47 protein-coding genes and 1 riboswitch (1 of these 48 running past the window's edge) are annotated in these 54049 nt (G+C 31.2%); of the genes, 43 read left to right on the top strand and 4 right to left on the bottom strand.

What is annotated here, in order from left to right:
* Nucleotides 1-155: 155 nt before the first annotated feature.
* Together ABF633_RS05965 and ABF633_RS05960 are read left to right on the top strand one after the other, a co-directional pair.
* On the top strand, nucleotides 156-581 hold the full coding sequence (locus ABF633_RS05965; protein WP_415522733.1) for a MarR family winged helix-turn-helix transcriptional regulator: 426 nt from the start codon (nucleotides 156-158) through the stop codon (nucleotides 579-581).
* A gap of 81 nt (nucleotides 582-662) precedes the next feature.
* Nucleotides 663-1835 carry an MFS transporter gene (locus tag ABF633_RS05960; RefSeq protein ID WP_415522732.1) on the top strand — a complete coding sequence of 391 codons (1173 nt, stop codon included), beginning with the start codon at nucleotides 663-665 and terminating at the stop codon, nucleotides 1833-1835.
* A gap of 101 nt (nucleotides 1836-1936) precedes the next feature.
* Here ABF633_RS05960 and ABF633_RS05955 read toward each other — a convergent pair whose 3' ends face one another.
* A complete protein-coding gene (locus ABF633_RS05955; protein WP_415522731.1) occupies nucleotides 1937-2089 on the bottom strand; it encodes a hypothetical protein in 153 nt (50 codons plus the stop codon).
* A 479-nt stretch (nucleotides 2090-2568) separates the two neighbouring features.
* Between ABF633_RS05955 and ABF633_RS05950 the strand changes: the two genes are divergently transcribed.
* The 39 genes from ABF633_RS05950 to rlmD all read left to right on the top strand — a co-directional run bounded on the left by ABF633_RS05950 (nucleotide 2569) and on the right by rlmD (nucleotide 50233).
* Entirely contained in the window at nucleotides 2569-2910 is a 342-nt protein-coding gene (locus ABF633_RS05950; protein WP_415522730.1) for a hypothetical protein, read from the top strand.
* Between the two features lie 201 nt (nucleotides 2911-3111).
* Nucleotides 3112-3702, top strand: a complete 591-nt coding sequence (locus ABF633_RS05945; RefSeq protein WP_415522729.1) for a hypothetical protein — start codon at nucleotides 3112-3114, stop codon at nucleotides 3700-3702.
* Between the two features lie 195 nt (nucleotides 3703-3897).
* Nucleotides 3898-4248 carry a DUF6514 family protein gene (locus tag ABF633_RS05940; RefSeq protein WP_415522728.1) on the top strand — a complete coding sequence of 117 codons (351 nt, stop codon included), beginning with the start codon at nucleotides 3898-3900 and terminating at the stop codon, nucleotides 4246-4248.
* Nucleotides 4249-4486: 238 nt separating this feature from the next.
* Nucleotides 4487-4861, top strand: coding sequence for a holo-ACP synthase (gene acpS, locus ABF633_RS05935; protein ID WP_415522727.1), 375 nt, complete (start codon nucleotides 4487-4489; stop codon nucleotides 4859-4861).
* Nucleotides 4862-6361 (top strand): NAD(P)H-hydrate dehydratase, encoded by a 1500-nt coding sequence (locus tag ABF633_RS05930; RefSeq protein WP_415522726.1) that lies wholly within the window; start codon nucleotides 4862-4864, stop codon nucleotides 6359-6361.
* A gap of 211 nt (nucleotides 6362-6572) precedes the next feature.
* The gene (locus tag ABF633_RS05925; protein WP_415522725.1) at nucleotides 6573-7178 is read left to right on the top strand and encodes a germination lipoprotein GerS-related protein; all 606 of its coding nucleotides are present in this window, start codon (nucleotides 6573-6575) and stop codon (nucleotides 7176-7178) included.
* A 34-nt stretch (nucleotides 7179-7212) separates the two neighbouring features.
* Nucleotides 7213-8373, top strand: a complete 1161-nt coding sequence (alr, locus tag ABF633_RS05920) for an alanine racemase (protein ID WP_415522724.1) — start codon at nucleotides 7213-7215, stop codon at nucleotides 8371-8373.
* 119 nt (nucleotides 8374-8492) lie between these two features.
* Entirely contained in the window at nucleotides 8493-8813 is a 321-nt protein-coding gene (locus tag ABF633_RS05915) for a CopG family ribbon-helix-helix protein (RefSeq protein WP_415522723.1), read from the top strand.
* A complete protein-coding gene (locus tag ABF633_RS05910; protein ID WP_415522722.1) occupies nucleotides 8773-9129 on the top strand; it encodes a type II toxin-antitoxin system PemK/MazF family toxin in 357 nt (118 codons plus the stop codon). The genes ABF633_RS05915 and ABF633_RS05910 overlap by 41 nt, the downstream gene beginning before the upstream one ends.
* Nucleotides 9130-9780: 651 nt before the next feature.
* A complete protein-coding gene (locus ABF633_RS05905; protein WP_415522721.1) occupies nucleotides 9781-10602 on the top strand; it encodes a transketolase in 822 nt (273 codons plus the stop codon).
* Nucleotides 10603-10688: 86 nt separating this feature from the next.
* Nucleotides 10689-11636, top strand: coding sequence for a transketolase family protein (locus ABF633_RS05900; protein WP_415522720.1), 948 nt, complete (start codon nucleotides 10689-10691; stop codon nucleotides 11634-11636).
* A gap of 401 nt (nucleotides 11637-12037) precedes the next feature.
* Nucleotides 12038-12889 carry a YitT family protein gene (locus tag ABF633_RS05895; protein ID WP_415522736.1) on the top strand — a complete coding sequence of 284 codons (852 nt, stop codon included), beginning with the start codon at nucleotides 12038-12040 and terminating at the stop codon, nucleotides 12887-12889.
* 448 nt (nucleotides 12890-13337) lie between these two features.
* Nucleotides 13338-14021: a cell division ATP-binding protein FtsE gene (ftsE, locus tag ABF633_RS05890; RefSeq protein WP_415522719.1), complete on the top strand. Its 684-nt coding sequence runs from the start codon at nucleotides 13338-13340 to the stop codon at nucleotides 14019-14021.
* A complete protein-coding gene (gene ftsX / locus ABF633_RS05885; RefSeq protein ID WP_415522718.1) occupies nucleotides 14011-14916 on the top strand; it encodes a permease-like cell division protein FtsX in 906 nt (301 codons plus the stop codon). The genes ftsE and ftsX overlap by 11 nt, the downstream gene beginning before the upstream one ends.
* A 238-nt stretch (nucleotides 14917-15154) precedes the next feature.
* The gene (locus tag ABF633_RS05880; protein WP_415522735.1) at nucleotides 15155-16363 is read left to right on the top strand and encodes a S41 family peptidase; all 1209 of its coding nucleotides are present in this window, start codon (nucleotides 15155-15157) and stop codon (nucleotides 16361-16363) included.
* Between the two features lie 172 nt (nucleotides 16364-16535).
* Complete coding sequence (locus tag ABF633_RS05875) at nucleotides 16536-17858, top strand: PDZ domain-containing protein (protein ID WP_415522717.1); 1323 nt, start codon at nucleotides 16536-16538, stop codon at nucleotides 17856-17858.
* Nucleotides 17859-18088: 230 nt separating this feature from the next.
* Nucleotides 18089-20110 carry an excinuclease ABC subunit UvrB gene (gene uvrB / locus ABF633_RS05870; RefSeq protein ID WP_415522716.1) on the top strand — a complete coding sequence of 674 codons (2022 nt, stop codon included), beginning with the start codon at nucleotides 18089-18091 and terminating at the stop codon, nucleotides 20108-20110.
* 34 nt (nucleotides 20111-20144) lie between these two features.
* Nucleotides 20145-22967, top strand: a complete 2823-nt coding sequence (gene uvrA / locus ABF633_RS05865; RefSeq protein ID WP_415522715.1) for an excinuclease ABC subunit UvrA — start codon at nucleotides 20145-20147, stop codon at nucleotides 22965-22967.
* 67 nt (nucleotides 22968-23034) lie between these two features.
* Nucleotides 23035-23511: an FHA domain-containing protein gene (locus ABF633_RS05860; protein WP_415522714.1), complete on the top strand. Its 477-nt coding sequence runs from the start codon at nucleotides 23035-23037 to the stop codon at nucleotides 23509-23511.
* Nucleotides 23512-23518: 7 nt separating this feature from the next.
* Complete coding sequence (locus tag ABF633_RS05855) at nucleotides 23519-24733, top strand: FtsW/RodA/SpoVE family cell cycle protein (protein ID WP_415522713.1); 1215 nt, start codon at nucleotides 23519-23521, stop codon at nucleotides 24731-24733.
* Nucleotides 24726-26180: a peptidoglycan D,D-transpeptidase FtsI family protein gene (locus tag ABF633_RS05850; RefSeq protein WP_415522712.1), complete on the top strand. Its 1455-nt coding sequence runs from the start codon at nucleotides 24726-24728 to the stop codon at nucleotides 26178-26180. The genes ABF633_RS05855 and ABF633_RS05850 overlap by 8 nt, the downstream gene beginning before the upstream one ends.
* Nucleotides 26181-26265: 85 nt before the next feature.
* On the top strand, nucleotides 26266-26877 hold the full coding sequence (locus ABF633_RS05845) for a metal-dependent hydrolase (RefSeq protein ID WP_415522711.1): 612 nt from the start codon (nucleotides 26266-26268) through the stop codon (nucleotides 26875-26877).
* Nucleotides 26878-26888: 11 nt separating this feature from the next.
* Nucleotides 26889-28754 (top strand): excinuclease ABC subunit UvrC, encoded by a 1866-nt coding sequence (gene uvrC / locus ABF633_RS05840; protein ID WP_415522710.1) that lies wholly within the window; start codon nucleotides 26889-26891, stop codon nucleotides 28752-28754.
* Nucleotides 28755-28912: 158 nt separating this feature from the next.
* Nucleotides 28913-29845: a UDP-N-acetylmuramate dehydrogenase gene (murB, locus tag ABF633_RS05835; RefSeq protein WP_415522709.1), complete on the top strand. Its 933-nt coding sequence runs from the start codon at nucleotides 28913-28915 to the stop codon at nucleotides 29843-29845.
* 33 nt (nucleotides 29846-29878) lie between these two features.
* On the top strand, nucleotides 29879-30799 hold the full coding sequence (locus tag ABF633_RS05830) for a ketopantoate reductase family protein (RefSeq protein ID WP_415522708.1): 921 nt from the start codon (nucleotides 29879-29881) through the stop codon (nucleotides 30797-30799).
* Between the two features lie 291 nt (nucleotides 30800-31090).
* A complete protein-coding gene (rapZ, locus tag ABF633_RS05825; protein ID WP_415522707.1) occupies nucleotides 31091-31975 on the top strand; it encodes an RNase adapter RapZ in 885 nt (294 codons plus the stop codon).
* A complete protein-coding gene (locus ABF633_RS05820; RefSeq protein ID WP_415522706.1) occupies nucleotides 31972-33339 on the top strand; it encodes a gluconeogenesis factor YvcK family protein in 1368 nt (455 codons plus the stop codon). The genes rapZ and ABF633_RS05820 overlap by 4 nt, the downstream gene beginning before the upstream one ends.
* 7 nt (nucleotides 33340-33346) lie before the next feature.
* Nucleotides 33347-34300, top strand: a complete 954-nt coding sequence (gene whiA, locus ABF633_RS05815; protein WP_415522705.1) for a DNA-binding protein WhiA — start codon at nucleotides 33347-33349, stop codon at nucleotides 34298-34300.
* Between the two features lie 6 nt (nucleotides 34301-34306).
* Nucleotides 34307-35614, top strand: coding sequence for a DRTGG domain-containing protein (locus ABF633_RS05810; protein ID WP_415522704.1), 1308 nt, complete (start codon nucleotides 34307-34309; stop codon nucleotides 35612-35614).
* A 19-nt stretch (nucleotides 35615-35633) separates the two neighbouring features.
* Nucleotides 35634-35918: a Dabb family protein gene (locus tag ABF633_RS05805; protein WP_415522703.1), complete on the top strand. Its 285-nt coding sequence runs from the start codon at nucleotides 35634-35636 to the stop codon at nucleotides 35916-35918.
* A gap of 12 nt (nucleotides 35919-35930) precedes the next feature.
* On the top strand, nucleotides 35931-39434 hold the full coding sequence (locus tag ABF633_RS05800) for a DNA polymerase III subunit alpha (RefSeq protein WP_415522702.1): 3504 nt from the start codon (nucleotides 35931-35933) through the stop codon (nucleotides 39432-39434).
* A 252-nt stretch (nucleotides 39435-39686) separates the two neighbouring features.
* The gene (gene pfkA, locus ABF633_RS05795; protein ID WP_415522701.1) at nucleotides 39687-40646 is read left to right on the top strand and encodes a 6-phosphofructokinase; all 960 of its coding nucleotides are present in this window, start codon (nucleotides 39687-39689) and stop codon (nucleotides 40644-40646) included.
* A gap of 67 nt (nucleotides 40647-40713) precedes the next feature.
* Nucleotides 40714-42144, top strand: coding sequence for a pyruvate kinase (pyk, locus tag ABF633_RS05790; RefSeq protein ID WP_415522700.1), 1431 nt, complete (start codon nucleotides 40714-40716; stop codon nucleotides 42142-42144).
* Nucleotides 42145-42599: 455 nt separating this feature from the next.
* Nucleotides 42600-42965 (top strand): DUF1540 domain-containing protein, encoded by a 366-nt coding sequence (locus ABF633_RS05785; RefSeq protein ID WP_415522699.1) that lies wholly within the window; start codon nucleotides 42600-42602, stop codon nucleotides 42963-42965.
* 88 nt (nucleotides 42966-43053) lie between these two features.
* Nucleotides 43054-43482: a VOC family protein gene (locus ABF633_RS05780; RefSeq protein WP_415522698.1), complete on the top strand. Its 429-nt coding sequence runs from the start codon at nucleotides 43054-43056 to the stop codon at nucleotides 43480-43482.
* Between the two features lie 436 nt (nucleotides 43483-43918).
* Nucleotides 43919-44008, top strand: a riboswitch (cyclic di-GMP riboswitch).
* Between the two features lie 142 nt (nucleotides 44009-44150).
* The gene (locus ABF633_RS05775) at nucleotides 44151-45086 is read left to right on the top strand and encodes an L-lactate dehydrogenase (protein WP_415522697.1); all 936 of its coding nucleotides are present in this window, start codon (nucleotides 44151-44153) and stop codon (nucleotides 45084-45086) included.
* 99 nt (nucleotides 45087-45185) lie between these two features.
* Nucleotides 45186-45923, top strand: coding sequence for an acyltransferase (locus tag ABF633_RS05770; RefSeq protein WP_415522696.1), 738 nt, complete (start codon nucleotides 45186-45188; stop codon nucleotides 45921-45923).
* 346 nt (nucleotides 45924-46269) lie between these two features.
* Nucleotides 46270-48378, top strand: coding sequence for a methyl-accepting chemotaxis protein (locus ABF633_RS05765; protein ID WP_415522695.1), 2109 nt, complete (start codon nucleotides 46270-46272; stop codon nucleotides 48376-48378).
* A gap of 391 nt (nucleotides 48379-48769) precedes the next feature.
* Nucleotides 48770-50233 carry a 23S rRNA (uracil(1939)-C(5))-methyltransferase RlmD gene (gene rlmD / locus ABF633_RS05760; protein ID WP_415522694.1) on the top strand — a complete coding sequence of 488 codons (1464 nt, stop codon included), beginning with the start codon at nucleotides 48770-48772 and terminating at the stop codon, nucleotides 50231-50233.
* Nucleotides 50234-50692: 459 nt separating this feature from the next.
* On the opposite strand, the gene ABF633_RS05755 is transcribed toward rlmD, so the two are convergent.
* On the bottom strand, nucleotides 50693-51433 hold the full coding sequence (locus ABF633_RS05755) for an SDR family oxidoreductase (RefSeq protein WP_415522693.1): 741 nt from the start codon (nucleotides 51431-51433) through the stop codon (nucleotides 50693-50695).
* Nucleotides 51434-51612: 179 nt separating this feature from the next.
* Here ABF633_RS05755 and ABF633_RS05750 point away from each other — a divergent pair, with 179 nt between their 5' ends.
* Both ABF633_RS05750 and ABF633_RS05745 read left to right on the top strand, forming a co-directional pair.
* A complete protein-coding gene (locus ABF633_RS05750; RefSeq protein WP_415522692.1) occupies nucleotides 51613-52533 on the top strand; it encodes an AraC family transcriptional regulator N-terminal domain-containing protein in 921 nt (306 codons plus the stop codon).
* A gap of 37 nt (nucleotides 52534-52570) precedes the next feature.
* A complete protein-coding gene (locus ABF633_RS05745; protein ID WP_415522691.1) occupies nucleotides 52571-52711 on the top strand; it encodes a hypothetical protein in 141 nt (46 codons plus the stop codon).
* A gap of 126 nt (nucleotides 52712-52837) precedes the next feature.
* On the opposite strand, the gene ABF633_RS05740 is transcribed toward ABF633_RS05745, so the two are convergent.
* Both ABF633_RS05740 and ABF633_RS05735 read right to left on the bottom strand, forming a co-directional pair.
* Entirely contained in the window at nucleotides 52838-53632 is a 795-nt protein-coding gene (locus ABF633_RS05740) for a nitroreductase family protein (protein WP_415522690.1), read from the bottom strand.
* A gap of 159 nt (nucleotides 53633-53791) precedes the next feature.
* Nucleotides 53792-54049 carry the final stretch of an MFS transporter gene (locus tag ABF633_RS05735; RefSeq protein WP_415522689.1) on the bottom strand. The gene runs 987 nt beyond the window's last position, so only the last 258 of its 1245 coding nucleotides appear in the window; its start codon lies off the right edge, out of view; the stop codon is at nucleotides 53792-53794.

Here is a 54049-nt window from a genome sequence, read left to right as displayed (position 1 = left end):
AGGATTCAAAATAGGCTAGCATACTGACTAGTTATTTATTTGAATATGCCTTAAGTAGAGGAATAGGCTTATATAGAAAGTAAGTATATAATTGACATATCAATTGTATGCTCATATAATATATGTAATGTCTAAAGGTTAGCAAGGTGAATTTTATGAAATATGTTATTGATGAAACTATTGGATGGTTAATCTATAAAGCAAGATATTTGACAAAAAATAGACTTCAGCAGAGGCTTAAAAAATTTGAGATTACCTCAGAGCAGTGGAGTATTTTGAGTATGGTATATTTAAAAGAGGGATGTAATCAAAAAGAATTAGGGGAAAAATTGCTTAAAGATAGGGCAGCTCTTACTAGAATTTTAGATATACTTGAAAAAAAACAACTTGTTAAGAGGGAAAATTCAGATAATGATAGAAGAGAATATCTAGTATACATTACTGAAAAGGGACTTAATTTATATAATAAAATACTATTAGTAGTAACAAATAACTCAGAAGAAATTAACTCCATATTTACTGAGGGTGAAGAAAAACAATTAAGATATTTATTAAATAAATTAATTTCACATCTAGAATAATTTTTTTTAATCAATTATTGATATATCAATAATTGATTAATCATTAATCTATAAAATTATAATTATTTAGGAGGATTTTTTATGAAGGGTGTATTAAGTAAACAAGTTCGTGCACGATATGTTACTGTATTTGCTGCATTTCTAGCATTTATGGGTATTGGCGTTGTGGATCCTTTGCTGCCTATAATTGCTAAAAGCATAGGTGCAAGCTCCTGGCAAGTTGAAATGTTATTTACCGCATATATTTTGACTATGGCTTTTATGATGCTGCCGTCGGGTATTATATCTAATAAATTGGGAAATAAGAAAGTTATTATAATAGGTTTAGGGTTAGTTGCGGCCTTTTCTTTTCTATGTGGAAGTTCAGGCAGCATTTCACAACTTTCTATATTTCGTGCTGGATGGGGTCTTGGCAATTCACTATTTTTTGCTACAGGAATGATTTTGTTAATTGCATTTACGCCGGATTCAAATCTCGCAATAGGAATGTATGAAGGTTCCATGGGCCTTGGAATGGCGGTAGGGCCTCTAGTAGGAGGATTCTTAGGTGGACGTTCCTGGAGATATCCATTCTTTGCAACCAGTCTTTTAATTTTAATAGCATTTATTCTAGTCTTACTTTTTGTTTATGAACCACAGATAAAGACTAAACGCAAGATAGCAGGAGGAAAGGAACTGCTAAAATTAATTAAATTCCCTCCTTTTTTAAGTGTGGCAATGTCTTCTATGTGCTATTTTTACAGTTTTTTTGTAATATTAGCTTATGGTCCCCTTGTTATTAAACTTTCGTCTATTCAACTAGGCTTTGTATATTTTGGATGGGGATTAATGTTAGCTTTAGGTTCAGCTGTGCTTTCTCACATATTTGAAGATAAGTTTTCGCCTAAATCCATATTACCTTTTACTTTATTGATATTTGTCATAATTTTATTAGGTCTATTTTTTATTAATTCTGTAACAGTAAAAGTTATGTTAATAGTAATCTCCGGTTTAATATCGGGTTTAAATAATGCATTGTTTACTAGCTATGCTATGGAGACATCTCCTTATGAAAGAGGCATTACTTCAGGTGCATATAATTTTGTACGTTGGCTTGGTGCAGCTATAGCACCAGTTTTATCAGGAATGTTAGGTAATATATTTTCTGCTGTAATCCCATTTGCTGTAGCAGGAGTTATAACTTTCATAGGTATAGTATTACTTTTGACTAAATCAGAGGAAGAAATTGACGTAGAAATAGAAGAAATAGTATAGATAATAAAAACACTATGGGTTCATAGTGTTTTTATTACCAGATTTATTTATAAGCTTTTACAGGAAATACTTTATATATAACTCTGTTTTAACTTGCGGTATTATTTTTCATTAATGTGATTTTTTATAGTTGATGTCCATTGATTGTCACCAGCTGTTTTTTCTTGTCTATGAGAAGAATTTATTTTTTCTGGTGAATCTTCAGGAATTGATGCCCATTGATTATCAGCAGCTGTTTTTTCTTTTTTTACCATTGATAAAGCCTCCTTTTATTTTTACAATCAGTAAAATTTATTAACAATTATATTTTGCTTTAAATAAAAATTTTAATTCAAAGAAATATATGTAAAATAATGTTTTTATAATAAAAGATAGGATGCCTAACTGACATCCTATCTTTTATTATAAAATTTTAGGTTGATTTTATGGTGGTAATATTATGATAAAAGTTAGCTCATCAATAATTCTTGACAATATATATTTTTTTAAACAATAATGGGTAAAAATATTTTAACAAAATTAATATAAAATTTGATAGATGAATACTAAAGAATGAATTATTATTAGGAAAATAAGAACGCAAATTTAAATTCAAAAATCCCAATAACTATCAACATTTTTGTTTATTGGAATACAATAAGTATTAAAATGTGAAAAAAAGGCTATTTTAATAATAAGACATAATATATAAAATTTAGAATATTATACCTTAACAAAATAAGGAGGTTATATAATGAAATTTCCTATATTAAGTAAAAATAGTTATTTAGATGTGGATAATGATAAATATACTCTAGAAGAATTATCTAAAAAGTTAGAGATTGAACAAAAAGAATTGGATAATGCAATAAAGGGTGGAATGAATAAAGGATATATTGCGGAAGAATTATTTGATACTATGCAGATGTGCCTTGGAATGCTTAATAAATTATCTGAAGAGGGTATAGACATGAGAAGAGTAGCACTAAGACATGAGAAAAAATTAATTAAACTTGGATGGCGTTGGAAGGGATATGTTGAATTTAACACTATGGTAATGGAACAGAAAGAACTAAAGAAAGTAAATGAAGACTAAAAATATTAAATATATAATTAAAAAAGCTGTCACTATCAAATTGTTATGTATAAATTTGATAGTGTTTTTTATTTATAAAATTACAAATTTAGATGAAGTGTTGTATTTATTTGAGTAAAAAAATTTTTTAAGGGAAATATATAATATTATTGTTACAACAGTGGGTTTAGTTGAAATTATGAGAGGATGTGCTGCATAGTTATGAATAATAAAGATTATATGGGGAAACTTTTTAAAAATTTTTACGATTTTGTTTCTTTAGCTGCTTCTAAGGAGTTAGAATATATTGTTTTTGATGCAAGATATACCACTTACTTTAATAATAAGATGAAAGAGCTATTAAATGATATTAAAAATCAAGATGAAAAAGATTTAGAATTTTCTGTAATGTTTAATACAAAAGGTGAAGTTGCCATTATTGATTCAAAAATTGTAGGAAAATACATAGGAAATTACTATAATATTCAAATGGAACAGTACTATAAGGGTGCAAAGCTTAATAAAATAGTATGGGAGATAATAAATGGTAAAGATAAAATAAAGCGAGATTTTATAGTTGTTTCTTATAAAATAATTTATAGAGTTTTAAACGAAATATATATGGATATAAAATATAATGGAAGGATCCTAGATGAATATAAAAGCAGATATGGTTTTGATAATTACAGGGGAAAGAATATTTCCATAATCATTATTAGCATACTAATATTAGAAGATATATGTAGTTATATAGGAATCGAAGATAGAATTTTATTGGAATATTTTAAAAAAATATATGATGAAAATATATAGAAATCGACAAATAATTTTATTGAAAGTATATGATTGATAATATATAAATATATATTATATTGTTTTAGAGAGATATTTATAATAATACTGTCATTTTAAAAGGACAAATAATTATTACCTCATAGCACAAATTGACACTTTTTTCTGATTATCAGTGTTAATATAATTTTAACAAGTACTGGGGGGAATATTATAATGAATATAGTGGATACTTTAAGTAAATCAGTAGTAGATGGGGACACTGAATATAAATATGAGTATAGAATAACAAAATCTAATATAATTCTCTATGATTATGGTGTAAATGAGGTACAATCCTATGGAATTGAAATTGAAAGAATGGATATTGTAAATGGAAAGACTGTTAATTTAGAAAGAGATAGCGTATATAACATAAGTCCGCAAAGATATAAAGTGCAGGAATTAGTAAAACTATTGTATAATAACGATGTATCTCCAATAAATGCAATTGAAATTATTGGAGATTATGTTGATGAATATATTGTTGATTTTGATGATGTAATTAAAACAATTTCTATTGGGTAGGAGAGGGAAACCTCTCTTTAATTTTTTATTAATTATCTTTTTACAAATAACAGCTTTATCATAGCTTGTCATATATATTATAATAAATTTATAAGTAAATTTGAAAATGGAATAAAATTTGTACAAGCAGTAATGTAATTTAGGCATATCAATAGATCTTATTCAGTGAGAGTTTGTATTCCAACTGAGTTTAGATGAATTAGCTATTTTTAAGAGGTCTTAAATGGGAGGATGCTAAATGATATTAGGAGTAGGCATAGATATAGTAGAGATACAAAGGATAAAAGAAGCTATAGATAAAAATTCATTATTTTTAGAAAAGGTATATACTGAAATTGAAATTGAATATTTAAAAAGTAGAAATTTTAGACCGGAATATGCAGCAGGAAGATTTGCAGCCAAGGAAGCCATATCAAAGGCTTTAGGAACTGGTTTTATGCAGTTTAGCATTCGAGATATAGAAATAGACAGAAATGTTAAGGGGAAACCAGTAGTAGTATTAAAGGGTAAGGCAAAGCAAATAGCTAATAAATTTGGAAAGTACAAAATACATTTAAGTATATCCCATAGTAAAGAAAATGCAATAGCATATGCCGTTTTAGAGGTGATTTAATTGAAGTTTGCATCAAGTGCTGTTATGAGAAAAATTGATAGTTATTGTATAAATGAATTAGGTATTTCTGAACTTATTTTAATGGAAAATGCAGCTTTAAAGATTATAAATAATATAGATTTAAAAAATAACATATCTTTTACTGTAGTTTGTGGTTCTGGAAACAATGGAGGAGATGGACTAGCAGTAGCAAGGCATTTAGTCTCCCTTGGCAAAGAGGTACAAGTATTTTTTGTAGGTAGCATGGATAAAATGAGTGACTCCTGTAAAGCTAATTATTTAATTTTAAAGAATATGAAGATAAATATTATTAATATTGTAAGTTTAGAATATATAGATGCGTTGAAATTAGCTGTGACTCGTTCGGATATTACTATAGATGCACTTCTCGGTACCGGTATAAGTAGAGATGTACAGGGAATTCATACCTTGGTTATATCTGTTATAAATGAAAATACAAATTTTACATTATCTATAGATGTTCCATCTGGACTAAATAGTAATAATGGCAATAAAATGGGTAATTGTATTATAAGTAATAAAACTGTAACCTTTGAACTTTATAAAAGCGGATTCTTGAATTATGACTCAGAAAAATATACAGGTAAAATTATAGTTGAAAAAATAGGTATACCACAATTTGTAATAGATAAATATCATGAAGGTGGATTTATCACAGAAAGATACATGTTTAAGGAAAATGTTAAACCTAGAAATAAATATGCCCATAAAGGCAATTATGGAAGAGTTCTGATTTTTGCAGGTTCAAAAAAATATACTGGTGCAGCTTACATATGTACAGAAGCAGCGGTAAGAAGTGGAGCGGGACTTATAACACTATGCTGTGATGAAGATATACTTCTAATTTTAAAAAATAGGCTTACAGAGGCAATGACTATATCTTCTAAAGATAATGATGGTATAGATAAGCTTTTGACAAATAGTAATTGTATTGCCCTAGGGCCTGGTATGGGTAATGATGAGAAGACATTTAAAATTGTAGATAGTGTATTAAGAGTTAGTAATTGCCCGGTAGTTATAGATGCGGATGGAATAAATGCATTAAGTAATAATTTAAGTATATTGAATAATGTGAAAGTGCCTGTAGTATTGACTCCTCATTTAGGAGAAATGGCTAGACTTACTGGTTTTTCTATAGAATACATAGAGGAAAATAAAATGAAAGTTGCAAAGGATTTTGCCACAACTTATAAAGTTATCTTGCTCTTAAAGGGGTATAATACTATTATTACTGACGGAAATATAACTATAGTAAATCCCACAGGTAATAGCTCCATGGCATCTGGGGGAATGGGAGATTGTTTAACGGGAATAATAACTTCATTTATTGCTCAAGGGCAAAAGCCTATTACTGCTGCTATGACAGGTGCATTTTTACATGGATACTGCGGAGAAATGTTGTCTAAAGAAATGTTTAATGTAAGTGCCACTGACATACTAAATAAAATTCCATATATAATAAAAGAATTACAAAATTAATAATTAAATATGAATTCTTGGGACAAGGATTGAATAGTATTAATAATAAGGCATGTGAAAATAAATAGTAAGTCAAAGATGCTAGCATACTGACTAGTTATTTATTTGAATATGCCTAAAGTTGAATAATTGGCATATGAAAAGGAATAGTAAGTGAAGCATAATACATATAGCTGTATATTTCTTTGAAGATGACGCATTTGGAGGAATTATGAAAAAGATATTATTAATATTTACATTCTTTGTTCTTATTATATCTGTAACTGGATGTGGATCTAAAAATAAGGGAGAGAAAGATACTATAACCTATTTAAAAAATTTAAAAAGCTATAGTACAGATATGAATATGGAAGTTAAAAATGATAAACAAAAGTTGAACTACAGTGGTAGACAAATATATTCTTTAGGGTTAGGATATAGATTAGAGTTAAATAACGAAAGAGTATTAATATATAGGGAAGATAAAATTTATGTTACTGATTTGCAAAATGGACAAAAATATACAACTGATATGAGTTTTGATGATGTATATAAACTAAGTTTTTTAGGAAATTTTATTGATCTTTTATATACCAATGAAAATATAAAAACTTCTTTTGAAACTATAGATAATGATAAATATGAATTAGTGAATACAGATATGCCTGATAGCAATAGGAATATAAACTATGGTGTTCTATATATTGAGGTTGATAAGAAGCTTCCTGAAAAGTTAATTATATACGATAAAAATGGAAAAGAAAAATTAATAGTAACTTACAAAAATTTTATACCTAACTGTAATGTGGATAAAACTCTTTTTGAGTTTAATCAATAAAAACTAGATGATATATTTGGAAAGGTGATGCACTTTGTTTAAACATTTAAGACCTGTTTGGGCAGAAATTAATCTTGATAATTTAGAATTTAATATGAAAGGTATAAAAAAACTTGCTAAAAGTACCGAAATTTTTGGTGTAGTAAAGGCTGATGCCTATGGGCATGGAGCTATTGATGTAGCCCCTGTGCTTTTAGAAAATGGTGTTACTAGGTTAGCAGTTGCAGTTATAAGCGAAGCAGTAGAACTTAGAAGAGCTGGAATTGATTGCCCCATTATGATTTTAGGATATACACCTTTAAGCTTAGCTGATGATATATTGAAATACGATATAGAACAAACTGTATTTTCCTACGATTATGCATTGGAACTTTCTAAAATAGCTGAAAAAAGGCATATAAAGGTTAAAATACACATAGCCTTGGATACAGGTATGGGTAGAATTGGATTTTTATCTGATGAAAAAAGTGTAGAGGATGTATACAAAATAAATAAATTACCCAATATAGAGATAGAAGGATTATTTTCTCATTTTTCTACAGCGGATGAAGATAATAAAGAATATACTTACAAGCAATTTGATAATTTTAATTGTTTTTATGAAAAATTAAAAAGCAGAGGTGTTTCAGTGGGGGTAAGACATATAGCTAATAGTGCTGCTATTATGGATTTGCCAGATACACATCTAGATGGAGTAAGACCTGGAATAATACTTTATGGCTACTATCCATCTGAGGAAGTAAATAAGAAAAAATTAGAACTAAAACCTGTAATGACTCTGAAAACCAATATAGTACACATAAAAACTCTTAAAAAAGGAGAGTATATAAGTTATGGGAGAAAATTCAGATGTGAAAAAGACAGTGTTATAGCTACTCTTCCTGTAGGATATGCTGATGGATATACGAGACTTATGTTTGGCAAGGCAAAAGTTATAATAAACGATAAATTTGCTCCAGTAGTTGGTAGGATTTGTATGGATCAATGTATGGTGGATATAACTGAAATTAGTACTGCTAAGGTTGGGGATGAAGTTATTCTTATGGGTGAGTCTCATAATTGTAAATTTAATGCAGATGATATAGCTGGGCATATACATACTATAAATTATGAAGTGGTTTGCATGATTAGTAAAAGAGTTCCTAGAGTTTACATAAAAAATGAAAAAGTTATAAAAATAAGAAATTATGTATAGTATATACATAAGAAAAATGTAGATAATTGAAGTAAATCCTTTGACATATTGACAAATTTTAAATTATAATGGATACATACATATTTTCGTTTTGGTAAATAGGAGGTATTAATTGTCCAATGTCAAGCTCAAAGAGATTAGTAGTAAACCTCTCAGATACACTTTGCAGTGAATTCGATAAAGCACTAAAGGAAGATTGTAAAAAAAGAAGTGAATTTATTCGTGAAGCAATAATATTATATATAGAAGAGAAGAAAAAAATCAATTTTATAGAAGCAATGAAAGAGGGATATATGGAAATGTCAGAATTAAACCTGGAAATTTGTGAAATGGGTTTTTGTTCTGATATAAATGAATTAAAAGAATATGAAGTTAAGCTTTCGGAGAGTGATTTGCCTGATGACGATGGTGGTGAAACGAGGAGATATATTCTATGCTGACTTAAGTCCAGTAGTTGGATCAGAACAGGGTGGAATAAGACCTGTTATCATTATTCAAAATGATATAGGTAATAAATACAGTCCTACAGTAATTGTGGCTGCAATTACTTCGCAGATAAATAAGGCAAAACTTCCAACTCACGTTGAAATTTCTTCAGAGGAATATGGATTAAATAAGGATTCGGTAGTTTTGTTAGAACAAATAAGAACTCTTGACAAGAAAAGGCTTAAAGAAAAAATAGGCCATATGACAGATAGTGATATGGAAAAAGTAGATAAGTCACTGTTGGTTAGTATAGCGCTTAAATGTGATTAATTTTTTAAGTCATTTTAAAATTATAAATTTGAAATAGCACTCTAGTTTATTCTGGAATGCTATTTTTTAGTTGCATGTGAACTACCATCACTTATAGAAGTGTATGGCTTCCTTTAATCCATCCTAACCAGAAGGGAAATTTTCTTTTACAGGATATCAGTTTCCAAGGCTATGGATTTTTTATGAGGAAAATCCTTCCCGTAGTACCCACGGTAGTGTTATCTTACAAATAACGTTTGTAAACCTATAATTTTATTATAATTAATTTGTTGCCTATCGGCAAGTGCTATTCATCTCCCACCTAAGAGGATAGGAGAATTTCGCACGTTTTGTTAAATAGTTTTTCTATTGGTGAATTACTTTAAATTATAGAAGTAAGAACTTCATAAAACCATATATATTCAGTTTGCAAAGAACAACTAACATTCATATTATGTCTATAATAATTATTATTATACAAATCTAATTAATATAATCAGAAGAAAAATTATTTGATTTAATAAATAGTATAAATTAAGTATATAAATTGCATATTTAATCAACATAAACAAAATAAATTTTTAAATATATGTTATTTTGTTTATATATGTGTTATTATATATACATAAATGTGTTATACTAATGCACGGTAATAAGCTAGGAGGTAAAAATATGGAAAATGATCTAAAGCTTCTTAAGAAAACTGCTGTAAGTATTAGAGAAGATATCATAACAATGTTAACTGAATCAGCTTCAGGCCATCCAGGAGGTTCTCTATCTTCAGTAGAAATAATGACAACTTTATATTTTAAAGAGATGAATATAAATCCTGAAAACCCAAAGGATGATAATAGGGATAGATTTGTGCTATCTAAGGGGCATGCAGCACCAGCTCTCTACAGTACATTGGCTGAAAGAGGTTATTTTAATAAAGATGAACTAAAGGGGCTTAGAAAGTTTGGGTCTATATTACAAGGTCATCCTAACATGAATTATGTACCTGGAGTAGACATGTCCACAGGATCTTTAGGACAGGGGATTTCAGCAGCAGTAGGAATGGCTCTTGCAGGAAAGCTTGATAAAAAGGATTATAGAGTTTATGCGTTACTCGGAGATGGTGAATTAGAAGAAGGACAAGTTTGGGAAGCTTCCATGGCAGCTGCACAGTATAAATTAGATAATTTAACTGCTTTTGTTGACCATAATGGACTTCAGATTGATGGGAAATGTGAAGATGTAATGTCACCAGAGCCAGTAAGTAATAAGTTTAGAGCTTTTAATTGGAATGTAATTGATGTAGATGGACACGATTTTAATGCTTTGATAGCGGCAATTGATGAAGCTAGAAATGTTAAAGGTAAGCCTACAGTAATTGTTTGTAAAACTGTAAAGGGAAAAGGTGTAAGCTTTATGGAAAATGAAGCATGCTGGCACGGAACTGCGCCAAATGAAGAGCAATGCAGCAAGGCTTTAAGTGAACTTGGAGCTGAATAATTTAAAAGATTATTTGATTATGGAAGCTGAAATGGAGCAATAAGTGAAGGATAGCTAATTATAAAGGATATAGGAGGGGTAAAATAATGTCAAAAAAAGTAGCTACTAGAGAAGCCTATGGAAAAGCACTAGCTAATATAGGGTTAGAAAATAAAAAAATTGTTGTATTGGATGCGGATTTATCTAAATCTACAAAAACAGCTGAGTTTAAAAAAGAGTGTTCTGATAGATTTATTAATATGGGAATAGCAGAAGGAAATATGATGTCAGTAGCAGCAGGGCTTGCTGCCTGTGGTAAAATTGCCTTTGCCAGTACTTTTGCTATATTTGCAGCAGGAAGAGCTTTTGAACAAATAAGAAACTCTATTTGTTATCCTAAATTGAATGTAAAGATATGTGCTACCCATGCAGGGCTTACAGTGGGGGAAGATGGAGCTTCACATCAATCTGTAGAAGATATATCTTTAATGAGAAGCATACCGAATATGACAGTGATATGTCCTAGTGATGCTGTTGAAACGGAGGCAGCTATTAAAGCTATAACTGAATATAATGGACCTTGCTATGTTAGACTTGGGAGAGCAGGGGTAAATATTATAAATGATACACCTGATTATAAATTTGAGCTTGGTAAAGGTGTTGTCTTAAGAGAAGGTACAGATGCTGCAATTGTTGCTACTGGTATTATGGTAGATGCAGCTTTAGAAGCTTACAATATTTTGAAGTCAGAGGGAATAAGTGCTAAAGTTATTAACATACATACAATAAAACCTATAGATGCAGATATAATAATTTCTGCCGCTAGGGAGACAGGTGTTATTGTAACAGCTGAGGAGCATAGCATAATTGGAGGCTTAGGTTCAGCAGTTTGTGAAATTATTGGCGAAAATTATCCTGTTCCTGTATTTAGAGTTGGAATTAAAGATGTATTTGGAGAAAGTGGAAAACCGGATGAACTTTTAAAAGCTTATAATTTAACTGCTGAGGATATAGTAAAGCAAGTTAAAAATGGAATAAGTTTAAAAAATAATTAGTTAATATTTGATAAGTAGTAAGTATTTTATATGGCTATGTAACAAATTTAGCTATAATAATAGTATTATTACTATATTATACTTATAAAAAATAATAATATTATAGACTGTGACTAAGGTGATTTGATGTGATACTTATCCTTGTTACAGTCTTTTTATTTATCTCTACACTTTATTTTTATCAATTAAATACAAACTCTCTTGCTTTTATATTTGAATTTCTAATTTTCTTGTCAATGCTTAGCTTATTTTGTGGTATACTTTTCAATGGATATAATGGTATAAATATTGCATGTTTGTAGGAAAAATATATAAGACAGCTGAAAATGAGTAATAAGATTAAAAAACTAAACTGTTTATTTTTAAGCTGCTTGACAAGAAATAACGATAAGGGTGATAAAATGAAAAAATTAAAAGAATATGCATTAATAACTATAGGATTTTTAATTGTTGTTCTTGGTATAAAGTTTTTTTTAGAACCAAATAAAATAGCTGCCGGGGGAATTATGGGAATAGCAATAATAGTTAATGAAATTTTCCCTAAATTATCTGTAGGACTTCTAATGACGGTATTAAATTCAGCTTTGTTTATAGTAGCTTTTAGTGCTATAGGAGGGAAATTTGGTGCTAAGACTATATATTCAAGCTTAGGGCTTTCAGGTGCAGTTTGGATTATGGATAAATTCTTCACTTTTGGAACTATAACTAACAATACATTACTTGCTACTTTATTTGGAACTCTTTTAAGTGGTATAGGTATGGGAATAGTTTTTAACCAGAATGCATCTACTGGAGGAACAGATATTATTGCAAAGATTTTAAATAAATTTTTTCATATTGATATTGGTAAAGCTTTATTAATTGTAGATCTTATTATAACACTTTTTGCTGGTGCTACTCTTGGTGCTGATCTTGGTATGTTTTCACTGCTTTCGGTTATACTCCACGGATTTATAATAGATATGGTAATTGAAGGCTTTAATGTATGTAAGCAGGTAATGATAATAAGCAAAAAAAATAATGAAATAAGTAAATACATCATAGAAAAACTTAATAGAGGATGTACTGTATTTAATGGTAAGGGCGGATATTCCTGGGAAGATACTTTTATACTTTATACAGTACTCAGTAGAAATGAATTTATAAAATTAAAAAAATACATAAAGGAAGTTGATCCAAAAGCATTTATAACTGTCAGTGATGCACGTGAAGTTCTAGGAGAAGGATTTAATAACATAGTAGGTGAGGATTAGTTAGTAGTGAACTCGTTTCATCAAGCTGAAACATCGGTAAATCATGTGGGGAGTCTACCCCACCTGATTGGAAAATCCCACCTTCGTTTCGCTTAGAGGTGGAGGTCTGAACCTTTCAGTCAGGAAAAGATCAATTTCTAAAATGTTATAATGAATTAAAGGCATTATGTGAATCCTTTTATTGTGCTGTAAATAAAAGGTACTAATTGCATATAAGTAAATGCATAATTTTAATTATATTATATATTTATGAAGATTTTAACTGTATATGAAAAAATATTTTGTAGAAAAAACTTAAATTATTAAGTATTATAATGTATAGGTGAATTTATTCAATAAAATTAATACAATTTTAATAAAAATATGACTTTAGAAAACCTTTAAGTATGCTATAATTACTATATACATGTCTTGTAAAGAAAAACAATATAAATTGGGGAGAAAGATAATGATCGAGTTTAAAAATGTCAGTAAAGTTTATATGAATGATGTTGTTGCACTGTCAAATATCAACATAACTATAAAAAGGGGTGAATTTGTTTTCTTAGTTGGCCCAAGTGGAGCTGGTAAATCTACTTTTGTAAAATTACTAATGAGAGAAATTGAGCCTACTGCTGGGTCTATTGTAGTAAGTGATACTGATATTACTACATTGTCAAGAAAACAAATTCCATATTATAGAAGAAAAGTTGGTATGATTTTTCAAGATTTTAGACTTATACCTACACTTAATATATATGAAAATGTAGCTTTTGCCATGAGGATTATTCAGGCAAGTAATAAGGAAATAAAGAAAAGAGTTCCTTTGGTATTGGCTATGGTTGGTTTATCCAATAAGTACAAAGATTTCCCAAATCAACTTTCTGGCGGAGAACAGCAAAGAGTTTCTATAGCTAGAGCTATAGTAAATAATCCTTCTATACTGATAGCGGACGAGCCTACGGGAAATCTTGATCCAGAGACTGCTAATGACATAATGAATATACTAAGTGATATAAATAGAGCTGGAACTACTGTTTTAATGGCAACTCATGCTAAAAATATAGTTAACGATATGAAAAAAAGAGTGCTGGCTATTGAAAAGGGAATTTTAGCTAGAGACGAACAGAGGGGTAGATACGATGAGGATTAGTACGATTAAACTATTTATCATGGATGCTTTAAAAAGTATAAGAAGAAATGCTACAATAAGTTTGGCATCAGCGGCTACAGTAATGGCTACACTTTTTATTTTAGGTGCTTTTGCAATGCTTCTCTTAAATGTTAAGGTTGCTATAACTGATGTGGAATCTCAAATTGAAGTTCAGGTTATTTTAAAAGATGATATTAAAATAGATCAACAGCAAGCTGCTTACAATAAAATAAGTAAACTAGATGGGGTAACTAGTGTTACATTTAAAAGTAAAAAACAGGCATTGGAAGATTTAAAGCAGCAATTAGGGGATAAAAATAAAGGCCTAGTTGCAGGGATGGAAAATGATAATCCCCTTCCGAATTCCTATATCGTAAAGGTTAAGCAGCCTGACTATGTGTCTAAAGTTGTTAGTGCGTTACAGCCTGATGGCAAATATATGGATGGTATAGAACAGGCAAAGGATGGACGTGATATAGTTAATAGAATTTCAGCTATCACTAAAACTGTACAATGGGTTGGAGTAGCCTTATTTATTATATTAATAGGAGTTTCATTATTTCTTATAGGTAACACTATTAGACTTGCAGTATATTCAAGACGTAGAGAGATTAATATAATGAAATATATAGGAGCTACAGATTGGTTTATAAGATGGCCTTTTATTATAGAAGGAATGGTAATAGGGTTATTCGGGGCTATTATATCGATTTTACTTTTATACTACGTATACGGATTAGCTTATTCTAAAGTAACTTCTTCTGTATCTATGATGATGAGATTTATAAGTCCTATATATATATTGACTAATATATCCTGGGCATTTATTCTTATTGGAATATTTATAGGAGCAATTGGAAGTATAATAGCAATTAGAAAATTTCTTATTGTTTAAAAAGTAAACATATGTTGTATAGGGAAAATTAAATATATAATTTTGGCATGCAGAGGTCGGTTTATTATTGCATGCCAATTTATTTTTATCATTATATTTTAATAAAATTTTCATTTGTTTGAAATATTCTTGAATTTTAAAAAGAATTTTGCAATTTATTTTTTTATAGTGTTATAATTAATTCATATTTACATAAATAATAAGAGAGTACTAGCAAATGAAGGAGTGAATATTGTTGATAAATAATAAAAGAAAATGGGTAATATGTACTGTGGCCATATTGATAATAACAAATATACTGGCCTTTAGCATTGGAAATAGAGTTTCTTTAAGCTTACCTAATGGAAATGTAGAGATAAGCAAAGCCGATTTAAATGAAGTGTTAAAATTTCAAAAATTGTTTGCAGTGAGAGATCAATTATACAAGTATTATGATGGTAAAATTGATGATAATGCATTGGTAAGTGGTGCTATTAAGGGTATGACTAATGCACTTAATGATCCTTATACAGTATTTATGGATGCCAATGAAACTAAATCATTTAATACCCAAATTCAAGGTCAAGAGTATGTGGGAATTGGTATTCAGGTAGAAAATAGGGATAATAAAGTAACAGTTAATGCTGTGTTCGATGCTTCCCCAGCAGAAAAAGCTGGTATAAAGGCAGGGGATGCTATAGTTAAGATAGATGGAACAGCCATTGCTGGAGCAGATCTTAATAAGGCGGTTTCTATGATGAAGGGTAAGGAGAATACAAACGTAACTCTAACTATAGCAAGAACTGGAAGAGAAAATTTTGATGTTGTTGCTCAAAGAAAAAAGATTGCCTATAATACAGTCACTGGACAGATGCTTTCAAATAATATTGGATACATAGATATATCTATGTTTGATGAAAATACTGGAGAAAATTTTGATAAGAAATTACAGGAACTTAAGGCTGCTGGTATGAAAGGTTTAATTTTAGATTTAAGAGATAATGGTGGCGGAGTTTTAGATGATTGTTTAAAAGTTGCATCAAACTTTATAGATAAGGGAAAGACTGTAGTCTATACTGTGGATAAAAATAATAAAAAACAAATTTACAAATCAGAGGGTGGAAATACTGTGGGTATTCCACTGGTAGTACTTACAAATGGCAATACTGCCAGTGCGTCGGAAATATTTTCTGGTGCAATAAAAGACTATAAAGCGGGTACATTAATTGGTGAAAAGACTTTTGGTAAGGGTGTAGTTCAAACTACATTTAACACTGGAGATAATACTCAATTAAAAGTGACAATATCAAAGTGGTATACTCCATTAAATGAAAATATAAATCATAGTGGATTTCAGCCTGATATTGAAGTTAAGTATCCACAGGATCTAGTAAATAAGCCTTATGATAGGAATTCAGATCCACAATTTCAAAAGGCACTGGAAGTAATCAATAGTAAAGTTAAGTAATTTATCTGAGATAATTCATCTAAACTTAGTGGGAGTTTGTATTCCCACTAAGTTTAGATGAATTGATATAAATAAGATAAAATAATGACTTCAGATGCTATCATTTTCATCTGAAGTCAATGTGATATAGTCACAGGGTAAAGTAGTTTGGTGAGAGGGGAATTTTATTTTCATGGATATTGCATTATATGTACTTAGATCTATTTCACAGGTGATAATTACACCACCATACGTTTTTATACTTCTTATGTTGGGGTTTATACTATACACAAGGAATAAAAAAACTATTATGATGCAGAAGATGATAATAGGTGAAAAAATAAACTCATCTTTTGAATTAACTATATCCCAGATAGTACTTGGTATATTTGCAGGTACTGTGGCCAGTTTGATAATTTCTTATCTGGGGATAGTATTTATTAGTGAAGCAACTATAGCGTTATTGTTTATGATATCTATCATACTGATGGTATTTGGAAATAGATTTATATGTTTTTCATATTCTGCTGGAATACTGTCATTAATAAGTGTTGGTATACAGTTTATAGAATCGGTCTATCATATAAGTATACCTCAATTTGATTTCTTAAAGGTTGATGTGGTAATGATAATTTCCCTTGTGGCTGTATTACATATGATAGAAGGAGTACTTGTAATTATAGATGGAGATAGAGGAACCATACCTGTATTTACTAATAAAAATAATACTATTATAGGAGGTTTTGCCCTTAAGAGATATTGGGTAATACCTGTAGCGTTAATGTTTATTATGAGTAATCAGAATATTTCAGGTGGAACTGAAGCAGCTATACCAACCTGGTGGCCCGCGATTAGATCCTTCAGCTATAATTTAATAAAGGACGCTGTTATTGGATTCTTTGCCTTCTATGGTGTTATGGGATATAACTCCATAACTTTTACAAAGACTAGAAAAGAAAAAGTAATATCATCAGGAATGGGAATATCAATTTATGGTGTTGTGCTGCTGTTAGTTTCACAATTTGGAAAAATAAATTTAGGAGCTGAATTTTTAGTGGCTATTTTTGCACCATTAGCTCATGAAATAATGCTTAAAATTCAAGATTATATAGAAGCAAAAGGGAAGCCCAAATATGTAAGTACAGATGATGGACTTATGGTATTAGAAGTGGCCCCTTTTTCCCCAGCTTTTGAAATGGGAATTAAAAGCGGCGATGTATTGGTGGAAGTAAATGATAAGAAGATAGTAAGCGAACAGGATATGCTGGAGGCTTTAAATAATGTATCTACATTTATATGGCTTAAGATAAAAACTGTTCAAGGAAAATTGGAGCAGGTAAATTATAATAAGATGAACAAAAGTAAAAGATTAGGTATAGTTTTTGTTCCAAGGATGATTCCAAAGGATAGTGTAGTTATGAAGTTTGATAGAAGTTCCTTTCAAGATACTTTGGAAAAAGTTAAGAAGGAAAAAGAAGATAAAGAAGATAAAGAAGATAAAGAAGATAGAAAATAATCATAGGGGAGGTTTTGCTCCCATTAATTTTATATAATTTTAATTTCAAATAGTAAGAAATGGCGAACTAATAAATGGAAAAATTTGCACCCCAAGGGTGTAGATTTTTCCAATTTTAATTCGCAATCTTTAAATATTACGAATTAAAGTAATTTCATATAAATAATTTGACAATATTATATTGAAAGTGTAAAATTATTATGCGAACAAACGTTCAATGGAGGTTATATATGAGTGAATTTAAGATACATTCAAAATTTAAGCCTACTGGAGATCAACCAGCTGCTATAGATAAATTGGTAGATGGAATTAAAACAGGTAATAAATTTCAAACTCTTCTTGGGGTTACAGGTTCAGGAAAAACTTTTACTATGGCTAACATAATCGAAAGGCTGCAAAAACCAACATTAGTTTTAGCACACAATAAAACTCTAGCAGCACAATTATGTTCTGAATTTAGAGAGTTTTTTCCAGATAGTGCAGTTGAATATTTTGTATCCTACTATGACTACTATCAGCCGGAAGCCTATGTTCCTCAAACAGACACTTACATAGAAAAAGATGCATCTATAAATGATGAAATAGATAAACTTAGGCATTCCGCTACATCTGCTCTTTTTGAAAGAAAAGATGTGGTGATTGTAGCTTCAGTTTCCTGCATCTATGGACTAGGTAATCCTGATGAATATAAAAAATTATCTATTTCCCTAAGGGAAGGCATGGAAAAAGACAGGGATCAGGTATTAAAAAAGCTTATAGAAATTCAATATGAGAGAAATGAGATAAATTTTATCAGAGGAACATTTAGGGTGAGAGGAGACACCTTAGATATTTTCCCAGCCTCATCCACAAACAAGGGTATACGAGTAGAATTTTTTGGAGATGAAATTGATAAGATAAAAGAATTTGATGTGTTAACTGGAAATATAATAGGCACATTAAAACATGCAGTTATTTTCCCTGCATCTCACTTTGCTACTTCAAGAGATAGATTGGAAATAGCTATAAATAAAATAGAGCTTGAACTTGAAAAAAGACTCAAAGAACTTACCGCAGAAGATAAGCTTTTAGAAGCACAAAGACTCAAGCAGAGAACAAATTTTGATATAGAAATGATGAGAGAAGTTGGGTACTGTACTGGTATTGAAAATTATTCCAGAATTATGGATGGTAGAGCAGCGGGAGAACCACCTAAGACTCTTATAGACTATTTTCCAGAGGATTTCTTACTTTTTATTGATGAGAGTCATGTAACACTTCCACAGGTTAAAGCCATGTATGGTGGTGATAGGTCAAGAAAAAATACTTTGGTGGACTATGGATTCAGACTTCCTTCTGCTTTTGATAATAGGCCGCTTAAGTTTGAAGAATTTGAAAAAAAATTTCATGATATAGTTTTTGTAAGTGCTACACCAGCGAAATACGAATTGGAGCATTCAACTAATATAGCAGAACAGATAATAAGACCTACTGGATTACTAGATCCCGAAATAATTGTACTTCCTGTTAAAGGTCAGATAGATGATTTATATACAAAGATAAATGAAACCATAGATAGAGGCTTTAGAATATTAGTTACTACCTTGACTAAAAAAATGGCCGAGGACCTAACAGATTATTTAAAGGGAATGAATATTAAAACTAGATATATGCACTCTGACATAGATACTATAGAGAGAATGAAAATAATTCAAGGACTTAGAAAAAAAGAATTTGATGTTTTAGTTGGAATAAATCTTCTAAGAGAAGGCCTTGATATACCAGAGGTGGCTTTAGTAGCTATATTAGATGCAGATAAAGAAGGGTTTTTAAGATCAGAGACATCACTTATTCAGACTATAGGAAGAGCAGCCAGGAATTCTGAAAGCAAGGTTATAATGTATGCAGATACCATAACACGATCTATGGATAAAGCTATAAGTGAAACTAATAGAAGAAGAACTATTCAGATTCAATATAATACAGACAATGGAATTACACCTACTACTGTAAAAAAAGATATAAGAGATATATTGGAAATATCTAAAGTTGCAGAAGAAAAAGCTGAATATAATAGTTTAGAAGAAGCAGTAAGTGCAAATAATGAAAATATAGAGAAACTTATGAATAAGTACGAAGAAGAAATGAAGCAGGCGGCCAAGGATCTTCAGTTTGAGAGAGCTGCAGAGCTTAGAGATATAATTTTAGGATTGAAAAAGAAACTGAAGAAAAATGAAAACAATGTGAAAAGAACTAATAAATTAAAAGGTTAGTACTTTTTCATTACTGAATAAGGAGTTGAATACTTTGCAGGATAAAATAGTTATTAAAGGTGCTAAGGTAAATAATTTGAAGAATGTAGATCTTACAATACCTAGAGATAAATTTGTTGTGTTTACGGGACTATCAGGATCGGGAAAATCTTCACTGGCCTTCGATACACTTTATGCAGAAGGACAAAGGCGATACGTGGAATCTCTATCTTCCTATGCAAGACAATTTTTAGGGCAAATGGATAAGCCTGATGTGGAATATATCGAGGGACTTTCTCCTGCTATATCTATTGATCAGAAGACGACAGGTAGGAATCCTAGATCTACAGTTGGAACGGTTACAGAAATATACGACTATTTAAGGCTCCTTTATTCTAAAATAGGTACACCTCATTGTCCTAAATGTGGTAAGGAAATAAAACAGCAAACTATTGACCAAATGGTAGATAAGATTTTAGAGTTGCCTGAAAAGACAAAAATACAAATATTAGCTCCTGTAATAAGTGGAAGAAAAGGTGAGCATGCAAAGGTATTTGAGAATATTAAAAAGAATGGCTTTGTAAGAGTGAGAGTTGATGGAGAGATTCAGGAAATTGAGGGCGAAGACATCAAATTGGAAAAAAATAAAAAGCATTACATAGATGCTATAGTGGATAGAATTGTAGTCAAAGAAGGAATAGAGGGAAGACTCACAGATTCTTTGGAAACGGCCTTAAAGCTTGCGGAGGGTATGGTAATAGTAAATGTAGTGGGTGAAGAGGATATGCTTTTTAGTGAAAACTTTGCCTGTGCAGATTGTGGAATCAGTATTGGGGAACTTGCTCCTAGAATGTTTTCCTTCAATTCACCCTTTGGAAAATGTGATAGATGTGATGGTCTTGGAACGCTTATGGAGATTGATGAAGATTTAGTTATACCAGATAGGGAGAAAAGTATAGCAGAAGGTGCTATAGCTCCTTGGGGTGAGGGGAGATTAAAAGAAGACTCATGGACTTACAGCATTCTCACAGCCCTTCAGAAAAAATATAATTTCAGCATTGATACGCCTATAAAAGACTTAGATCCTAAGATAGTGGACATTATACTTCATGGAATCAAAGGTGAAAAACTTGTGGTTTATTACAATAAAGATGATCAGAATATGCAGTTTAATCATCAATATGAAGGCATTGTAAATGAACTTAGAAGAAGATATATGGAAAGTGGTTCTGATTATATAAAAGGTGAAATAGAAAATTATATGAGTGACAATCCATGTCCAAAATGTAAAGGAGCCAGACTTAAGCCAGAAGTATTGGCAGTTACTGTAGGTGGTAAAAACATATTTGAATTTTGTAGTTTGCCAATTAGGGATGAACTTGCTTTTATAAATAATATTGAATTAAGTGAAAAAGATAAAATAATAAGCAGTCAGATAGTAAAAGAAATACAGAGTAGGTTGAAATTTTTAATTGATGTAGGTTTAGATTATTTAAATCTTACAAGAGCCGCTAGAACACTTTCAGGGGGAGAATCTCAGAGAATCAGGCTTGCAACTCAAATAGGATCAAGTCTTGTGGGGGTTCTATATATACTTGATGAACCTAGTATTGGACTTCATCAAAGGGATAATGATAAATTAATAGCAACTATGAAGCATTTAAGAGATATAGGAAATACTCTTGTAGTAGTTGAGCATGACGAAGATACTATAAGGGAGGCAGATTTCATAGTTGATGTAGGACCTGGGGCTGGTGAGCATGGTGGAGAAATAGTTGCAGCTGGTACTTTGGATGAAATTAAAAAATGTAAAAAATCTGTAACGGGACAGTATCTTATTGGAGATAAAAAAATAGATGTGCCACAAAAAAGAAGAAAACATAATGAAAACTTTATTAAAGTAATTGGTGCTAAAGAAAATAATCTGAAAAATGTTAAAGTTGATTTTCCAATAGGAGTATTTACTTGTGTAACTGGTGTTTCTGGTTCAGGAAAGAGTACTCTTGTAAATGAAATATTGTTTAAAGGGCTTAATAAAAAGATAAATAATAGTAAAGCCAATCCTGGAAAGCATAAGGAAATACAAGGTATAGAAAATATTGATAAAATAATAGATATAAATCAAAGTCCTATTGGAAGAACACCAAGATCTAATCCGGCTACATATACCGGTGTGTTTGACATAATAAGAGAATTGTTTTCTGTAACTAATGATGCTAAAATGAGAGGCTACAAACCTGGAAGATTTAGCTTTAATGTTAAAGGTGGAAGGTGTGAAGCCTGTAAGGGTGATGGAATTATAAAAATCGAAATGCAGTTCCTCTCAGATGTATATGTTCCCTGCGAAGTGTGTAAGGGAAAAAGGTATAATAGAGAAACTCTAGAGATAAAATATAAGAATAAGAATATAGATGATGTACTTAATATGACTGTAGAAGAAGCTGTAAAATTCTTCGAAAATATACCTAGAATTAAGAATAAATTAGAAACTTTGATGGATGTTGGACTGGGATATATAAGACTTGGTCAGCCTTCAACACAGCTTTCCGGAGGGGAAGCTCAAAGAATAAAGCTTGCCTATGAACTTTCAAAGAGAAGCACAGGAAAAACTCTTTATATATTAGATGAACCTACCACAGGACTTCACATAGATGATGTAAATAGACTTATTGAAATACTTCAAAGACTTGTGGATGCTGGAAACACTGTTGTGGTCATAGAGCATAATTTAGATGTAATAAAATGTGCAGATTATATTATTGACCTGGGACCAGAGGGTGGAGAAAAAGGTGGAAATATATTGTGCACAGGTACTCCGGAAGAGATAGTAAAAAATAATTTATCTTATACAGGACAATATTTAAAAAAAATGCTATAATTGTACTAGGACTAGCATGAATAATTATGCTGGTCCTTTATATTACAACTGCAAGAAGGTGAAGTGTTTGTTACTAAATAATTTATACTTAGGAGCATTATTAGACAGCTCAGGTCTTAGTAAATTAAGTTTAATTTTTAAAATAATAATTATTGCAATAATATACTTAATAATTGCTTTTGCACTCAGGATAATGTATAAGGATATGAAAAATGGTGATAAGAAGCAGGTAAAAAGTAAAAAGACCTTTGGATTAGAAGTTATAGATGGCGGAATGAGCAATATGATGAGAAAGGGTTCAGTAATACCAATAAATAGGGAAGTCACCATTGGAAGAAAAGAGGATAATACAGTTGTTCTTTCAGAAGAGTATATTTCGGGACATCATGCTAGAATTTACCTAAAAAATAATAATTACATATTGGAAGATTTGAAAAGTACTAATGGTACAAAAATAAATGGAGAAAAGGTATATGAAAAAGTATATATTCGTTCAGGAGATAGAATAGAAATAGGAACTATTGTATTTAAGGTAATAGGATAGGTGAGTTATGGATAGTATAAAAGAAGAAAAAAGATTACTTAGAGTCACATATCTTTTTTGTATAGTAAGTTTTTTTAATTTGTTTTTAATAAAAACTCCTTTTGATAAATCAGCCATAATCATAGGCGCAGTTATATGCGTACTTATGGGTTATGCCAATTTTATAGTAAGAAAGTTTTTTCCAGATGGTGATAAATATGTTCTTATCTTTGCCTGTATACTTTCTAGTATAGGTATGGTAATGATATATAGATTAAAACCTACGGATGCCATAAAGCAAATTATATTTTTTGTAATAGGTATAGTATGCTTTATTTTAATAGTAGTGCTATTACCAGAACTAAAAAAATACGTAAAATTCAGATATGTATATCTTGTTTTAACACTGATATTTATATCTATGCCTACTTTTATAGGAGCAGCTGATGTGAATGGTTCACAGAACTGGGTTCATTTTCACGGATTTAGTTTTCAACCATCGGAGTTTGCTAAATTATTTTTAATTGCCTATTTAGCATCAGCTTTTAGTAAGTATAAGAATTTTAAACAACTTATTGAACCAGCATTTGTAGTTATGGTTTCACTTGGCTTTATGGTACTGCAAAAGGATCTTGGTTCAGCTCTTATATTCTTCGCTATGTCTGTAACTATGCTGTATATTTGTACCGCTAAATTAAAGTATGTAATAATTTGCTTGCTGTTATTTGTAGTGGGGGCTTTTATAAGTTATAAACTGTTTGGACATGTCAGACTTAGAGTTATGATATGGCAAAATCCTTGGCCATATAAAACAGATCAAAGCTATCAGGTCGTACAATCAATGTACTCAATAGCTTGGGGTGGATTATTTGGAACCGGTTTGGGACTTGGATATCCAGGCTTTGTTCCTATAAATGATTCAGATTTTATATTTGCCTCCATAAGTGAAGAAATGGGAGTACTTATGGGATTTGCCATAATGATTTTATACTTTTTGCTCTTTTATAGATGTATGAGGGCAGCCTTATTTACAGAAGATAAATTTTCAAGGCTTTTAGCTGTAGGGTATAGTGCAATGATAGGAGCTCAGGTATTAGTAATAGTGGGAGGAGTTACGAATATGATTCCACTTACCGGTATTACGCTGCCTTTAGTAAGCTATGGAGGAACTTCTATGATTATCACCTTTATGGCACTGGGAATACTGCAAAAGATTTCTGAAGGAGGAGATAGAAGTGAATGATATTTCAATTGGAATAAAGAAAGTATTGTTTGTTTTTCTATTATTGTTTGTAGTTGTTATATCATATGTTGCTTACTTTGAAATATATGTGGCTCCTAAAATTGTTAATAATACGGATAATAAAAGACTTTGGGCTAAGAGAAATGAAGTTCTGAGAGGAACTATCTATGATAGAAATAAAGTTGCCCTTACAAAAAGTTCAAGAGTCAATACTTTAACTCAAAATAGGGAATATACTGGTGGGGCTGTATTTGCACATGTATTAGGTTATGTTAATCCAAACTATGGTATAACTGGTCTTGAGGCCAAATATGATCAGTATCTTATGGGTGCTAATGATTTAAGTATTAGTCAGTACTTACAGGAGCTTATAGCTAATAAAGGTTCAATGAAACCAGAAGATAAAAAGGGCGATGATCTTATAACCACCTTGGACAGCAATGTGCAAAAACAGGCTTATAATTTGCTGGAAAATAGCGGTAAAAGAGGTGCAGTGGTAGCACTTAATCCTAAAACAGGCGAAATATTGGCTATGGTATCAGCACCCTCCTTTGATCCAAACGATAGTGCATTGACAAAGGAGTGGAAATCAATAAATAGTGATAAAAATAGACCACTGTTAAATAGAGCTGTATCTGGTCTATATCCGCCTGGATCTACCTTTAAGACAGTTACTGCTATAAGTGCATTGGAAAATATTAATGGTGTTATGAATCAAACATTTAATGATACTGGAGGACTTAGATTTAATTCAAAGTATGTACTTAGTAATTTTGACGGAGAAGTATTAGGAAACATAAGTTTCAAAGATGCCTATGTACATTCCAGTAATCAGGTATTTGGAACTTTAGGTTTAAATTTAGGTAATAATAAATTAAAAAAGACTGCAGAAGATTTTTATTTCAATAAGGATATACCTAGTGATGGTATTGTTATAGATAAAAGTAGATTTCCTACCTATGCTTCTAATGAACAGGGAAACATTGCACAAAGTGCTATAGGTCAGAGTCAAGATCTTGCTACTCCAATGCAGATGGCACTAATAGCAAGTACTATAGCAAATAATGGAGTAATGATGAAACCACATCTTGTCAATTCTGTTATATCCAGCACAGGGAACACTATAATGACCTATAATCCTGAAAGTATAGGAACTATTACTACGCCGCAAGTAGCAGCCACTATGAAGGAGTTTATGAGAGGTGTTGTAACAGATGGTACAGGGGTGAATGCAGATATAAGTGGACTAAATGTTTGTGGAAAAACTGGTACAGCAGATCATCAAGATGAGGGAAGTAATGCAAACCCACATTCATGGTTTATTGGCTTTGCTCCAATGGAAAATCCTAAGATTGCAGTAGCTGTAATAGTTGAAGATGGAGGTCAGGGTGGTATTCAGGCGGCTAAAATAGCAGCTGGAGTTATAAAGACATCACTTTTAAAATAGATAAATAACATAGGGCATCCTTAAATAACTAACTAGCATTATTTAACCGTTATTTACTTATGGTGCTTAAACAAAGGAGAAATACATGACGGGAAAGACTCATGCAGGAGTGGGAGCAGCTGTGGGAATTGCATTGAGCAGTGAGATACCTGGCAAACTAAGTATAATGGCTATAGTGGTTGTAATTATTTCCGCGCTTTTGCCAGATATAGATCATCCTAAGAGCATATTTAATAGATATATATTGCCAGTAAAAAGTAAATTAGTAAAAATAATTGTATATGGAAGTATAGGACTGGCATTGATAATGTTCAATACATTTTATATAAATATACCTGAACTTACGGTGACTGGAATAGTACTGGTTATTGTTGCATTTTCATCTCATAGGACAGGATTTACACATAGCATTTTAGGTATGATAATATTAGCATTTATAGCAAATTATATGAGTTCAAGATACAATAATATATATTTAGTGTATTATTTTATTGTAGGATATAGCAGTCATATTATAGGTGATATGTTTACTAACAGAGGTGTTCCTCTGTTTTATCCTTTAAAGAATAAAAATATAAAATTTCCCTTTACATTTAGAGTTGGTTCAAGTAATGGAAAGTTTATTGAAGACTTTATAATTATTATTTCAGTTTTATATATAGTTTATAGGTTACCAATGCTTTTGAAACTAAAATAGGGGGTAAACCAATGTTTGATTTCAGTTATCAGTTAAAGCTTTTGCCTGATAAACCAGGAGTTTATCTCATGAAAAACTCTTTAGGTGAAGTTATATACGTAGGAAAGGCTAAAATTCTAAAAAATAGAGTTAGACAGTATTTTCAAAGTTCAAAAAATCATTCTGAAAAAGTAAAGGCTATGGTAAAAAATATAGCTGAATTTGAATATATTGTTACAGACTCTGAAATAGAAGCTTTGATTTTGGAATGTAATCTTATAAAGAAATACAAGCCAAGATATAATATTTTACTTAAGGATGATAAGCACTATCCATTTATAAAAATAACTACCAATGAAGATTTTCCAAGAATATTTGTAACAAGGATTATTGCAAAGGATGGATCAAAATATTTTGGACCCTATGTAGATGTTTCAGCAGTATACGAAACTATGGAACTTATAAAAAAGATATTTCCCATAAGAACCTGCAAAAGAGTCATAAAGGAGAATGGTGATATCACAAGACCTTGTCTAAATTATCATATAAATTTGTGCACTGCTCCTTGTGCAGGATTTATAAATAAAGAAGACTACGGTAAAACTGTAGGAGAGATTATTAATATTTTAAATGGTAAGGATAGCATAGTGGTCAGGCAACTTAAAGTTGATATGGAGAAGGCTTCAGAAGAACTGGAATTTGAGAAAGCAGCTGCTTTAAGAGATAAGATTGCTGCTCTAGAGAAAATAAGGGAAAAACAAAAAATAATGACAGGAAGTTTTGAAAATGAGGATTTCATAAATCTGGACAGTGATGAAAAGGACAGCTGTGTAAATATATTTTTTATAAGAAATGGGAAAATAGTCGGGAGAGAGCATTTTATGCTTGAAAATACCTCTGGTGAAAATAAGGCGGTAATTGTTTCACAGTTTATTAAAGAGTTCTATGGTGGAACGGCTTTTGTACCCAAAACTATATATGTACCAGAAATATTGGAAACAGAATTGTTAGAACAGTGGCTTACTATGAAAAGGGGATCAAAGGTAGAACTTAGAATTCCACAAAAAGGTGATAAAAAGAATCTGCTGGAGATGGTAAAGAAAAATGCTACTGCTACTCTAGATCAATTCAAGTTAAAGATAATGCAGGATAAAGCACTACATAAAGAAATTTTAAAGGACTTAGCGCATATATTAAATCTTGAAGACTTACCTCATAGAATTGAAGCTTATGATATTTCTAATATTCAAGGAGTTGATTCTGTTGGTTCCATGATAGTGTTTGAAAATGGAAAAGCAAAAAATAGTGACTATAGACGATTTAAAATTAAAACAGTTAAGGGTGCCAATGATTATGATAGTATGAGAGAAATTCTTACCAGAAGATTTAAAAGAGGCTTGGATGAAGTTAAAGCTATAGAAGAGAAAAATTTAGCATTAAGTGCAGGTAAATTTTGTGTTTTTCCTGATCTTATACTTATGGATGGTGGACTTGGACAAATCAATATAGCTTTAGAGGTTTTAAGAAATTTAAATATTGATATACCTGTTTGTGGTATGGTTAAGGATGATAAACACAATACAAGAGGAATCATATATAATAATGAAGAATTATACTTAAAGAAAAGCTCTAATGTAATGCATTTTATCACAAGGATACAAGATGAAGTCCACAGATTTGCTATAAGCTACCATAGAAGTCTTAGAGATAAAAGGATTCTTCATTCAATATTAGAGGATATACCAAACATAGGAGCCAAGAGGAGAAAGGAACTTCTAAAAAAATTTGGCAGTATTGACAATATAAAGAAGGCTTCTTATAAGGAGCTAGTAGGTACTGACTCAATTGACACGAAGGCAGCAAATAGCATATTAGACTATTTTAATAAATCAAAATAGTTGAAATCATCGTAAAAGGTCTAAAAAAGTATAATTTTAAGTTAAATTAAATAATAAATTGTTTAGAAAATAATGCAAATTTAAAGATTTTATTCTTGATTACAATGGAAGTATAGATTATACTAATCTTTATATGAATATTTTTGAGGAGATTCAATATGAAGCATTTTAATGATTTTTTGATTAAACTACGAAGGATAATAGATGAAAAAAACATAGAACTTAATGCTAAAATGAAAGAACATACTTCATTTAAAGTAGGCGGTCCTGTAGATGTACTTGTTACCCCTATTGATTATAATGAAATAATTAATATAATAAAATTATGTAAGGATTATAAGGTTCCTTTTTATATAATAGGCAATGGGTCCAATTTATTAGTCAAAGATGGTGGTATTAGGGGCGTCGTAATCAAACTTACAAAATTAGATAAAATTACTGTGGATGGTGAAAAAATAAATGCCCAAGGGGGCGCTACTATAGCAGAAACAAGTAGAGTGGCTAGAGATGCAAGTCTTACTGGACTAGAATTCGCCTGCGGAATTCCAGGAAGCATAGGTGGGGCTTTGGCTATGAATGCAGGTGCTTATGATGGAGAAATGTCTATGGTTGTAGAAAGTTCATTAGTATTGGATGGACATGGAAATTTTTTACGACTTAATAAAGAACAGTTGGAACTTCAATATAGAATGAGTGCTATATTAAAAAATAATTATGTAGTTTTAGAAGTTACATTTCAGCTTAAAAAAGGTGATTATGAAAAAATTAAAAATAGAATAGATGAACTTATGCAAAGAAGAAGAGAAAAGCAGCCTTTGGAGTATCCATCTGCGGGAAGTACCTTTAAAAGACCAACTGGGTATTTTGCAGGAAAACTCATTCAGGATAGTGGGTTAAAAGGAAAATCAGTAGGAGATGCTGAAGTATCAGTGAAGCATTCTGGGTTCATAATAAATAAAGGTAATGCTAAGGCAAGAGATATACTTGATTTAATAGAAATAGTACAGAATACTGTTAAAGAAAAATTTAATGTAGAACTTCACCCGGAAGTAAGAATAATTGGGGAAGAGGAAGATGAAAAAAACAATTAAATTTTTGCAATTAATAGGCTGGGAGGTTGTATCATGGGGAAAATAAAAAACATATCATTGATAGGATTAGGAGCTATTGGCTGCGCTTATGGCAGCAAGCTATATGACATGGATCCTGAGGCTGTAAAAATTATAGCAGGTGGTGAAAGGGTAAAAAGATATAGAGAAGATGGATTTTTTATTAATGGTAAAAAATACAATTTTCAATATGTAACCCCAGAAGAGAAGTGCCAACCAGCAGATTTGATTATAATAACTGTAAAGTCAAATCAGTTACATAAGGCTATAGAAGATATTAAAAACCATGTGGGTGAAAATACTATTATTCTATCATTATTAAATGGAATTACCAGTGAAGAGATAATTGGCAGCACCTTTGGCATGGACAAAATATTATATTCACTATGTGTGGCAATTGATGCTAATCGTGATGGAAATAATATTAATTTCTCCAGCTATGGAAATATAACCTTTGGTGAAAAAAATAATACTAATTATTCACAAAGAGTTGTGGCAGTAAAAGAGCTTTTTGAAAAGGCTGGGATACCTTATGTAATTCCGGAAGATATGCTTCACGCTCTATGGTGGAAATTTATGATTAATGTTAGTATAAATCAATGTTCAGCAGTATTAAAGGCTAAATATGGTGTTTTTCAAAGCAATACTGAAGCAAGAAATCTTATGGATTCAGCAATGATGGAAGTAGTAAAATTATCTGAGAAAACAGGTGTAAATTTAAATAATGATGATATTAAAAAGTGGTATGAAGTATTATATAATATGAATCCAAATAGCAGGACTTCAATGCTTCAGGATATTGAAAGCGGAAGGAAAACAGAAGTAGATATATTTGCAGGTACGGTATGTGAACTTGGAAATAAATACAAAGTGGATACCCCTGTAAATAGAACATTATATAATATAATAAAGGTAATTGAAAATAAAGAAAATTAATTGAAGGGTTGTTCTTAATATAAAAACTTTAAGAATAACCTTTATTTTTATTTGAAAATAACCTTTATGGCTATGGAAGTGTTACGGTAGGTGATGGTAAGGAAAATAATAAGTCAATGATGCTTAAATTTTAAAATATAGAATTTTCATGGTTAGCAGGTTTATGTTATAATTATAAGGCTATTATAATATTTTTATTTTATAAAAATAGATTAGAAAGGCAGGTGAAAATCCTGATTTATTAATATCGAATAAACTCTATTTAATTTAATATAAATAAATCAGGCCTTTATGAGATTTGTAATTGTTACAGGATTATCAGGAGCGGGGAAAACTCATGCAATAAGAAGTTTAGAAGATTTGGGATATTTTTGTGTAGATAATTTACCACCTACCCTAATATCAAAGTTTGCAGAAGCCTGCTTTCAAGCGGAAGGGAAAATAGATAGAATTGCATTAGTTATAGATATAAGAGGTGGAGAATTCTTTCATGATTTATTTGACAATCTTAGTAAGCTTGAAGATGCAGGATATAAGTATGAGATATTATTTTTAGATGCCAGTGACGAAGTACTTGTAAAAAGATATAAGGAGTCAAGAAGAAAACATCCTCTTGCACCTCAGGGAAGAGTAATAACAGGTATTGAACTGGAACGATTAAAATTAAAACAAGTAAGAAATAGGGCAAATAATGTTATAGATACCTCTAATCTTACCACTCGAGAATTACGGGAAAAAATAACTCAAATATACGAGCAGGAAGGACAAATGGAGACTCAACTCATTGTAACAGTATTGTCTTTTGGATTTAAATATGGAATACCTGTGGATTCAGATTTGGTTTTTGATGTAAGATTTTTACCAAACCCATTTTACATACCAGATTTAAAAAATTTCTCGGGAAATGATAAGCAGGTAAGTGATTATGTACTTAGTTTTGAGGAAACAAGAGTATTTATTGATAAACTTTCTGATATGCTTGAATATTTAATTCCACATTATTTAAAAGAGGGAAAAAGACAACTTATAGTTTCCATTGGTTGTACTGGTGGGAGGCATAGATCTGTTACTATAGCAAATTCTATTTATGAAAAGTTAAAGACCGCTAATTATAACGTTAATGTAGATCACCGAGATATCAACGAAGATGTGAATAAAGGTGGTAAAAAACTATGAAACTGATAGATTGGATTAGACCTGGCATTAAGGTTAAAAGATGGGTAATGCTTGGAATTATGGGTATTATGCTTATTACCTTTGGCTTAGCTGAAATTATCAATAAAAGCAGATTCTATAGCAAGCAATATTCAGCTTATTATGTTTTTTTAGTAATAAGCGGGGCTTTTATACTTTATATGTCAGTGACTCAGGGAATGAAATCTATTATTGCATTGATAAACAAGGGATATTTAAATGTATCCTTAGATTCAAGAAAACTTGGAAATCTCATATATGAAAAAAGATTACTTGTAAAAGGACCTAAAATTGTTGCAATAGGTGGCGGCACAGGACTTTCTACCATGCTTAGAGGATTAAAATATTATACCTCTAATATAACTGCTATTGTTACAGTGGCGGATGATGGAGGTGGATCAGGAGATTTGAGAGAAGATCTTGGTATGCTTCCACCTGGGGATATAAGAAACTGCATTTTAGCCCTATCAGATACCGAACCTTTAATGGAAGAACTTTTACAATATAGGTTTAAAGATGGCAGGCTTAAAAACCAAAGCTTTGGTAATTTATTTCTTGCAGCTATGGATGGATTATCAAGTAATTTTGAAGAGGCAGTAAGAAAAATGAGCTCTGTATTGGCGGTAACTGGTAAGGTGGTGCCTGTAACCTTAGAAAATGTAACTTTAAAGGCAGAACTAAAAAATGGTGTTATAGTGGAAGGTGAATCAAATATACCTGAAGCTGTAAAACAATATGAAAGTGCCATTGAGAGAATATTTATAAACCCTGAAGATGTAAGCGCATTGAAGGAGGCAATTGAAGCTATAACAGAAGCCGATGCAATAATACTGGGACCGGGAAGCCTTTATACCAGTGTAATTCCAAATCTTTTGGTGAAGGACATATCTTCTGCACTTCAGAAAACAAAAGCCTTGAAGCTATATGTTTCCAATATAATGACACAGCCGGGGGAAACGGATGGATATTCTGTTTCCGATCATATAAAAGCTATATATAAGCATGGAGGAGAAGGCATAGTGGATTATACAGTTATAAATACTGAAAAAATAGATGAAGTGTTTCAGGATAAATATCTTGAAAAGACTTCAGAATTAGTTAATATTGATGAAGATGCATTAAAAAAAATGGGAGTAGGGACAGTTAAAGGAAAATTCATAAAGATTAAGAACGGATATGTTAGACATGATTCAGATAGATTAGCGGATATATTAGTTGAAACAATTATGGATAAAAAATTATTCTATGATAGAAAGAAAATTATTGAATACTTCTATTTATCTGAGAGGTTAAAAGAAAACAAAGCATCTCAAAAAAATAATAAATCAAAAATAAATGGGGAGTAGAATATATATGTCGTTTTCATCCAAGGTAAAAAGCGAGATTTGCAGGTTTACCGATTTTTCAAAAAAAGAAGCTGTAGCAGAATTATCAGCTATAATGAAAGCAAGTGGCACACTTTCATTGATAGGAAATAAAAAAATAAGTTTTAGGATTATTACAGAAAACCCTGCAATAGCAAGACTGATATTTAAGTTGTTAAAAGATCATTTTAATATACATACAAAGCTTATGGTGAAAAGGAGTAATTCTTTAAAGAAGAACAATGTATATATAGTTCATATAAGTGAGGAAATGGGCGTAAGGAATATTTTAAAAGAAGTATGTGTATTAAAGGAATTTAATGGTATTATATCATTAGATTATAGTATTCCAAAGAGAATAGTGGAAGAAGAGGAATGTAAAAAATTATATATTAGAGGGGCCTTTTTAGGCGGAGGGAGCATTAGCAATCCTGAAAAGACCTATCACTTAGAATTCGTTACTCATAATGAAGAATACTCAAAGGAACTTAGTAAGATAATTAATGACTTTGGTTTAAATTCTAAAGTTATACAGAGAAAAAGTAGTTTTGTAGTATATGTAAAAGAGGGAGAGCAAATAGTAGATTTATTGAATATAATTGGTGCTCACAGCAGTCTCTTGGAGCTTGAAAATATAAGAATAATGAAAGAAATGAGAAATAATGTAAATAGACTTGTTAATTGTGAAACTGCCAATCTTAGTAAAACTGTTAATGCAGCAGTGAGGCAGGTGGAAAGCATAAAGCTCATTCAAAGAGAAATTGGACTTTCAAGACTTCCTAAGAATCTCAAGGAGATAGCAGAAATTAGATTGAATTTTCCAGATGAGTCACTTAAGGAATTAGGTCAAATGCTTGATCCACCTGTGGGAAAATCGGGAGTTAATCATAGACTTAGAAGAATTGAAAAAATTGCAGGAGAACTCAGAAGAGAGGGAAGATAAAAATTTATGTCGAAACATCAAGATATTATAAATTACGTGCTTTCACTTAAATCAGGTACTAAAATATCTGTTAGAAGTATAGCAAATGAACTTTCAGTTAGTGAAGGAACTGCTTATAGGGCAATTAAAGAATGCGATTCTATGGGAATTGTTACTACTATACCAAGAGTTGGCACAATTAAGATTGATAAGGTAGAGAAAAAAAGTATTGAGACTTTAACCTATGCAGAAGTTGTAAATATAGTTGAAGGTACAATACTTGGAGGAAAAAATGGTATTTATAAAACTCTGGATAAATTCTTAATAGGTGCAATGACCTATGATGCTGCAAAAAAATATATTAGTCCCGAGTCACTTATAATTGTAGGTAACAGAGAAGATATTCAAAGTCTTGCACTTATGAACAATTGCGCCGTTTTAATAGCAGGAAGCTTTGGATGTACAGAAACCATAAAGCAGCTTGCAAACGAAAAAGAACTTCCAGTAATATCCTCATCCTATGATAGCTTTACTATAGCTACTATGATTAATAAGGCTATATCAGAAAGCCTTATTAAAAAAGATATTATTTTAGTAGAGGACATTATGGAATCAGAAGTAAATTATATGAACGTAGATGATACTGTAGGAAGCTGGAGAGAGCGATTAAGAACTACTAAACGTGATAAATATTTAATACTTGATCGTAATAAGAAAATAGTAGGTGTAATTACTCTTAAGGACATAGATATAGACATAGAAAATGATGAAGTTATAAGCAAGTTTATGAATAAGGATATAATGACTGTTGCTCCAAAAACTACAGTGGCCTATACAGCTCATATTATGGGCTGGGGTGGTGTAGAGTTAGCTCTGGTAATGGAAGATAGGAAATTAGTTGGTATTGTAGATAGAGAAGATGTTATTAAGGCACTGCAGTATGCATTGAGGCAGCCACAGGTAGGAGAAACTCTTGAAGATATTATACTTAAAAATTTTCAATATGAGTATAATGCTATAGGAAAAATGCATTTTAATGGAAAGATAATAGCTGAAATGTTAGATGTTATAGGAACAGCCTCCTGGAGTTCTTTAAATATGCTATTGTCTACTATGGGAATTATGACCTTGAGGCAGAAAAATAATATAAATGTTTCTGTGGACAGTATTACTACTTATTTTATGAAGCCAGTTCAAATGGATAGTGTTATTGATGTATATACTGAAATAATAGATTTGGGAAGAAGTTTTTCTAAAGTACAGGTAGATATGTTTGATTGCAATAAAGAATTAATTTCCAAACTCATGTTATCTGCTAAAGTACTTAAAAAATAAATAAGGAGGAATTTATATTATGTTTACACATATTGTATTTTTTAAATTAAAAGATAGATCTAATATTGAAAAGGGTAAGGAGTTACTTCTTTCGCTGGATGGGAAAATACCATTCTTAAGGGAAATTAAAGTTGGGGAAGATGTAGTTCATTCAGAGAGATCCTATGATATAGCACTAATTACTAAGTTTGATTCTAGAGAAGATATGGATAAATATCAGGTTCATCCAGCACATGTTAATGATGTGGTGAAATATTTAAGGCCTATGCTAGAAGGATCTGCTTCTGTTGATTTTGAAGAGTAGAGGGGAATTTAAATGGAGAAAGAAAGTTCATATAAGGATTTTGTTCATCTCCATGTTCATACGGAGTATAGCCTTTTGGATGGCTCTGGTAAAATAGGTAAGCTCATTTCAAGGGCTAAAGAACTGGGGATGAAAAGTCTAGCCATAACTGATCATGGTGCTATGTATGGAGTAGTTGATTTTTACAAAGCAGCTAAGGAAAAGGGAATAAAGCCAATTATAGGCTGTGAGGTCTATGTGGCAGGAAAATCCATGCATATAAAGACTCCAGATAAGGAAAATGAAACTTATCATCTTGTACTTCTGGTAAAAAATGACGAGGGTTACAAGAACTTAATGCAGATAGTGTCTTCCGCTTCTATTGAAGGCTTTTACTATAAGCCTAGAGTTGATCATGATTTTTTAAGGCAGCACAGCAAAGGGATAATTGCTCTTAGTGCATGCCTAGGTGGAGAAGTACAATCTAAAATATTAAAGAATAATAAGGAAAAAGCAAAAGAAGCAGCGCTTTTTTATAAGGAAATATTCAAAGATGGTTTTTACCTTGAACTTCAATATCATGGAATTGATGAACAGCTTAGGGTGAATGAAGAGTTGGTAAATATGTCAAGAGAACTTGAAATTCCTCTAGTGGCTACAAATGATGTGCATTATATAAATAAGGAAGATTATAAATCTCATGATGTTCTTCTTTGTATACAGACGGGAAAAACTGTGGATGAGGAAAATAGAATGAGGTATGCTTCTGATGAATTCTATCTAAAATCACCAGAGGAAATGTATAATCAGTTTTCCTATGTACAGGAGGCTTTAGAGAATACCTGTAAAATTGCAGAGGAATGTAATTTTGATTATGAATTTCATAAATCCAAATTACCTAATTTCCCATTAGCGGAAGGTACAGATCACTTTGAATACATGAAAGAGCTTTGCTATGATGGATTGAAAAAAAGATATAATCCTATAACAGAGAAATTAACACAAAGACTGGATTATGAACTTGGAATAATAAGAGAAATGGGCTATGTAGATTACTTTCTCATAGTTTGGGACTTTATAAGATTCGCAAGGGAAAATGGTATAATGACAGGACCTGGAAGAGGAAGTGGTGCAGGGTCAATAGTGGCATATACATTGGGAATTACAAAAATAGATCCTATAGAGTATAATCTTATTTTTGAAAGATTTCTAAACCCTGAAAGAGTATCTATGCCGGATATAGATTCTGATTTTTGTTATGAAAGGCGCCAAGAAGTTATAGATTATGTAGTTGAAAAGTATGGGAAAAATAATGTCTCTCAAATTGTTACCTTTGGAACTATGGCAGCTAGAGCTTGTATAAGAGATGTAGGAAGGGCAATGAATTATTCCTATGCAGAAGTGGATAGAATAGCTAAGATGATACCATCCATGCTTAATATAACTATTGACAAGGCACTGGAAATCAATCAGGAACTTAAACAAGTTTATGATGAAGATGAGAAAGTTAAAGTTCTTATTGATGTTGCACGAGATTTAGAGGGGCTGCCAAGGCATACTTCAACTCATGCTGCTGGAGTAGTTATAGCATCACAGCCTTTAGTCAATTATGTACCCCTTCTTAGAAATGAAGATGCTATAGTAAGTCAATTTACTATGGGTACTTTAGAGGAACTTGGACTGCTGAAAATGGATTTTTTAGGACTGAGAACCCTTACAGTTCTAAGAGATGCTATAAATATGATAAGAGATAATAAAGGCAAAAAAATAGATTTAGATGCTATAGATTTTAATGATAAAAAAGTATATAAGATGCTGGGCGATGGGAAAACTGTAGGAGTATTTCAACTTGAATCTCCAGGAATGACAAGTTTTATGAAAGAACTTAAGCCAGACAATTTGGAGGACATAATAGCAGGTATAAGTCTTTATAGACCTGGTCCTATGAATGAGATACCAAGATATATAAAGAATAAGAATAATCCAGAAAAAGTAGAATATATAACGCCTGAACTGGAACCTATATTAAATGTAACTTATGGTTGTATGGTTTATCAGGAGCAGGTAATGCAGATAGTTAGAGATCTTGCAGGATATTCTATGGGTAGAAGTGACCTGGTAAGACGTGCTATGTCTAAGAAAAAACATCACGTAATGGAGCAGGAAAGACATAATTTTATACATGGTATTACAGCAGAGGATGGAACTGTTGAAGTAGAGGGTTGTCTCAGAAAAGGTATCTCAGAAGAAGCAGCAAATAAAATATTTGATTCAATGATGGACTTTGCAAGTTATGCCTTTAATAAATCTCATGCGGCAGCTTACGCTGTAGTGGCCTATGAAACTGCTTATCTTATGAAATATTATCCGACGGAATTTATAGCAGCTATGCTGAACAGTGTTATGGGAAATAATGAAAAGGTGGCTTATTATGTACGGTTTGCTAAAGAAATTAATATAGAGGTTTTGCCTCCAGATATAAATGAAAGCTTTTCAAGATTTACGGTTAAAGGCGATAAAATACGTTTTGGTATGGCAGCAGTTAAAAATGTAGGCGTTAATGTGGTAGAAAGTGTAGTTAATTCGAGAAAAGAAAAGGGATCATTCACTAGCTTAGTTGATTTTTGTAATAAGGTAGATATTGGAGAAGTAAATAAAAGAGCGGTAGAAAGTCTTATAAAGGTAGGGGCCTTTGATTATTTTAAAATATATAGATCCAGACTTTTGGCAGTTTATGAAAAGGTAATGGATGGTATTAGCAATCAAAAAAAGAAAAATATTGATGGTCAAATAAGTTTATTCTCTAATTTTCAAGGAAATAATGAGAATTCTTATAAAGATATGGAAATAAAGTATCCTGATATAAAAGAATTTGAAAAGAAGTATATATTATCTATGGAAAAAGAGATGACAGGTCTGTATATTTCAGGTCATCCTCTAGATGAATATAAGGAAACTTTAGATATATCCGTTAATACCAAGATATCTGATATAATTGTTGAGGAATCCTTAGAGGAAGTGGAAGACTCAGAAAATTATAAGGTAAAAGATGGAGATAGAGTTATTATAGGTGGCATATTGACAGAGGTGACCAGAAAAATCACTAAGAATAATTCTATGATGGCATTTTTTAGAATTGAAGATATGTACGCTGCAATTGAAGTCATAATTTTCCCTAAAGTGTTGGAAAAATTTAATATGCTTATAAAAGAAGATGAAATGTTAATAATAAAGGGTAGGGTAAGTATTAGAGAAGAGGAGCAGCCCAAAATTTTATGTGAAGATATAAAACCTTTAGTAAAAATAAATAATTCTAAAGTATATATTCAAATTGAGCAAGAAAATCAAGTTGTGGATACTATAAAGGAAATAGGGAGCTTTTTATCAGAATTTAGAGGCAGTACGCCTATTTATATATGTACTAAAAAAGAAAGAAGAAAATTTATGCTTCCAAAGGATTTGTGGATAAATGAAGATATAGAAGTATTAGATTTTTTGAGAAAAAAATTCGGAGAAGAAAATCTTAAAGTATGCTGATAAAAGGTTAGTGAATTATAGATATCGTTTTGTAGATTGATACAAAATAACCTAGATAATTTTCAATTTATCATATATTATAATAAATTTTATATTATATTTCTCATAAAGCATTGAAGTTTTTCCTTATTTCTATTAGAATTAAAGACGGAGTAAATAGTTACCCATTAAACAGACACTTTTTAATTCATAATAAATCTTATAAATTGCGTGGGACAAATTGAGTCCATGATGGTCGTAGGAGGTATATGTATGAAAACAATAGCTGTATTGACAAGTGGTGGAGATGCACCTGGAATGAATGCTGCCATAAGGGCAGTAGTAAGAACTGCTCTTGATAAAGGTCTTAAAGTTATGGGAGTTGAAAGAGGATACAGTGGATTGATAAATGGTGAGCTCTTTGAAATGGAAAGAAAAGACGTATCAGATATAATTCAAAGAGGTGGTACTATTTTAAGAACTGCCCGTTGCGCTGAATTCTTAACAGAAGAAGGAAGAAAAAAGGCAGCAGGTGTGTTAAAGGTATTTGGTGTAGATGGATTAGTTGTTATAGGTGGAAATGGATCTTTTATGGGAGCTCAAAAACTTTCAAAGCTTGGAATTTCTACAGTGGGTATTCCTGGGACTATAGATAATGATTTATCTTATACAGATTATACATTAGGCTTTGATACTACTTTAAATACAGTATTAGACGCAATAAATAAATTAAGAGATACCTCTACTTCCCACGAAAGAGTAAGTATAGTTGAAGTAATGGGAAGAGATTGTGGGGACATTGCTCTTTATTCAGGCATAGCTGGAGGAGCAGAAAGAGTTATAATACCTGAAAAAGGTTATGATTTTGATGAATTATGTAAAACTATTCTTGAAGGGAAATTGAAAGGAAAAATGCATAGTCTGATTATAGTTGCAGAAGGAATTGGTGGTTCAGCTGAATTAGCTAAGGAAGTTGAAAATATTACAGGTATTGAAACAAGAGCAACTATTTTAGGACATATACAAAGAGGAGGAAGTCCATCTGCCTTTGATAGAATGCTTGCTTCAAGAATGGGTGTTAGAGCTGTAGAAGTTCTAATTGAAGGAAAGACATCAAGAGTTATAGGAATAAGAGATAATAAAATAACCGATGATGATATAGATGAAGCTTTAGCAATGCCAAGGAAATTTGATGAAAGACTATATGAGATATCAGAGATACTTTCAAGATAGCTTTCATTAAAATATAATATATATATAATATAAAACTAGAATTTTAAAGTATAAGGAGAGTTAAACAATGCAAAAGACTAAAATGATCTTTACCGTAGGACCAGCAAGTGAAACTGAAGAGGTTGTATCTAAATTAATCGAAGCAGGAATGAGTGCATCAAGACATAATTTCTCACATGGTGACCACCCTGAACATAAGATTAGAATGGATCTTATCAAAAAATTAAGAGAAAAATACAATAAGCCAATAGCAATAATACTTGATACAAAAGGTCCAGAAATAAGAACACATAATTTTGATGGTGGAAAACTTGAACTTCAAAAGGGAGCTAAATTCACAGTAATTTGTGGAGAAGAAGTTCTTGGAGATGCAACAAAATGTTCCATTACTTACACAAACTTATATAAAGATGTTGTGCCAGGAAATACTATATTAATTGATGATGGTCTTGTTGGATTAACTGTTGAAGCAGTTGAAGGTACAGATATTCACTGCACAGTAGCTAATACAGGACTTGTAGGAAGTCACAAAGGTGTTAATGTACCTAATGTTTCAATAAAACTTCCAGCTATGACAGACAAGGATAAATCTGATCTTATATTTGGATGTGAACAAGAAGTTGATGCAGTAGCAGCTTCATTTATAAGAAAAGCAGATGATGTAATTGCAATAAGAAAAGTACTTCAAGAAAATGGTGGAAGCCATATACAAATCTTCTCAAAAATAGAAAACCAAGAGGGTGTAGATAATATAGATGAAATTATCGAAGCTTCTGATGGAATAATGGTAGCAAGAGGAGACATGGGAGTTGAAATTCCTATAGAATTAGTTCCATTAACTCAAAAAATGATTATTGGAAAATGTAATAAATTAGGCAAACCAGTTATCACTGCAACTCAAATGCTTGACTCAATGATAAGAAACCCAAGACCTACAAGAGCAGAAGCATCAGATATAGCAAATGCAATATTTGATGGTACAGATGCTATAATGTTAAGTGGTGAAAGTGCTAATGGATCATATCCAGTAGAAGCTGCACAAACTATGGCTAGAATTGCTCAAGCAGCAGAAAAACAATTAAACTACAAAGAAATACTTGCAAAGAGAAAAGAAAATTCAGTTAAAAATATAGCAAATGCAATAAGCCTTGCTGCTAGCGAAACAGCTGCAGAACTTAATGCAGCTGCAATAGTTACTGCTACTCAAACTGGAAATACAGCAAGAATGGTTGCAAAATATAGATCAGAAGCTCCTGTAATTGCAGTAACACCAAAAGAAAAAGTTGCTAGATCTCTTGCATTAAGCTGGGGAGTATCTCCAATAGTAGCTGAAAAAGTTGAATCAACAGATGAATTAATAGTTAGATCTGTAGAAGCAGCTAAAGAATACAACTATGTTAAAGATGGAGATTTAGTTGTAGTAGCAGCAGGGGTACCTGTTCAAAATACAGGAAGCACAAATCTTTTAAAAGTTCATGTAGTTGGATCTGAAAAATAATTATTAGCTTTTGTTTAGTGGGAGTTTCTACTTCCACTGACTTTAAATGAATTATCCAGATACATATTTAAATATATTATTAAAAAGAAGAACATTATTAATTTTAAAATTGATAGTGTTCTTTTTTTCTTTAATGTATCTTATTTGGAAAATCATAGGGAGATAGTAAATAAAAATTTACAATATGAATAATATTACATATTGTGGTTAAAATAATAAGATGTTAAAATATATTGGAGTATCGAAAATTTGGCAACTGATTCTTTTTGCACCTTTTTAAGGTGCGCTTTTTTTATTTTTTGAATATTTTTATTCTAATGTGAAAAGATAAGCTTATCTGATGACTAAGGCATTGATATAATTTGCTAGATTGTGAATAACATAAGTAAGAAAAATATTCATTGGAAATAGATTTTAGGATCATGGAGAAATGTGATGGTAGGAGTGATATTATTATGGCGAAATTAATATGCAGTGCTGTAAATTGCTTAAATAACATTGATGGATTATGTACAGCTAGGATTATACATATAGAAGGTAAAGATATAAATTCAAATAATAAAAACTATTGTGAGACTTTTTCAGACAGAACACTGAGAAGTGCATTAGCAAGTATGCTTAATATGAATATAATAGGCGAAGTAAGACAGATTTTCAACAAAAATTCTATAGTAATGAGTCCAAAAGTAACTTGTGAAATACATAAATGCGGATATAATTTTCGTGGGGAATGTGTTGCTTTAAATGTGCAGATATATGGAACAAACTGTCACAGTAAGCAATGTACTGAGTGTGAAACTTTTATTGAAGGTAATTTTTAAAATTATATTTAAGTATTTAGAAATAGATGATAGAATTAAATTAAATCATTTGCAAATGATTTAATTTAAACTAAGGGGATGAATAAGGATGGCTGTTGATGTGTTTATTAATTTTAATGGAAATTGCCGTGAAGCAGTAGAGTTTTACGCAGAGGTTTTTGAAACAGAAAAACCACAAATTATGTCCTTTGGAGATACACCACCTGACCCAAAATTTCCTATTCCAGATGAAGCAAAAAGCTTAGTTATGTATACAACTCTTAATATTGATGGAAGTAATGTTATGTTTTCTGATGTTTTCCCTGGTATGCCTTTCACTGCAGGAAACAATATAAGTCTTACAATAAGCAGTAAGAACATAGACGAAATAAAATCTTTATTTAATAAGCTGAAAGAAGGCGGTACTGTAGGTATGGAACTTCAAGAAACATTTTGGAGTAAATGTTATGGTAGTGTAACAGATAAGTTTGGAATTGACTGGCAACTTAACTATAATGATGGACAAGCTACTGCATAATTTTATCCCATGACGACCATGTTTAATACTCCCATCGCACTCTGTGAAAGCGGCCAAATACAAAATAAATTGCTTTTCTATCAAAGTGGGAGATAAGGTCTGCTACGTCCCTGGATAACGATTTACCCTGAAGCACAACGATTTCTAAGTATCGAAAATACCGATACTTAGAAATCTGTTTATGAAAAGTTTTTAAAGTTAAAAAGGATATGGAACTTTTATTAAAAAAGATTCTATATCCTTTTTTATAGTATGATAATAATTTTAAGATTTTTATAAATTATAAGTTAAGTATTTTATTTATAACACGAAAATAAAGATAAATAAGAATATTTTAACAATATCTAAAAAAATTTGGCTTAATATGTTGAATTTTACCTTAATAAATGTAATAATATAAAAAATAATACTATTTATACACAAATATGAAAATTTATAATGAAAATAGCACACTTACTGAAAGGTGAGGTCGCAAAGCCATGAGTCTAAAGAAGATTATGTTTTCTATGATTGTCAGGTTGCCAAAATATGGTTATAACAATAATTTGTATTCTTGTTTGTAATTTGGTGCCTATAATTTATGGGCACCTTTTAATTTAGCATTTTTTTAAAGATATTATAAGAAATTATTATAGTATAAATTAAAAGTAGATTAATGGAGGGAAGTTATGTTTAAAACAAAAATATCAATTATTGGCACTGGACTTGTAGGTTCATCTATAGCACATACTTTAATGTTAAGTTCATTAGTAACAGATATTGTATTAGTGGATATGAACATGGAAAAGGCTGAGGGTGAAGCCATGGATTTAAATCATTGTATGCCCTCTATAATGCCTATAAAAGTAAAGGCGGGAAAATACTGTGATTGTGCTGACTCTAAGATTATTATTATAACTGCTGGAACTGTTCAAAAACCAGGAGAATCAAGATTAAATCTTACTCAGCGTAATGCAGATATAATGAAATCTATAATAAACGAGATTAAAGATTATTGCAAAGATTCAATTATTTTAATAGTTAGCAATCCAGTAGATATTTTAACTTTTGTAGCAAATAAGTTGATTGGAGTTGAATCAAAAAAGATAATAGGTTCTGGAACAATTTTAGATACTTCTAGATTTAAATTTTTAATAAGTGAATACATTAATGTAGACAGCAGAGATATATGCGCCTATATAATTGGTGAGCATGGAGATAGTTCTGTACCTGTATGGAGTGCAGTAAATATTTTAGGTGTAGATATGGAAAGGTTTTTGAGTAAAGATCACAAAATTGAAAAAATAAGAGATATAATACATAAAGAAGTAGTAGATTCTGCATATAAAATAATAGAAAAAAAAGGTTCAACTTATTATGGAATAGCTGTGGCAGTAAGAACCATAGTAGAAACAGTTGTTAGAAATCAGAATTCAGTGCGTACAGTATCAACTTATTTAACAGGTCAGTATGGAATTAATGATGTATGTATATCACTTCCAACCATCATAAATTCTTCAGGCATAGAAAAAGTAATAGATATTCCTTTAGATACAAATGAAATAAAAAAACTTCAAGTATCTGCTAATTCATTAAAAAGCATTATTTCAGATTTAAGTATTTGAATATGCCTTAAGCTTTAATAAAATCGTAAATATTAATAAATTTATAATAAGGGGGGAAATGATTATTTTTCTTACGATTTTAATAATCATAAATAGAGGATGAGTAAAATAGATGATTTATTGATACAAATGGAAAATATTGTTGAGAGGGGTATAAATAAAGACGGTGTAATACATATTTTAAATGTTTTAAAATGTTCTTTTCCTTTTGAAATCATAGAAGAAATTAAATTGTATGGAGATTATTTACCTAGAAATAAGGAGATAGGTTTTTCGGATGAAAAGAGATATTTACATTTTTTATGGGATGTATTGGATAAGTCACCTATGTGTCTTATAGCAAACTTTGCTATTCCATTTAGAGCCATATTAGCAAGTAAATTATTTAAGTCCTGTGGAAATAATTTTATAGCTGAAGAAAATGTTCGTTTTAATGTACCAGATAATATTGAAATGGGTGATGATGTTTTTATAAATAAAGGAACACTTATAGATGGTAAAGGTGGTTTGATAGTTGGAAATTCAGTAGGTATAGGAGAAGGAGTAACAATATTTACTCACTCTCACGCAGAGCATGACCATTCCCTTAGAAGCTATGCGCCTGTAATAATAAAAGATTATGCTAAAATATATTCAAATTCAACTATATTACCAGGTGTAACAATTGGAGAACAGTCTATAGTTGCTGCTTGTTCTTTATTGAATAAAAGCGTTGAATCAAATACATTAGTGGCAGGAATACCGGCAAAAAAGATGAGAGATCGAGAGACTTTTGATAATAATAGGGATGATTTAAAGCATGTATGGCTTTACAATGGTGAATTTCAAAAATATTAGTCAAGAAATTAAAAAAATTTTGAGCTTGATTTAGTATAAATTATACACTTATCTATTATGCAGGTTATAGTTCGAAATTTTAACCTGACTAACTTGGCGTAAGTCTCCCACGCACTCTGTGAAAGTGATTCACACCAAATTAAAATTTGGGTTCTCTACTTTTCTTCAAGTGGGAGTTCAACGCCAAGTAAGCCATGCATTTGCAGTTCTAAAATTCAGATGGGGTAAAAGAATCCCCACCTGAATTAAGAACTTGCTTCAATAGTAAAAAAACAAAAGCATAGGAAATGAGTAAAATATAGAAGTGTTCTATATTTTATTCATTTATATAAGGAGATCAAAATTTATGAAAATGTCTTTTAAAACTAAATTAATTGCTGTAATTTTGCCATTGGTTATAGCAGGATTATTGATACTAACTTCAGTAGCATATGTTCAGTTTAGAAAAGTAATGGAAACTGAATTAGTCAATTCAATGTCACTTAGAACAAATGAAGCTACAAATCATATTAATACTTGGTTAACAGGAAGACTTGCAGAGGTTCAGGAGACTGTTCAAAATCCTATGATAAAACGCATTTTGGATACTAATCCTACTCTTGATCTTAAAAGTAATAGTGATTCAATAAAACTTGTGGATGAGTTAAATTTAGCGCGTTGGAAATTTGTCAATACTACATATACTAATCAATATGCAGCTTTACATATTTTAAATTCTTTAGAACCAAATGAGTGGAGTGATCCTAATAGTTTAAGTAAACTTACAGCAAGATATTATAATGCTAAAGATGGACAATTTAGAACTGACCCTTGGGCTAAAGCGGCTGCAGAGGAAGCTGCGGAAAGATATTCCAAGACCAATGGTATACCCTATGATGCTATATTCAAACCTACATATTCTCAAGCCTATGGAAGAAATGTGGTAATGATGGTTGCATGGCAAAAAAATGACCAGGGCAAAGTTGTAGCAGGGGCTGGTGCAAGTTTGGCAATAGAGGCTGTGCAGCAGATAGTCGATAATGAAAAATATGGCAAAAAAGGCTATGGAATATTATTGGCCAATGATGGAACTTTTATTGTACATCCAAACAAAGATTGGGCAATGAAAGAAAAAATCAGTACAGTTAATGATGCTGAGCTTAACAAACTTGGTAAACTTGTTGCTGCTAATAAATCGGGTACATTTAGTTTTGGTGAAGGCAAAGACAAAAAAATGGCTTTTTATGCAAGAGCACCTATAGCTGGGTGGACATCCATTAATGTAGTATATGAGGATGAACTTTTTGCTGGAGCAAATCAATTGCTTATAATTATGTTAATAATAGCTTTTATAGCTACTGCTATTTTATCATTAGCTATTTACTTTGCTGCCAGTCATCTTATCAAACCGTTAATTCATCTTAACAAGTTTGCTGAAGTGGTGTCCACTGGAGATTTGAGCGGCTCTATAGAAATTAAATCCAAGGACGAAATTGGAAGTCTGGCTAGGGCTTTTAACCATACTATTGAAGCCTTGAGAAATATAGTGGGAGATATAAGTACGGAAGCCACAAAAGTTAATAATCTTTCCAGTAATCTTGCTATTTCCTGCGATGATAGCAGTAAAGTCACAGAGGAAGTTGCAAAGGCAATACAAGTTGTGGCGGAAAATACTACTGAACAATCAAGGCAGGTAGGTTTATCCGTTGAAAAGACCATTGAAATGGAGGAAGCAAGCAAAGCGGTTACTGATAAATGTAACTATATGATTCAAACTGCTGAGCAATCCCATAATATAAGTGCTGTAGCTTTCGAAGCTGTAGATAAAGCAGTATACAGTATGAAAATAATTGTTGAAAATAACGAAAAGAACCTAAATGAGAGTAAATTATTACTTTCAAAATCATCAGAAATTGGTAAAATTGTTGAGGTTATTACCAATATTGCCAGTCAGACTAATTTACTTGCTCTTAATGCTGCTATTGAAGCAGCCCGTGCAGGAGAGCAGGGACGTGGTTTTGCTGTAGTTGCAGATGAAGTTAGAACACTTGCTGAACAGTCAGCTGTTGCTGCTAATCAGATATCCAAGCTCATCAGTGGAATACAAGGCCAAATTGCATCCATAACTGACAGTATGAATGCTGGATCTGAGGAAATTACTAGTGGTATGGAAACTGCATCACAAGCAGGTACTCATTTTGAGGATATTGAAAAAGCTATAAGCAATATTTTCTCTGTTGTACGTGATGTAAATTCTGCTACAGAAATAATGATTGAAACTGCTCAAGGTACTGTTTCAGAAATGAAAACTACCTCTTCTATATCTGAGCAAACAGCGGCTGCTACAGAAGAGGTATCAGCTGCAGCAGAAGAGCAGGCTGTTACCATGGATGAGATTGGTAACACAGCTAATCAACTGTCAAAGCTTTCCCATAGACTTAATGAACTAGTATTAAAGTTTAAGATTTCTGAATAATATCCTTAAATGTAAGTTTACAAAATAAGTATTAAAGTAGATTTTATATAATGAAATATTAAAAAACTATTGAAAGAGTTCTCTCTAAAATGTATTTAATAACATTAGAGGAGCTCTTTTAATTTATCCGATGACTACCATCCGTAATACTCCCATCTTCTATCAAAGTGGGAGATAACGACTGCTACGTCCCTGGATAACGATTTACCCTAAAGGACAACGATTTCTAAGCATCGAAAATACCGATACTAAGAACTCTGTTTATCTTTAAATTGATATTTGTAGTTTATGTAATGCAATTATGATATAATTGACTAGAAATTTTATTGAATTTTAGTAGATAGCCATCGTATAAAATCTTGTATTCTCTTTAGAAAGGTGAAAATAATAGATGAAAAACAGTGTACCTATAGTTAAAAATGAAAATTATATAATTGATATAGAGGCTCTAGGTTATGAGGGAGCAGGAATAGGAAGGGTAGACAATTTTACTGTATTTGTTAAGGGAGCTTTAGAAGGTGAGAAGGTTGAGGCTAAAATTATAAAAGTAAACAAGAATTTTGCCTTTGGAAAGCTTATAAATATAATAAAGCCATCAGAATATAGAGAAGAACCTGTATGTAAAATATACAATAGATGTGGAGGTTGTCAGCTTCAACATTTAAATTATAAGGAACAGCTAAATTTTAAGAAAAAAAGAGTGGAAGATTGTATTGAGAGAATTGGGAATTTAAAGATTAATAAAACTAGTGTTAGTGCTTCTGATAAAGATCATCTAAAGGAAGATAAAAATTTTTTGAATAAATATGACCATGAAAATGGAATTATTGTTCATAATACTATAGGTATGGATAATCCCTATAGATACAGAAATAAAGTTCAATTGCCTGTGGGCAGGATAAAGGATCAGTTCCTGGTTGGTTTTTATTCTCCAAGAAGTCATGACATAATAGATATGAAAGAATGCTATATTCAACACGAAGTTGGAGATAAAGTGGTAGCACTTATAAAACAATGGCTTAAGAAGCATAATATTCCTGTATATGATGAAAAAACAGGCGTAGGTTTAGTAAGGCACATAATGGTGAGAAAAGCCTTTAAAACTGGAGAGACTATGATTGTGCTTGTAACTTGTAAAGATGAACTGCCTCATAGGGAAGAATTTATTGAGCTTATGAGAGAAAATATAAAAGATTTAAAGAGCATAGTTCAAAATATAAATCCTAAAAACACAAATGTAATATTAGGTGAAAAGTGTAAAACTTTATGGGGTAAGGATACCATAGTAGATACTATTGGAGAATTTAAATTTAATATATCACCATTATCATTTTTTCAGGTAAACCCTGTGCAAACAGAAGTTCTATATAATAAAGCTTTGGAGTACGCTGATTTACAGGGAAATGAAATTGTCTTTGATGCCTATTGTGGAACAGGAACTATATCTTTGTTTTTATCACAAAAAGCTAAAAAAGTATATGGAGTGGAAATCATATTTGAAGCCATAGAAAATGCAAAGATAAATGCAAGTCAAAATAATATAGATAATGTAGAATTCATGGTAGGTGAAGCAGAAAAAGTTATTCCCGAAATTATAAATAGCGGTGTAAAAGCTGATGTAGTAGTAGTTGATCCACCCCGTAAAGGTTGTGAAAAGTCTCTTTTAGAGGCAATAGCAAAAATGGAACCTGAAAAAATAGTTTATGTGTCCTGTGATCCTGGGACTCTGGCAAGAGATCTTTCAATATTGGATAATTTGGGATATAGGACTTTAGAGGTGCAGCCAGTGGATATGTTTCCGGAGACGGCGCATGTGGAGTGCGTGGTCTTGATTTCACGTGTAGAAAATAAGTAAGACGTCAGCAGTTCAGTAAATTCAATAGTTTTAGAGTTTAGACCATCTGCTGGAGTTGATCTGGTAGGTGGTTTTATTTTGGCTTTTAAGGGGAAAATGGGAAAAACAGTCCTAGTATCTGAATATATAAAACTTTTCTTTGAGCATTTCTATTAAAATATAATGTTTAGTTATCAAGCTTTAATTTCTGTAAGAACAGTTGTTTTTGCTCAAGCTTTCAAAACAAAAGCAATCTAAAAAAGCCTAGGTCAGTATTTCAAAACTAACTCTAGGCTTTTTCTATTAAAGCTGTCTATATTTATCTATAGAATCTAAATCTTTATTAAGAGTTTCTTTTTTGTTTATCGAAAGGCATATTGCAACAGTATTTATATAATTTGAAGCATGGTTTATTCTTAAAATAGAATTTGTATAGGAAAATAACTATAATATAGCAGTCACCACTAAAATACCGAAGATTTATATCATTCCGCCATTAACATAAATGGTTTGACCATTGATCCATCTAGCTGGACCTGCTAAAAATGAAACTACTTCTGCAATATCTTCAGGTGTTCCTAAACGCTCAATAGGGTTCATCTTAGCCATGCGGTCAATTGTTTCAGCATCCTTACCTTCAAAAAACAGTTCTGTTGCTGTTGGTCCAGGAGCTACTGCATTTACAGTAATATCTCTGCCACGAAGTTCTTTTGCGAGTACAAGACTGATTGCATCAACAGCTCCTTTACTAGCAGTATAGGCAGCATAAGTAGGTAATGCGAGTTTCTTTACTGAAGTTGAAAGATTAATAATAGCACCTCCAGATCTTACGCGACGGGCAGCTTGTTGGTCAACAACAAAGGTACCACGGATGTTTGTACGAATTATTTGATCAAGTTTATTAAGATCGAAATTAGCAATTGTATTAAGCCCCATAATACCAGCTGAGTTAACTACAACATCTACACCGCCAAAGTCTTTCTCTGTCATATCAAAAAGTTTGCTGACCGCCACTTCGTCGCTAATATCTGTCTTAACAGCAATTGCTTTTCCTCCTTTTTCTACTATAGATTCCACAGTTTTATCAGCTTCAGAAGCATTGTTTGCATATGCTATAACTACTGTTTGTCCGTCAGATGCGAGACGTTCTGAGATTGCACGTCCAATTCCACGTGATCCTCCTGTAACAATTGCAATTCTTTCTTTTTTAGTTGTATTCATAATAAAATCCTCCTTTAATATATTCAGCTTGTAGTCGCTTTTATTAAATATCTTGTATCTAAGATAATTATATATATATGGTGCATCATCTAGGTAGCCTATTTTTATTTAGTTATTGCCTAATCCTACAAGCTATAATATAATTTATACATCAATTTAATCTAAGGAAGGAGTTAGAAATGGATAAAAAATTAGTGAATGACAAAATTACAACTTATCAAGAAGAATTGGTTTCAATGATTAATGGAATTGTTAGAGAAGATGGATTACATACTACAGCAATACCTACTTTGCAGTTATTTCGAGCATCTAATATTTCTGAGCCTTTACATACCATTTATGAACCATCCCTATTAGTAATTGCTCAGGGATCAAAAATTGTAACATTGGCTGACGAAAATTATCAGTATGATTCGACATCATATTTGGTTGCATCTGTCCACCTTCCTATTACCGGTCAAATAATTCAAGCAAGTCCTGAGGAACCATATTTCTGCGTTCAAATAAATTTTAATACTGAGCAAATACTTGATATTATTAAGGAATCAGATGATGTATGGAATGGTAAGAAAGATTCAGGACGTGGAATAGTTGTAAATAAAATAAATTCTGATTTGTTTGATGCTGTGTTAAGACTTGTTCGTCTCTTACACACACCTAAGGATATTCCAGTCCTTTCACCTTTAATAATCCGTGAAATTCTTTATAGAATTCTCCAGGATAGTCAGGGAAATTTAATTAAGCAATTTGCAATGATTGGAAGTCATGCACACTGCATTGCAAAAGTCATTCAGTTTATAAATAGTAATTTTTCAAAACCACTAAGAATTGAAGATTTAGCCAAAAAAGTTAACATGAGTACATCATCATTGCATAATCAGTTTAAAAAAGTAACGGCAATGAGTCCTTTGCAATATCAAAAGCTTATAAGGTTACAAGAAGCTAGACGTTTGTTATTTACTGAATCATCTGAAGCTGCAAATATTGGTTTTCAAGTGGGTTATGAAAGCCCATCTCAATTTAGCAGGGAATATGCACGCATGTTTGGATTGCCTCCTATAAGCGATATAAATCGCCTTCGAAATTCATTATATTCTTAAGGGTAACAGTGACTTGTAAAATATGCAACCATGGGTTTTGGTAAATGTATTTTTGAAACAGGTTGTTATGCAAAGAGGAATTCCTTTTGATGTTAAGCTTCTTTCCATAAAATCTGCAGCACTTTTAGACTTAGCTGAACTAGAACTTAATGAAGAATTAGAAAAAGGATATACTTAATAGAAAAAACATAGCTAAGCCCTAAAATATAAGTTGAATCTGGGAAAACAATCGTATAAAAAGGAGACAAGGCTATGTTAAACAACTTTAAAGGTTTGTTTTTTATTTTGAATTTTCAGGATAATATTACGGATTCATAAAAGTAAATTCTAACGGATTTCTATCCACTAGTCTTGGATAGGTGTATTTTGGATATCCTACCATAACGACACCAGTTATCTTTTTGTTTTTAGGAATATTAAATAATTTAAGTAGTGGGGAATTGTCTTTAAGTGCAACCCTTTCAAATACTCCAGCCCAACATGAACCCAATCCAAGAGTTGGCGCATATAGTTCCATGTATGCTAATGAAAAAATAGAATTTTCTCTTCCTCGTAGAAAATCTGCATCAGTAGTTGCTAGGACAAGGCAAGGTGCTCCTCGTAAAATAGTATCACTTCCTTCTTCACGATAAGGTTTAATAAATTGACTTAATGATTTATCACTTCCTAATTCCTTAGCAGTAAGTTCAATCGCTTTATCAAGTATTTTCCTATCATCTATTATAATATAGGATACGCCTTGTAGATTATGTCCTGAAGGAGCAAAATGGGCAATATTAACAAGGTCTATTAATTTTTCTCTTGGAACAGGAGTTTCTTTATAAGAGCGAATAGAACGTCTTGAACGAAGAAAGTTTTGTGCCTCTTCAGGACTCAATTTTGGAAATTTTTTTGAGCTGACTTGATTGGATAATGGTGTTTTTATGTTATCCATAGCTTCCTTTGGACAAACAGCTACACAATGACCGCAGGCAATACAGTTTTCAGGATAAACTTCTTCAGGACCATTCTCTCCAAGTCTAAATACTTGTTCGGGGCACTCATTTACACAAAATCCACACTTAACACATTTCTCTTGATCTACAGTTATTAAATTCATTTTTATTCTCCTCGTCTTTACTTTATAATATAAAATCCATAGAAATATATTTTTATAAAATTATTATATAATTAAATGATTCTTTTAAATAGAAGATAAATTATCATAGGATAAATAATCATATGCTTAGTACTATTTAAATAACGTTCTAAAACCACTTTAAAAATTACTGATGTTTTCATTTTTATGGGTAAATACATTTGGTGATTTATTCAAGCGTCTTCCATTTAAAAGTTTATTAGTAATTAAATAATAACTATATGCTAATAAAAGCACAACACAACTTACAATCATAATTCCCATCACCCCAAATAAATGATATACATAGGTGCCAAGCCATGATCCAAGTGATCCTCCTAAATAGTATCCAACCATATAAAGTGAGTTTAGTCTGCTATGATTTTGTGGATTAAGTTT

It is taken from the genome of Clostridium sp., assembly GCF_047718555.1.
Lineage (GTDB): Bacteria > Bacillota > Clostridia > Clostridiales > Clostridiaceae > Clostridium_I.
This window is presented reverse-complemented; position numbering and strand designations above follow the sequence as displayed.

What these genes read in the sequence shown, in the direction of transcription:
- ABF633_RS05965 (WP_415522733.1), top strand. Translation starts at nt 156, where the DNA reads ATGAAATATGTTATTGATGAAACTATTGGATGGTTAATCTATAAAGCA.
- ABF633_RS05960 (WP_415522732.1), top strand. Translation starts at nt 663, where the DNA reads ATGAAGGGTGTATTAAGTAAACAAGTTCGTGCACGATATGTTACTGTA.
- ABF633_RS05955 (WP_415522731.1), bottom strand. Translation starts at nt 2,089, where the DNA reads ATGGTAAAAAAAGAAAAAACAGCTGCTGATAATCAATGGGCATCAATT.
- ABF633_RS05950 (WP_415522730.1), top strand. Translation starts at nt 2,569, where the DNA reads ATGAAATTTCCTATATTAAGTAAAAATAGTTATTTAGATGTGGATAAT.
- ABF633_RS05945 (WP_415522729.1), top strand. Translation starts at nt 3,112, where the DNA reads ATGAATAATAAAGATTATATGGGGAAACTTTTTAAAAATTTTTACGAT.
- ABF633_RS05940 (WP_415522728.1), top strand. Translation starts at nt 3,898, where the DNA reads ATGAATATAGTGGATACTTTAAGTAAATCAGTAGTAGATGGGGACACT.
- acpS (WP_415522727.1), top strand. Translation starts at nt 4,487, where the DNA reads ATGATATTAGGAGTAGGCATAGATATAGTAGAGATACAAAGGATAAAA.
- ABF633_RS05925 (WP_415522725.1), top strand. Translation starts at nt 6,573, where the DNA reads ATGAAAAAGATATTATTAATATTTACATTCTTTGTTCTTATTATATCT.
- ABF633_RS05915 (WP_415522723.1), top strand. Translation starts at nt 8,493, where the DNA reads ATGTCAAGCTCAAAGAGATTAGTAGTAAACCTCTCAGATACACTTTGC.
- ABF633_RS05910 (WP_415522722.1), top strand. Translation starts at nt 8,773, where the DNA reads ATGACGATGGTGGTGAAACGAGGAGATATATTCTATGCTGACTTAAGT.
- ABF633_RS05905 (WP_415522721.1), top strand. Translation starts at nt 9,781, where the DNA reads ATGGAAAATGATCTAAAGCTTCTTAAGAAAACTGCTGTAAGTATTAGA.
- ABF633_RS05900 (WP_415522720.1), top strand. Translation starts at nt 10,689, where the DNA reads ATGTCAAAAAAAGTAGCTACTAGAGAAGCCTATGGAAAAGCACTAGCT.
- ABF633_RS05895 (WP_415522736.1), top strand. Translation starts at nt 12,038, where the DNA reads ATGAAAAAATTAAAAGAATATGCATTAATAACTATAGGATTTTTAATT.
- ftsE (WP_415522719.1), top strand. Translation starts at nt 13,338, where the DNA reads ATGATCGAGTTTAAAAATGTCAGTAAAGTTTATATGAATGATGTTGTT.
- ftsX (WP_415522718.1), top strand. Translation starts at nt 14,011, where the DNA reads ATGAGGATTAGTACGATTAAACTATTTATCATGGATGCTTTAAAAAGT.
- ABF633_RS05875 (WP_415522717.1), top strand. Translation starts at nt 16,536, where the DNA reads ATGGATATTGCATTATATGTACTTAGATCTATTTCACAGGTGATAATT.
- uvrB (WP_415522716.1), top strand. Translation starts at nt 18,089, where the DNA reads ATGAGTGAATTTAAGATACATTCAAAATTTAAGCCTACTGGAGATCAA.
- ABF633_RS05855 (WP_415522713.1), top strand. Translation starts at nt 23,519, where the DNA reads ATGGATAGTATAAAAGAAGAAAAAAGATTACTTAGAGTCACATATCTT.
- ABF633_RS05845 (WP_415522711.1), top strand. Translation starts at nt 26,266, where the DNA reads ATGACGGGAAAGACTCATGCAGGAGTGGGAGCAGCTGTGGGAATTGCA.
- uvrC (WP_415522710.1), top strand. Translation starts at nt 26,889, where the DNA reads ATGTTTGATTTCAGTTATCAGTTAAAGCTTTTGCCTGATAAACCAGGA.
- murB (WP_415522709.1), top strand. Translation starts at nt 28,913, where the DNA reads ATGAAGCATTTTAATGATTTTTTGATTAAACTACGAAGGATAATAGAT.
- ABF633_RS05830 (WP_415522708.1), top strand. Translation starts at nt 29,879, where the DNA reads ATGGGGAAAATAAAAAACATATCATTGATAGGATTAGGAGCTATTGGC.
- rapZ (WP_415522707.1), top strand. Translation starts at nt 31,091, where the DNA reads ATGAGATTTGTAATTGTTACAGGATTATCAGGAGCGGGGAAAACTCAT.
- ABF633_RS05820 (WP_415522706.1), top strand. Translation starts at nt 31,972, where the DNA reads ATGAAACTGATAGATTGGATTAGACCTGGCATTAAGGTTAAAAGATGG.
- whiA (WP_415522705.1), top strand. Translation starts at nt 33,347, where the DNA reads ATGTCGTTTTCATCCAAGGTAAAAAGCGAGATTTGCAGGTTTACCGAT.
- ABF633_RS05810 (WP_415522704.1), top strand. Translation starts at nt 34,307, where the DNA reads ATGTCGAAACATCAAGATATTATAAATTACGTGCTTTCACTTAAATCA.
- ABF633_RS05805 (WP_415522703.1), top strand. Translation starts at nt 35,634, where the DNA reads ATGTTTACACATATTGTATTTTTTAAATTAAAAGATAGATCTAATATT.
- ABF633_RS05800 (WP_415522702.1), top strand. Translation starts at nt 35,931, where the DNA reads ATGGAGAAAGAAAGTTCATATAAGGATTTTGTTCATCTCCATGTTCAT.
- pfkA (WP_415522701.1), top strand. Translation starts at nt 39,687, where the DNA reads ATGAAAACAATAGCTGTATTGACAAGTGGTGGAGATGCACCTGGAATG.
- pyk (WP_415522700.1), top strand. Translation starts at nt 40,714, where the DNA reads ATGCAAAAGACTAAAATGATCTTTACCGTAGGACCAGCAAGTGAAACT.
- ABF633_RS05785 (WP_415522699.1), top strand. Translation starts at nt 42,600, where the DNA reads ATGGCGAAATTAATATGCAGTGCTGTAAATTGCTTAAATAACATTGAT.
- ABF633_RS05780 (WP_415522698.1), top strand. Translation starts at nt 43,054, where the DNA reads ATGGCTGTTGATGTGTTTATTAATTTTAATGGAAATTGCCGTGAAGCA.
- ABF633_RS05775 (WP_415522697.1), top strand. Translation starts at nt 44,151, where the DNA reads ATGTTTAAAACAAAAATATCAATTATTGGCACTGGACTTGTAGGTTCA.
- ABF633_RS05770 (WP_415522696.1), top strand. Translation starts at nt 45,186, where the DNA reads ATGAGTAAAATAGATGATTTATTGATACAAATGGAAAATATTGTTGAG.
- ABF633_RS05765 (WP_415522695.1), top strand. Translation starts at nt 46,270, where the DNA reads ATGAAAATGTCTTTTAAAACTAAATTAATTGCTGTAATTTTGCCATTG.
- rlmD (WP_415522694.1), top strand. Translation starts at nt 48,770, where the DNA reads ATGAAAAACAGTGTACCTATAGTTAAAAATGAAAATTATATAATTGAT.
- ABF633_RS05755 (WP_415522693.1), bottom strand. Translation starts at nt 51,433, where the DNA reads ATGAATACAACTAAAAAAGAAAGAATTGCAATTGTTACAGGAGGATCA.
- ABF633_RS05750 (WP_415522692.1), top strand. Translation starts at nt 51,613, where the DNA reads ATGGATAAAAAATTAGTGAATGACAAAATTACAACTTATCAAGAAGAA.
- ABF633_RS05740 (WP_415522690.1), bottom strand. Translation starts at nt 53,632, where the DNA reads ATGAATTTAATAACTGTAGATCAAGAGAAATGTGTTAAGTGTGGATTT.